Origin of the sequence: Streptomyces sp. Wb2n-11, from assembly GCF_001049855.1 — a bacterium.
In the GTDB taxonomy this organism is placed as follows: Bacteria; Actinomycetota; Actinomycetes; order Streptomycetales; family Streptomycetaceae; genus Streptomyces; species Streptomyces altiplanensis.
Window position 1 is genome coordinate 2,607,438 of record NZ_CVPB01000001.1, and the last position, 56,767, is coordinate 2,664,204.

Consider the following 56,767-nt stretch of genomic DNA (forward strand, 5'->3'; position numbering starts at 1 on the left):
CGGCCAGGTCCCCCGGGATCTTGGCTTCGGCGCGGTACATCCTGACGCCCTGGAAGACGCCGGCGATGCTCAGCCCGACCAGCAGCGCGAGTCCCAGTCCCACCATGCCGGACACCTCCTGTTTCAGCTCGTACGGGCGATTCGGTCGCCAGGGGTTCAGACGTCGACCTTGCCCAGGCGGCGCATCACGATGAAGCCGAGGGCGTAGAGGCCGATGGCCACGATCACGATGATCTGGCCGATCGGGTTGCTGGTCATCCGGGCCATGGAACCCGGGGTGACGGAGTTGAGCATGATCATCGCGCCGAGGCCGAGCAGCGGGATCGTGTACGCGGTGGCGTTGACCTCGGCCAGCATCGTGCGGACCTCGCGTCGCGTCTCCTTGCGCTCCTCCAGCGTCTCGGTGAGGTTGCGGAGCGATCCGACGACCGTGCCGCCGGCCCGGTTGGAGAGGACCAGGGTCGTGACGAGGACGACGAGCTCACGCGACGGCAGGCGTTCGGCCAGTTCACCCAGGGCGTCGTCGACGGACCGGCCGACCGCCAGCTGGTTGGCCACGCCCGCCAGTTCCTCGCCCGCCGGTGCCTCCAGCTCCTCGGCCGCCATGCTCAGCGCGGTACGGAGGGCGAGTCCCGCGGCCGTCGCGTTGGCCAGGATGCGGGACAGGTCGGGGAGCTGGTTGATGAAGGCCTCGATCCGCTTCTGCCGCTGCCAGCTGAGGAAGGCGCTGCCTCCCCAGAGGGCGACGAGCCCGGCGACCGGGCCGAAGAAGGGGGCCAGTACCGAGGAGGCGATCAGCCAGAGGGCGGCCACGCCGACCACCACGTAGACGAAGAACTCCCCCGCCGTCAGGTCGAGTCCGGTGGCCGAGAGACGCAGGTGGATCCTCTTGCCGAGGGCGGTCCTGCGGAGCCGCCGGTCGATCCCCGCGAACCGCCGCTGCCGGCGCATGCCGTGGCGGCCGTCCGTGAGGGCCAGGCGGTCGACGAGGGCGGCGCGCTGGGCCTTGCCCGAGACGTAGGTGTGGAGCCCGGCGATGCCCAGGACGCCGCAGAGCAGCGTGCCGCCGATCGCCAGCATTGCGGAATTGTTCATGCGTACCTACTGGGCCTCTCGGACGTGGAGCGGACTGAGCGGGTCGTCGGGTTCCGCCACGCCGAACGCGGGTGGAACCGGCTCGTTCGCGAGGTGGAGCCGTTCGGCGACACGGCGGGGCAGGCCGAGGTGTTCGAACCGTCCGTGGACGATGCGGTCCGCGCTCATCGGCTGGGCGACGAAGCGCGAGACGGTGGCGATCTGGAAGCGTTCGCGGCCGTGGGACACGAGGATCGCGATCTCGCTGATCCTGCGGGAGCCGTCGGCCAGGCGCGCCAGCTGCACGATGACGTCGACGGCGCTGTTGATCTGGTCCCTGAGCGCCTCGAACGGGATCTCGACCTCCGACATCGAGCCGAGCGTCTGGAGGCGCATCAGCGCGTCCTCGGCGCTGTTGGCGTGGACGGTGGCGAGCGAGCCGTCGTGGCCGGTCGACATCGCCTGGAGCATGTCGAGGGTCTCGCCGCCGCGCACCTCACCGACGATGATGCGGTCGGGGCGCATGCGCAGGGAGTTGCGTACGAGGTCGCGGATGGTGATCTGGCCCTTGCCCTCGACGTTGGGCGGGCGGGTCTCCAGGCGGATGACGTGCGCCTGCTGGAGCTGGAGCTCCGCCGCGTCCTCCACGGTGATGATGCGCTCGTGGTCGGGGATGAGGCCCGACAGCGCGTTGAGGAGCGTGGTCTTGCCGGAGCCCGTGCCGCCGGACACGATGACGTTGAAGCGGGCCCGCACGAGGGCCGACAGCAGCATCAGCATCTGCTCGTCGAGCGTGCCGAGGCCGATCAGTTCCTGGAGCCGGTACGCGCGCGGGAAGCGGCGGATCGTGAGCGTCGGGCCGGTGAGGGACAGCGGCGGAATGATGACGTTGACGCGCTCGCCGGACGGCAGGCGGGCGTCGACCATCGGGTTGGACTCGTCCACGCGGCGGTTGACGGTCGAGACGATGCGCTCGATGGTCTGCATCAGCTGCTCGCTGGACGCGAAGCGCATGGGGAGCTGCTCGACGCGGCCGGCCCGCTCGACGAAGATCGAGTCGGGGCCGTTGACCATGATCTCGGTGATGGACGCGTCTTCGAGGAGCGGTTCGAGTACGCCGAGCCCGAGCGCCTCGTCGACGACGCGGCGGATGAGCTGGGAGCGTTCGGCCGTCGAGAGCACCGGGCCCTCGCGGCTGATGATGTGGGCGAGTACGCGCTCCAGCCGGGCCCGCCGCTCGCCGGCCGCGAGCGAGGACATCTCCGCGAGATCGATCTCCTCCAGCAGCTTGGTGCGGTAGGTGGCGACCAGGTGGCCGTCCTCCCTGCCGCCCGCGTGCTCGTCGGGGGCGGTGATGCGTGCCCGCAGGCTCATGTGCGTGACTCCTCGCCGGTGCGGATCGCTCGTACGAATCGCTCGTACGGATCTCTCGTGCCGATCTCTCGTGCCGATCTCTCGTACGGGGTGGGTTGCTACGGCCGCCCCTCTTCGGCCGGCATCGTCACCGAACGCTCGACCTCGCCGAAGTCGTCCATGCCGGGGACGACCGAAGGGATCGAAACCGTGGCTTTGGCCGTGACGTTGCCGACGAATCCGATGGTTGTGCGCTCGGCCATCCAGTCGCTCATCGCCGCCTTGCCCGTGGCCTCGCCCTGGCCCCGGTACTCCTCCTGCGCCTCCGTACGGGCCGCCGCCCGCGCCGCGGTGCCCGCCTGGGAGGCGGCGTAACCGACGATGCCGAGCTGGATGCCGGCCATGGCGACGATCAGCAGGATGGGCAGGAAGCCGGCGAACTCCAGGATGGCTGCGCCCCGGTCGCGGTCGTGGCCGTCGATGCGGCGGCGTAGGAATCTCATGGCCCGTCCCCCTCCAGCGCAGCGCCCGCTTCGCCGTCCACCGTCCAGGGGAAGTTGCCGGCCCCGGGGAAGAGGATCGGGGTGCTGAGATCGACGCTCGCCTTCCACAGGTTGCCCTCCTCGGTGCAGGAGATCCCGGCACCGTCCTGCCACGAGGACGGCAGGTGCTCCTTGGCCGCGGCCTCGCACGCCGCGGTGGTCCCGCCACCGCTCGTGGCCGCCGCCGTGGCCGCCCGCGCCCCCTCGTCCGCCGCGTTGCCCGCCAGCGAGAACGTGTAGCCGAAGAGGACCGCCTGCCACATCGCGACCATCACGAAGATGATCAGAGGGGCCATGCCGGCCAGCTCGACCGTGACGGCACCGCGGTCCCTGTCCCTGTCCTTGCCCCGCCCCCGGAGCCCGATCGCCCCCCGGTCGCTCCGCAGCAGCCTGCCGGCGCCCTTGGGGCCCCCGCCCGCCGCCGGTTTCACCAGTCCCAGTTCGCCCGCCAGCGCCCACAGTGCCTGCTTGACCGTGCTGCGGCTGTCCAGGTCCTGCATGCGGCCCGCGTCCGTGGCCGCCTGGAGTTCCTTGAAGTTGGCGGGGATCGCGGCACGGGCGACCTTCGTGCCCGTGATGCGCTCGACCAGCGGCGGCTGGATCTCCGTGTTGCGGTTGTGGCGGTTGACGACGGTGTCCGTCTCCTCCGCCTTGCGGATCTGGAGGCGGTCCCACATCCGCACCATGCGCTTGGCCGCCCGTACCGCCACCACGTCCGGGGTGACGACGAGCAGCGCCCGGTCGGCCATCTCGACGGCTGCCGCGTTGGCGCTGTTCATCTGCGTACCGCAGTCGACGACCACGACCTCGTAGCGGTTGCGGAGCGCGCTCACCACCTGGCGCGCCACCCGGTCGGTGACCTCCTCGCCCCGCTCGCCCTCGGCCGGTGCGAGCAGCAGGCCGATGCCCGTGGGGTGGGAGAAGACCGCGTCCTGGAGGACGCGCGGCGAGATGTCGGCGATGCCCGCCAGGTCGACGATCGACCGCCGGAACTGCACGTCGAGGTACGACGCCACGTCCCCCGACTGGAGGTCCAGGTCGACCAGTGCGACCGTACGCCCCGACGCCTTCGCCGCGAGTGCGAGCTGTACGGCGACGACCGTGGCCCCGGTGCCGCCCTTCGCGCCCGTCACCGTCACCACCGTGCCGCCGGGGCCCGTGAAGACGTCCGGCCCCGTGCCCAGGTGGCGGCGTACGCCCGTGGACCAGGAGGCGGCGCCCTGCACCCGGGCCGCCAGCTCCTCGTAACCGAGCGGCAGTCCGACCAGCCCGCGCGCGCCGGAGTCCATGGCGGCCGTGAAGAGCGCGGGGCTGGTGTCGGCGGTGACGAGGACGACACCGACCGCCGGGAAGCGCAGGGCGACCTCCCGGATCAGCTCCAGCGCGGGCACCGGGCCGATGCGCTCGTGGACGAGGACCACCTCGGGCAGCTCGTCGAGCGATTCGCCCGCGGACCGCGCGAGGGTGTCGAGGAGGGAGGTGGAGTCGGCGACGGGCGGGGCCGGTTCCGCGTCGGGGAGCTGGCTGAGGAGGGTGGTGATGGCGCGGGCGGCATCGGGGTCGCCGACCGCCGGGAGGATACGAGTCGTCATACGCCGGTCCTCACTTGTCCCCGTCGAGGGTGTACTCACGGTCGCGCGGCGAAATCGTGGTGTCGCTGCCGTCCGCCACCAGCGCCAGCCGCACGTGCTCGGCGAACGACTCCGCGTACGCCACGCGCTGGGCGTCGAGCGTGTTGAGCGCGAAAGTGATCGGTACCGCGTCGGTGGCCCTGCGGCTGCGGTCGCTGCGGTCCGGCTCCAGCGCCGTGATCTTGCCGACGTCGAGCACGCGGGCGCCGGAGACGATGACCTGGGACTTGTCCGGCTGCCCCTCTTCCTCGCCCTCGAAGGTGGCGTAGATGTTCACGCGCGCACCGGGGTTGATCTTGCCCGCCACCCCCGTGGCCGCGTCGATCATGATCGCGATCTCCTGCTCCCCCGAAGCCAGTTCGGGCTTCTTGACGATCATGTCGCTCTGGAGCAGCGAGCCCTTCTGGAGCTGGGTCACCGCGATCTTTCCGCGCACCTCGGATATGTCGGTCACGGCATTGGCGGAAAGCCACCGTTCGGGCATCGAGATCTTCTCGAACTGGCCGGCTTCCAGCCGCTTGTAGGGCGCCACGTCGTTTTTGAGCCGGTACGCCGACACTTCCGGCCCCACCTTGGAGTTCACATCCCTGATCACCGAGAGCACGCCGGCGAACGCCCCGAAGGCGCAGAGAACCGAGAGGAGCAGCAGAATGACGCCGCGGCGCTGACGTGAGTTCATGGAGAAGGGCTACCTCGATCAGGAACGTCGGTTCAACGGACAGTGAGCGGGGGTGGTGCGCGCGCACGAAACGGTGGAACAGCTGTGCTGCCCGAGGGACATCGTGCCCGCACGGCGCTAGGGCGACCCCTGGTTCAGGACACCGACCGCGCGGGACCGGTTCTCGGGCGGGGTGACGGGGGCCGAACAGAATCCGCAGCGGTCACCGATGAGTTCGATCCCGCACCAGTGGCAGCGCTCGCGCCGTACGGACGCCACCAGTTGGTAGAGGACCGAGATGTCCGGCAGGAAGGCAGCGAACTCGATCATCTTCGCCGTGCCCCACCAGCGCGGGGAGTCGGCGGGCAGCGCGGTCTCCTGGACGCCCTGGACCTGCCAGGCGGGGGCGAGTGTCCCGGTGACCCAGTCGGAGACCAGGTTCCCCTTTCCGACGAGCAGCTGGGTGGAGAACTCCGGTCCGGTCAGGCCCGCCCCGGCCCCCGCGCCGGCCCCACCGCTCCCGATCCTGATCAGCTCGGGGTCCGGGTTGGCCAGTACGCCGAACTGCGTGCCCGGCATCCACGACTTCGCGTGCGACTTGAGGCTGACCGGCACCCGGTCCAGCTTCGTGACCGAGTTGAGCAGCGCGCCCGCGTAGACGTAGTGCGACAGCAGCCGGGCCGCCGACGCGACGACGCCCGCGCTGAAGTCGCAGATCGACAACTGCCGCAGCTGGCGCACGAGCACGCCGATCGCCAGGGGCGGCAGATCGAGCTTCAGCAGGGCCAGCCGGTCGGTCTCCAGTATCGACCGGACGGTGTGCAGACGGTGTTCGTGGGCGGCGGGGAGGGAGGCGGGGTAGACGGCGACGACGTAACCGTGCCGCTCCAGCATGACGCCCATGTCGACGAGGGCGGCATCGAGCGGCTGCGCGTCCGGGGCCTGGAGCAGGGCGGCCGTCGGGGTCTGCTGGTCGGTGGGCGGCAGCACCAGGTCGGCGCTGGTGACTGCGATCGCGGTCGGCACGTTGGTTTCCCCGTCCACTCCGTACGCCGATGGTCCGGTGTACGCAGATCAATGCTGCTCCGTCGTGCTGCACCAGCACTTTATCCACGGCTTACCGGGTGAAAAACGCTTTTCGTTTTTCTTGTACGGCCGCACCTCCCCGGAGCGGAACCATCCACGGCCCGTCCACGGGGAGGGAGAAGGGCCGGGCCGTCTTCGCCGGCGCGCCACCGGCGGATCGGTGGCGCAGTCGTGCCGGGCCGCTCGGCCTCACCGAGGCGGGCGGTGGCCCGGTCGGCGAGACGGGCGCACAACGGGGCGGGGCTGCGGCCGGGCTCGTTGATCCCGCACTCGCCCCGAGGGGGACCTCGGGGTGGCAGGTGCGCACGACCATGCCGTCGCGTTCGAGCCGGCGCGGCCGCTGGGCCCGCCCCTTCGCCGACTGGGCCCGGCGCCACATCGCCGCCTTCCGGCAGGCCCTCCGCGGGGCCGGACTCCGGCACCGCGGTCTCCCCGTTGCCCCTCCGCGGCGGTCCCTGGATTCCTCCCCATAGCGTTCACCTCCTTACCATTGCAACGAACGGAACAACTACCGTTGCTTTAGCCTCAAAACGATTGCAACAGTTTCCTTGCACTCACCTGGGTGAATACAGTTCTCGCGCAACGAATCTGTTGTCGGAATTCAGAAAGCAACGTAGCGTTTCCGATGCCAGAAACAACGAACGAGCACAGGAGAGCATGATGCGGAAGTTCGACACCCCCACCCCGATCCCCGCCGCCCCGGACATCCCCGCCGGACGCATCCGGTTCATCGCCGCGGACCGCGCCGACACCCTCGTCGAGGTCCTGCCTGCCGACCCCTCCGGGAACCGCGACACCGGGACCGCCGAGCGGACCACCGCCGCCTACGCAGACGGCGTCCTGCGGATCCACACCCCCGAGCCCGACAGCCGGCTCTTCGGCTCCTCCGGGGCCCTGGAAGTCACCGTCCGGCTGCCCGCCGGTTCCCGCATCGAGGCCAAGGCCGCCGGCGCCGATCTCCGCGGCGTCGGACGCCTCGGCGACATCGCCTTCGAAGGCGCGTACCGCCACACCAGGATCGACGAGGCCGCGAGCGTCCGCCTCACCGCGATCGACGGCGGCATCACCGCCCGCAGCCTCTGAAAGCGCGGAACCGGAACGGACTTGGCCATGCCTCACACGAACGGGTGGAACACATGACGGAGAACAGCACTTCCCCGGCCGGCTCGAAGTGGACCGGCATGGTGCCGGTCGACGACACGGCCCTGGCCGTCACCGACACCGGCGGCCCCGGCACCTCCGTGGTCTACCTCAACGGCCAGTTCGCCACCCAGGGGTACTGGCGGCGGGTCGTCGCCGAACTGGGGACGGGGTGGCGGCACATCACCTACGACGAGCGGGCCCGCGGCAAGTCGAAGCGCTCGGCGGACTACTCCTTCGAGGCCGCCGTCCGGGACGTCGACGCCGTCCTCGCGGCCAGGGGGGTGGACCGGGCGCTGGTGGTGGGCTGGTCCTACGGGGCGTTCGTCGGGGCGCACTGGGCCAGCCGGAATCCGGACCGCGCCCTGGGCGCGGTCCTGGTCGACGGCGCGTTCCCGTACGACTGGCTCGACGAGGCCATGGAGCAGCGGATCCGCAGGCTGTTCCGGCGGTTGGGCTGGGTCCTGCCGCTGCTGCGCCCGACGGGCCTGACCCCGCGGATGACCGCCGAACAGCAGGCGGACAGCAACATCGAGATCGGCGTGATCTCCCGCGAGCGCGAGCTGGGCCCCGTGCTGGACGGCATCAACGTCCCGGTGCGGTACGTGGTCGCCTCGGGGACGTCCTTCGGAAGCCGCGGTGACGAGCAGGAACGGATGCGCGCCGGTCTCGACGCGGTGACCGCCCGCAACGCGAACATCCGGATCGGCGCGAAGGTCGCCAGCAGCCACGGCGCGATCCTGAAGAAGGAGTCCCCGGCCATCGCCGAGGCCGTACGCGAGGTCGCCGCCCTCGGCCGCGGGAAGCACTGAAGCCACGGCCGGCGCACCGCACGGCAACCGCACGGCAACCGCACGTCCTCGCCACCGTCGCGTACAGCCGCCGCCCGGCAAAGCCCCGGCCCGCCGCGCTGGACGGCAGGATCGTTCCTTGACGCCGGCGGCCGTTCCACCGCGCTCCGGGCCGCAACCCCTTTCTCCGCCAGAGGTATTGACAACTCAATTGGTCTGAACCATTTTAGCGACCAACGACAAACGGTGGCCACCGTCCCAGTGACTCCTCCCCACACTCCCCCACCGGAGGCAGCAAGTGGACCGCCCAGCACTTCCCCGACTCACCCTCACCGCCGCCCTCACCGCCGCCACCGTCGCCCTCGCCGGTCTGGCCGCTCCCGCCGCGCAGGCCGCCGATCTGAACGTCGCCAAGAACGCCGGCTTCGAGTCCGGGCTCAGCAACTGGGCCTGTTCCGCGGGCAGCGGCGCCACCGTCTCCTCCCCCGTGCGCGGTGGCGCCGCCGCCCTCAAGGCCACCCCCGGCGGGCAGGACAACGCCCGCTGTTCGCAGACCGTCGCCGTGAAGCCCGGGGCGACGTACACGCTCAGCGCCTGGGTGCAGGGCGGGTACGCCTACCTCGGCGCGAGCGGCACCGGTACGACCGACGTCTCCACCTGGACACCCGGCTCGTCCGGCTGGAAGCAGCTCACCACCAGCTTCAAGGCGGGCCCGTCCACGACCTCCGTGACGGTCTACACGCACGGCTGGTACGGGCAGAGCGCCTACTACGTCGACGACGTGTCCGTCTTCGGGCCCGACGGCGGCGGCGGCACCGACCCCGAGCCGGGCATACCGGCCGCCCCCGCCGGGCTCACGGTCGGCGCCACGACGCCGTCGTCCGTCGCCCTCTCCTGGTCCGGCGTCAGCGGCGCCACCGGCTACAACGTCTACCGCGGCGGTACGAAGGTGCAGTCCGTGAGCGGGACCTCCGCGACCGTCTCGGGGCTGGCCGCGGACACCGCGTACGACTTCCAGGTCACCGCCACCAACTCCGCCGGCGAGTCCGCCAAGTCCGCGTCCGTCAGGGGCCGGACCGCCCCCGGCGGCGGCGACCCCGGGCCCGGCCCGGCGGTGCCCAGGCACGCGCTGACCGGCTACTGGCAGAACTTCGACAACGGCGCGGCCGTGCAGAAGCTGCGCGACGTGCAGGCGCAGTACGACATCATCGCCGTGTCGTTCGCCGACTCGACCGCGACGCCCGGCCAGATCGTCTTCAACCTCGACCCGGCCGTCGGATACGCGAGCGTCGCCGACTTCAAGGCCGACATCGCCGCCAAGAAGACCGCCGGGAAGTCCGTGATCATTTCGGTGGGCGGGGAGAAGGGAAACGTCACCATCAACAGTGACGCCTCCGCGACCGCCTTCGCCGACAGCGCTTACGCGCTCATGCGGGAGTACGGCTTCAACGGTGTCGACATCGACCTCGAACACGGCATCAACTCGACGTACCTGACGAAGGCGCTGCGCCAGCTGTCCGCCAAGGCGGGCTCCGGGCTCGTCCTGACGATGGCACCGCAGACCATCGACATGCAGAACACCGGAACCGAGTACTTCAAGACGGCGCTCGCGGTGAAGGACATCCTGACCGTCGTCAACATGCAGTACTACAACAGCGGCTCCATGCTGGGCTGTGACGGCAAGGTCTACTCGCAGGGGTCCGTCGACTTCCTCACCGCGCTCGCCTGCATCCAGCTGGAGGGCGGCCTCGACCCGAGCCAGGTGGGCCTCGGCGTACCGGCGTCCACGCGGGGCGCGGGCAGCGGGTACGTCTCCCCGTCCGTCGTGAACGCCGCCCTGGACTGCCTGACGCGCGGGACGAACTGCGGCTCCTTCAAGCCCGCCAAGACCTATCCCGGACTGCGCGGCGCCATGACCTGGTCCACGAACTGGGACGCGACGGCCGGCAACGCCTGGTCGAACGCGGTGGGACCGCACGTCCACAACCTGCCGTAACCGGCGGGAAAGTCCCGGCAGCGCCGCCGCTCCCCCGGCGGCGCTGCCGCGTCCGTCACTCGAAGAGTTCGCGCAGCTGCTGCACGCACAGCACGACGAACAGCAGGCCCGCCGCCACCAGCATCACGTTGCTGAGCATGCCGTTGCGCCATTCGGCGGGCGTACGCGAGGAGTTGAGCAGCCACACCAGCGTGAGCGCCAGGAACGGCATGAAGAACGCGCCGAGCACGCCGTACACCACGACCAGACCGAACGGCTGGTCGAGCCAGAGCAGCGCCATCGGCGGGAACGTCAGCCACAGCAGGTACGCCCGGAAGGGCAGCGAGCGCTCCTTCACCCCGGCCGCCACCTCCTCCACCGTGCCCTCGTCGACCGGCGCGCCCCCGCGGTCGCGCCGGAGGCGCTCGACGAAGTCGGCGAACATCAGGCTCACGCCGTGCCAGACGCCGATGAGGGAGGAGAAGGACGTGGCGAAGAAGCCGACGAGGAAGAGCTTGGCGGTGACCGTGCCGTACCGGTCCTCCAGGACCGTGCCGAGGTCGATCAGGCCGCGGTCGCCCTTGGTGAGGGCGAGCTGGGAGGAGTGCAGCAGCTCCGCGCCGACGATCAGCATCGCGACGACGAAGACGCCGGTGGTGATGTACGCGACGCGGTTGTCGAGGCGCATCACCTTCATCCAGCCGGTGTCGGTCCAGCCCTTGGCGTTCACCCAGTAGCCGTACGCCGCCATGGTGATCGTGCCGCCGACGCCGCCGATCAGGCCGAGGGTGTAGAGGAGCGAGCCGTCCGGGAGCACGGGGAGCAGGCCGGCGAAGGACGCGCCGACGTCGGGACCGACGCGGAGCGCGACGTACACGACGACCACGAACATCACGCCGATCAGGACCGTCATGACCTTCTCGAAGACGGCGTACTGGTTGAACCAGACGAAGGCCAGGCCGATCAGGCCCATGATGATCGCCCATGTCTTGAGGCCCGGCCCGTCGGGGAAGAGCGCGACGACGGGGAGGGCGGAGGACGACATGGCGGTCGCGCCGTAGACGAAGCCCCAGACCACGACGTAGATCGCGAAGTAGACGGTGGTCCACTGCCCGAGACTGCGCCAGCCCTCGAAGAGGGTGCGGCCGGTGGCGAGGTGCCAGCGGCCGGCGGCTTCGGCGAGGGAGATCTTGACGGCGCAGCCGATGACGGCGGCCCACATCAAGGTGTAGCCGAACTTGCTGCCCGCGATCAGCGTGGCGACGAGGTCGCCGGCTCCGACACCGGTCGCGGCGACGACGATGCCGGGGCCGATGTACTTCCAACTGGACTTGCGCGGCCGGGACACGGCCTCTGCCGCGCCGCTCTCTGTCGTGCCTGTCATCTCCTGCGTCCTCCCGCTTGTCCCCGAGGGTGATCCAAGTCACCAAAGCGGGGCCGGGGTGTTCGCGCAAGGGGCAGGGCGGAGGCGTGCGTCCGGCGCGCCCTCCCGGCGGTCGAACGGTCGGTCGAACCGCGTGGCCGGTCCTCGCTCTTGACCCGTCCATGTCACGCAGTCACCATGTGGCCAGCACCCCGCACGACATGCGTCGCACACCCCCACACTCCCCACCCAGGAGACAGCATGCGACTTCGCATACGCGGAAGAGGGTCCGCCAAGTCCGCCACCCTCGCGGGCCTCGCGGCCCTCGTGGCACTCGCCGTGGCGGCGCCACTCACCGCGAGCGCGACCACGGCCGGGGCACGCCCCTCGCCGGCCGCCGCCACAGCGGAAGAAGTGATCAGGCAGTACGAGATCCACGGCCCGGCCACCGCCGCCGCCCGTACCGCCGTCGCGGCCACCGGCGTCTCGGTGGACGAGGCCGACGGCCACTCGGTCGTCGTCAGCGCCAACGCCGCGCAGCTGGGGCGGCTCAAGGCGCTCGGATACGCGCCGAAGGCGCTGCCCGGACCACCCGCGCGCACCGCGGGACAGGCCGTCGAGCCGTTCGACTTCCCGTCCGCCGACTCGCGCTATCACAACTACGCCGAGATGAACGCGGAGATCAACCAGCGGCTCCAGCAGTACCCGAACCTCATGAGCAAGCGCGTCATCGGCAAGTCGTACCAGGGCCGCGATCTCATCGCCGTCAAGATCAGCGACAACGTGGCGACCGACGAGAACGAGCCCGAGGTCCTCTTCACCCACCACCAGCACGCCCGTGAGCACCTGACCGTCGAAATGGCGCTCTACCTGCTGCGCGAGCTGGGCGCGGGCTACGGCTCGGACTCCCGGATCACCAACGTCGTCAACAACCGCGAAATCTGGATCGTGCCGGACCTCAACCCGGACGGCGGCGAGTACGACATCGCCTCCGGCTCGTACCGCAGCTGGCGCAAGAACCGGCAGCCCAACGCCGGTTCGTCGTACGTCGGCACCGACATGAACCGGAACTGGAACTACAAGTGGGGCTGCTGCGGCGGCTCCTCGGGCTCGTTCGGCTCGGAGACGTACCGGGGCCGGGCCGCCGAGTCCGCGCCCGAGGTGAAGGTCGTTGCCGACTTCGTCCGCTCGCGGATCGTCGGCGGGAAGCAGCAGATCAAGGCCGGCATCGACTTCCACACGTACAGCGAGCTGGTGCTCTGGCCGTTCGGCTACACGAACGCGGACACGGCGCCCGGCATGACCCAGGACGACCGCAACGCCTTCGCCGCCGTCGGGCAGAAGATGGCCGCGAGCAACGGCTACACCCCGGAGCAGTCGAGCGACCTCTACATCACGGACGGGTCGATCGACGACTGGCTGTGGGGCGACCAGAAGATCTTCGGGTACACCTTCGAGATGTACCCGGGTTCCTCGGGCGGCGGCGGCTTCTACCCGCCCGACGAGGTGATCGAGCGCGAGACGAGCCGCAACCGCGACGCGGTACTGCAACTGCTGGAGAACTCCGACTGCATGTACCGGTCGATCGGCAAGGAACAGCAGTACTGCGGCTGAGCGGCGGCGGCCGAGCCTTTGGCAGGTGCGGCCGGAGGGCGCCCGTCCGGCGTCCTCCGGCCGCACACGCGCGCCCGGTCCGTCCGGTGGTCACCGGCCGGCGGTGGTCACCGGCCGAACACCCGGCCGTGCTCGACCGCGCCTGTCAGGCCCAGGCTGTTCGGGGTCAGCGCGCGGGCCCCGGCCGGTGTCGCCGCGGCCGGGGACGGTACGTACCAGACGCCGCCGGTGGAGGAGTTCTCGCCCGGTGCGCCGGCGGCGAGGTCGGCGCGGCCGTCACCGCTGAGGTCCGTGAGCGCCACGGCGGTGCCGAAGCGGTCGCCCGCCTCCGCCGCGCCGGGTATGCCCGCCGTGGACTGGTGGAAGGCGTAGCCGCCGGATCCGCCGTCCGCGCCGTGGGCGGAGCCGGTCAGTACGGAGACCGAGCCGGCCGCGGCCTCGCTGCCGAGCGCCTCCTGGCCGACGCCGACCGCCAGCTCCGGGTAGCCGTCGCCGTCGACGTCGCCCGCCGCGACCGCGGCGCCGAAGTCGTCGCCGGACTCACCGGTGCCGGGGACGCCCGGGGTGTCCTGGTTCAGGCAGGCATGGGCGGAACCGAGGCCGGACCCGGGCTTCCCGTCCACCGTGCGCACCGTGCCGCCGACGGCCTGCGGGCAGTACGTCTCCTCCGCCTCCGGGTTGGCCCGCACCCCGCCGAGGACGAGGTCGTCGGCGCCGTCCTTCCCGAAGTCCGCGACGGCGAGGGAGGCGGCGGAATCGGGGGTGGTCCAGCCCCTGACCGGCGCGCCCCGCTCCCAGGCGTAGACGTCGGTGCCGTGGATCTCCTGGCCGGAGTAGGTCACCGCCAGGTCGTCGGTGCCGTTGCCGTCGAAGTCGCCGGTGGCGAGGGCGGTGGGACCCGAGAACCGGTAGCTCACGACGCTCTGCGCCGGGGCGGCCGGGTCCGGGACGATCGGGCCCGGCTGCCACAGCACTCCGGCCGACCCCTCGTTGCTCGACCGGTACGCCAGGTCCCGGTCGCCGTCGTCGTCGTAGTCGCCGGCCGAGAGGGACCCGCCGAGGTGGGCGTCCTCGTGGGAGCCGCGGGCGGCGGTGAACGCGGCGCCGAAGCCGGTGGCGGAGCCGGGCAGCACGGTGATGATGCCGTGCCGGTGGAAGGAGTTGTCGGAGAGCGACTCGTGGGGGGCCGAGACGACCAGGTCCGCGTAGCCGTCGCCGTTCATGTCGTCGGCCACCAACTGGGAGCCGAACTGGTCGCCCGCCTCCGCGGTTCCGGGCACGCCGGTGGTGTTCTGGCTGATGACGGTGGACCCGGCGGGCCCGTTCCCGCTGCCCCACAGCACGTTCACGTACCCGGCCTCGGCCTTGCCGCCGACGGTCGCCTTCGGCACGCCGACCGCCAGGTCCGCGTACCCGTCGCCGTTGAAGTCGCCCTTGAGGTGGGAGGGCGCCGCGGAGGCGGTGCCCGTGGTCAGGGCCGAGACGGCGAGGACGCCGGCCGAGCAGAGAATCGCGGCCGAGAGGGTCTTTCCGTTGCGCAAGGATCTCTCCGTATGTCGTGAAGAAAGGTGGAACCGCGGTCGGCGGAATACGGTGGCGGCCGTGACCAGGGCTCGTCCGGGCGCGGTGTCTCCCGGAGAGGTGGATCGGGCCTCCGCAGGTGTGACACCCGAGTCGTACGGAGAGTTGTGCTCGGGTGGCGACCAAGTGAACGCGTCCGCTCGGGCCGGTGAGGACGTCCGGCCGGCGCGTCGGGAGACCCCCTCACTGACCGGTGCGGCCCGCGAGGTAGTGGGCGAGTACCGGCGTCAGCTCCGCGAACCACTCCTGGAGCTTCGCCTGGTTGCGGGCGGTCACCGCGCCCTCGAAGAACCTGCCGTCGGGGAGCACCACCGCCACCGTCAGGACGTGGCCCCAGGTGCCCGGCTTGTAGTGGACGGTCTGGATGTCCCGCCAGGGGAAGTCGGCCGTGGCGCCGTCGCGTTCGAGCGAGACGCCCTGGGCGTCGACCACGACCGCGTTGCGGGGGTCCGTCGCCAGGAAGTCGGGGCCGGGTGCGGGTGCGGGTGCGGGTGCGGGTGCGCCCGGAGTCTGCGGCGCGTACGGGGAAGGGGCGTAGGGCGAAGGGGGGTACGGGGACGGCGCGTGCGGCGGCTGCGGCGCCGGGGCGTAGGCCGGGGGCGGCGGGCCGAAGCCTTGGGGCGGCGGTGCGTACGTCTTTGGCACCGCGGCGCCCTGCTGTCCGGTCTGTTCGTCCATGCCCCCAGTATGGACGCCAGGGGAGAGGCGGATCCGGGGCCCCGGGGGTCCCGCTCCGCGCGGACGCGCGTCCCGCCCGCCGTGGTCACCGGACACGCCGGCCTGGGCGCAAGCCCGTCAGCCGCCGTCGGCCGTGTGTGACCGGGCCCGTCGTCACCGGGCTCTTCCCCCGCGCGGGCACGGTGGCCAGGGCCGGCGTCCGGACCCGCGCCCGCGCCCCGCCCCCTCTCGACGGCCGAAGGGGCGGGGCGCGGCGTCGTCAGACCACCAGGCTCAGGGTCGCGGCGACCGCGAAGCCCGCGACCGACAGGACCGACTCCAGCACCGTCCACGACTTGAGGGTGTCGCGCTCGGAGATGCCGAAGTACTTGGCGACGATCCAGAAGCCGCCGTCGTTGACGTGCGAGGCGAAGATCGAACCGGCCGAGATGGCCATGATGACCAGGGCCAGGAACGCCTGCGAGTGGCCGCCGTTCTCGACGAGCGGGAGCACGATGCCGGCCGTGGTGACGATCGCGACCGTCGCCGATCCCTGGGCGACGCGCAGCACGAGGGAGATCAGGTACGCGAGGACGATGACCGGCAGGCCCACGTCGTTGAAGGTGTCGGAGAGGGCCTGCGCCACGCCGCTCGCCTTGAGGACCGCGCCGAAGACGCCGCCGGCGCCGACGACCAGCAGGATGTTGCCGACCGGCTTGAGGGACGAGGTCGAGACCTGTTCGAGGGACTTGCGCGACCAGCCGCGCCGGATGCCGAGCAGGTAGTACGCCATCAGCAGGGCGATCGTCAGGGCGACGAAGGGGTTGCCGAAGAACTCGACGACCGAGCGGAGGGTGGACTCGTCGAGCGCGATGGAGGAGAACGTCGCGGCGAGGATGAGGACCAGCGGCGTGCCGATGATGGTCAGCACCGTGGCGAGCGAGACGGGCTGCTCCCGCGGGGTGCGGCCCGCGGCGGTCTGCTCGGCGATGACGGCGGCCCTGGCGTCCTCGGCGGCCTCCACCATGTCCTGCGGGACCTGGACGAAGACGCGCTTTCCGATCCAGCCGGCGTACGCCCAGGCGGCGAGGACGGCGGGGATGCCGCAGACGACGCCCATGAGGATGACCCAGCCGAGCGAGACGTGGAAGAGGCCGGCCGCGGCGACCGGGCCCGGGTGCGGGGGCAGGAACGCGTGGGTCATGGAGAGGCCGGCGAGCAGCGGCATGGCGTACAGCAGGACCGACTTGCCGGAGCGCTTGGCCGCGGCGTAGACGATCGGCGCGAGGACGAAGATGCCGACGTCGAAGAAGACCGGGATGCCGAAGATGAGGCCGGTGAGGCCCATGGCGAGCGGGGCGCGCTTCTCACCGAACAGGCCCAGGAGGCGGGAGGAGAGGACCTCGGCGCCGCCGCTGACTTCGAGGATCGCCCCGAGCATCGTGCCGAGACCGATGATGATCGCGACGTGGCCGAGGATGCCGCCCATGCCGGATTCGATGACGGAGACGACGGCGGACTTCTGGACCGTGCCGAAGAGTTCGGTGACGGAGAGGCCCGCGCCGAGGCCGACGGCTATGGAGACGGCGAGCAGCGCGACGAACGGCTGGAGTCTCGCCTTGATGATCAGGAAGAGGAGCAGGCCGATGCCGAGGGCTGCCACGGTCAGCAGACCGGCGGTGCCGTCGATGAGCGCGAGGAGGCCGCCGGTGTGGGGCGGTGCCTCGGCGGGGGGCGGGGCCGCTGCAAGGTGCAGGACCGGGGGGTGCACGGCGGGGAGGTTCATGGCGGGGGACCTCGTGGTTCGCGGGGCGAAGGGGGATCACGGCAGGGGGCATCGCGGCACGGCGCCCCGGGAACGGGCGCCGCGCCGTGAGGCAGGGGGTGGGGACGGGGGAAGTGGTGGTGCAAGATCAGGCGAGCACGGCCAGCGCGTCGATCTCGATGAGCAGGCCCTTGGGGAGGCCGACGTAGACGGTCGTGCGCGCGGCGGGGGCCTCCTTGAGGCCCTGCTCCTCGAAGTACGCGTTGTAGATCGCGTTCATCTCGGCGAAGTGGTCGGTGTCGGTGAGGTAGACGCGCATCATCATCACGTCGTCCCAGCTCGCGCCGCCCTCCTCCAGGATCGCCTTGACGTTGGCGAAGGTCTGGAGGGTCTGCTCGCGCAGGGTCGGGCCCGCGGGGGTGGGGGCCTGGCCCTCGACGGCCGGCAGGAAGCCGACCTGGCCCGCGACCTGGAGGATGTTGCCCTTGCGGACGCCGTGGGAGAACTTGGCGGGCGGGGCGGTGTGGGTGGAGGGGGTGATCGCGGTCTTCTCGACGGTGCTGTGCGTGTCACTCATGATCTTGCTTCCTTCGGGGATGTGTTGCCGGAGTACTCCCGGCTGATGGCGTCGGCGGTGCGGCGCACCAGCGGGAGGAGGGTGAGGAGTTCCTCGGCCGTGACGACGACGTTCGGTGCCGACACCGACATGGCGGCGACGACCCGGCCGTCCGTACCGCGGATGGGGGCCCCGACGCAGTTGATGGACTCCTCGTGGCCGCCGAGGTCGGTGGCCCAGCCCTGTTCGCGTACGAGCGCCAGCTCCTTGAGGAAGGCTGCGGCGTTCGGCGTCGAACGGGACGTGTAGGTGGGGTAGTCGAGCTTCTCCGCGATGGTGCGTCGCTCGGACTCGGGGAGGTCGGCGAGCAGCAGCTTCGCCACGGCGGCGACGGTGATCGCGACGGGCTTGCCGATGCGCGAGTACATGCGGACCGGGTAGCGGCTCTCGACCTTGTCGATGTAGAGGACCTCGTCCTCCTCGTACACCGCGAGGTGGACGGTGTGCCCGCACTCGTTGTTGAGGGCGGCCAGGTGGGGGTGTGCGATCTCGCGTATGTCGAGGTTCTCGACGGCCTCCTGGGCGAGCGCGAAGAGGCGGGCGCCGAGGCGGTAGCGCTGGTCCTGCTGGCGGTAGACGAGACCGTGCTCGTGGAGGGTGCGCAGGAGGCGCAGCGCCGTGGACTTGTGCACATCGAGGCGCTCGGCGACCTGGCCGAGGTCGGCGGGGCCCTGCGCGAGCAGCGGCAGGATGCTCAGCGCGCGGTCGACGGTCTGGCTCATGGCGTACGTACCTCCTGGTCGGCGGCGCCCGTCCAGCCGGGGCCGAGACGAAGTCTCCCCCAGGCGTCGTCGTCCAGGGCGGCCAGGCGGTCGGCGTGGGCGCGGGAGGGCGGTGCGGCGAGGTCGCCGGGGACGGTGAGGGCGGCGGCGGCCATGAGGTGGCCGTGCCGGATCCGGTCGCGTACGGGCAGACCGCGCAGGGTCGCGGAGAGGAACCCGGCGGCGAAGGCGTCCCCGGCGCCGACGGGGGCGACGACGTCGACACGGAGGGCGGGGACGGTGGTGACGGTGTCGGTGGGGCCGGGGGTGCGGGTGACGTCGGTGCCGGTGGTGTCGCCGATATCGGTGGTGCCAGTGGTGCCGTCGGCATCAGTGGCGCCAGCAGTGTCTCCGGCATCGGTGGTGAACACCGTCACGGCTGCCGCGCCCTGTTTGACGACCAGGGTCCGCGGCTCGGGAAGGGCCTCGCGGATCGCGGCCGCGCCCCTGACGCCCCAGGCCGCCTCCGCCTCGTCCTCGCCGACGAAGACGAGGTCCGCGCCACGGGCCAGGTCGAGCAGGACCCGGGGGCCCTCGCCGTCACCGTCGCCGCCGTGCCACAGGTGAGGGCGGTGGTTGACGTCGAAGGAGACCAGGGGGCGGCCGGGGCGGCGGGTGGTCAGCTCGCGCGTGAGGGCCAGGCAGTCCGCGGACAGCGCGGCCGTGATCCCGGACAGGTGCAGTACGCGGCCCGCGGCCAGTTCGTGGAGCGGCATGTTCCGCGGGGACATCGCGGAGGCCGCCGACCCGGCGCGGTAGTAGACGACCTCGAAGCCGTCGGTGTCGCGGTCGGTCGCCGTACGGAAGTAGATGCCGGTGGGGCGGTGCGGGTCGCGCTGGACGGCGGAGGTGTCGACGCCGTACGCGGCGACGGCGTCGACGAGGTGGTCGCCGAAGCCGTCGGCGCCGACCCTGCCCACCCACCGCGCGCGGTGTCCGGCGGCCGCGAGGGCGCAGGCGACGTTCGACTCGGCGCCGCCGATGCCGCGTCCGAAGGAGGGCACGTCGGCGAGGCGGCCGGGACGGGACGGCAGGAACGTCACCATGGACTCACCGAGGCAGACCACATCCACCATCGCGGCATCTCCGTCTCGCTCTGCTGATACGTCCGCGGGCGCGGTCACGATCGGGCTCCTCACCACTGGCTCACCATTGACCCTGCGTCGGCTCGGATGTTAGACAGCGTCAAGCGATACGCGCAATGACCGTTGCGCATGATGCAACGCAACTTTCCCCAGGAGGCTTCCCATGGCCGTCGGCAACCCGGACGGACGACCCGCGGAACCCACGAAGTCCGCAGGACCCGCGGCACTCGCGGACGAGCGCGTGGACCACCGCTTCAAGGCGCTCCCGCCGGACGCCGGGGGACTGACGGTCGGCGAGCTCGCGGCCGAGCGCCGCAACCTCTTCACGGGCGGGTTCACCACCCCCGTGCTCGCGCTCTCCGCCGAGTCGGTCGAGCACAACCTCGCGCTCCTGGAGACGTACGCCGAGCGCCACGGCCTCGCCTTCGCCCCGCACGGCAAGACCTCCATGTCGCCGCAGCTCTTCGCGCGCCAGCTGGAGTACGGCGCGTGGGGCATCACCGCCGCCGTGCCGCACCAGGCGCGCGTCTACCGGGCGTACGGCATCCAGCGGATCTTCCTCGCGAACGAGGTCGTCGACGCGGCCGCACTGCGCTGGCTGGCCGCCGAGCTGAACGCCGACCCCGGCTTCCGCTTCGTCTGTTACGTCGACTCGGTGCGCGGCGTGGAGCTGATGGACGAGGCGCTCCGGGCCGCGTCCGCCACGCGCCCGCTCGACGTGGTCGTCGAACTCGGCGCGGGCGAGGGGGCCCGTACCGGCGTCCGGACGGCCGCCGGCTGCGCGGCGGTCGCGGACGCGGTGGCGGCCGCGGACACGCTGCGGCTGGTCGGCGTGGCCGGATACGAGGGCGAGGTCCCGCAGGCGGACGGCGACAAGGTCCGCGCGTGGCTGCGCGAACTGGTCTCCGTCGCCGCTGACTTCGACAGGGCGGGCCGCTTCGCCGGCTCCCCCGAGATCGTGGTCAGCGCGGGCGGCAGCGCGTGGTTCGACGCGGTGGCGGAGGTGTTCGCGGAGATCCCCGCGCTCTCGCTTCCCGTGCTCAAGCTGCTCCGTTCCGGCGCGTACGTCTCGCACGACGACGGCCACTACCGTCACCTCACCCCCTTCAACCGGGTCCCGGACGAGGGCGCGCTCCAGCCCGCGTTCCGCCTCTGGGCGCAGGTCGTCTCCCGGCCCTCCCCGGAGCAGGCCTTCGTCAACGCGGGCAAGCGCGACGCGGCGTACGACCTGGACCTGCCGGAGGCGCAGGCCGTACGGGACGCCCGCACGGGCGAGGTGCGCCCGGCAGCCGGCATCACGGTCACCGGCCTGTCGGACCAGCACGGCTGGGTGCGTACGGACCCGGAGGCGGACCTCGAGGTCGGCGACTGGCTCGGCCTGGGCCTGTCCCACCCGTGCACGGCCTTCGACAAGTGGCAGCTGATCCCTCTCGTCGAGGCGGACGGCACGGTCACGGACTACATCCGCACGTTCTTCTAGCCCCTGGGGCGGAGCGCCGGGCCACCGGAAGGGGTTCTCCCCCGCCCCCGCCGCTTCCCCTCCCCCTCCAGCAGACACTCAGAGAGGCGAACAGCCATGGACCTCGTCATTCGCGGCGTACGCGTCATCGACGGCACCGGCGGTGCCTCCTACCGGGCCGACGTCGCACTGGACGGCGGCCGCATCACCGGGATCCGGCGGGAGGGCGACAGCGGCCCGCGCCCCACCGGCCGGCGGACGCTGGAGGCGGACGGCCTCGCCCTCTCCCCCGGCTTCATCGACATGCACGCGCACAGCGACCTCGCGCTGCTGCGCGACCCCGACCACAGCGCCAAGGCCGCCCAGGGCGTGACCCTCGAAGTCCTCGGCCAGGACGGACTGTCGTACGCGCCCGTCGACGACCGCACGCTCGCCGAGGTCCGCAGGGCGATCACCGGCTGGAACGGCGGCGGGCCCGGGGACACGGGCGTCGACTTCGACTGGCGGACCGTCGGCGAGTACCTCGACCGGCTCGACCGCCAGGGCATCGCCGTCAACGCCGCGTACCTCGTCCCGCAGGGCACGGTCCGCGTGTACGCGATGGGCTGGGAGGACCGCCCGGCGACGCCCGCCGAGCTCACCCGCATGAAGCAGCTCGTCGCCGAGGGCATGGAGCAGGGCGCCGTCGGCATGTCGTCCGGTCTCACCTACACGCCCGGCATGTACGCCGACGACGCCGAGCTCACCGAGCTGTGCCGCGTGGTGGCGCGGTACGACGGCTACTACTGCCCCCACCACCGCTCGTACGGAGCCGGGGCCCTCGCCGCGTACGAGGAGATGGTGACCCTCACCCGCAACGCCGGCTGCGCGCTCCACCTCGCCCACGCCACCATGAACTTCGGCGTCAACAAGGGCAGGGCGCCCGACCTCCTCGCCCTCCTCGACAAGGCGCTCGACGAGGGCGCGGACGTCTCCCTCGACACCTACCCCTACACCCCCGGCTGCACCACGCTCGTCGCGATGCTGCCGAGCTGGGCGAGCGAGGGCGGTCCCGAGGCGGTGCTCGCGCGGCTCCGCGACGACGAGAGCGCCGAGAGGATCCGCCACCACCTGGAGGCCGTCGGCTCGGACGGCTGCCACGGCGTCCCCATCGAGTGGGACACGATCGAGATCTCCGGCGTCAGCGACCCCGGTCTGGCGAGCTGCGTGGGCAAGACGATCGCGGAGTCCGCCGCGCGGCGCGGCGAGGCGCCCTGGGTCACCGCCCGGCGCCTGCTGATCGAGGACAACCTCGGTTCGACGATCCTCCAGCACGTCGGTCACGAGGAGAACGTCCGGCAGATCATGCGCCACCGCGTCCACACGGGCGGCAGCGACGGCATCCTCCAGGGCTGCAAGCCGCACCCGCGCGCGTACGGCACCTTCCCCCACTACCTGGGCCACTACGCCCGCGACCTGGGCGTACTCACCCTGGAAGAGACGGTCGCGCACCTCACCTCCCGCCCGGCGGCCCGGCTGCGCCTGCCCGACCGCGGGCTGGTGCGCGAGGGCTACCGCGCCGACCTGGTCCTCTTCGATCCGTCGACGGTCGCGGCGGGCTCCACCTTCGAGGCTCCGCGCACCCTCCCGACCGGCATCCCGCACGTCCTCGTCGACGGCCGGTTCGTGATCGAGGACGGGCGGCGGACGGACGTCCTCGCGGGCCGGTCGGTCCGGCGTACGACCTGAGCACATGGGGGGCACGGCTCCCCCCGGAGCCGTGCCCCCCATGTGCTCCGCGCCGGTCCGGAGGCTCAGACGCGCTGCCAGAGGGCCGGGACGTTCGACGGCTCCCAGCCGGCCTGGGCCTGGTGGCCCTGGAGGCAGCGGTACGTCGCGCCGCCGTAGGTGACCTGGTCGCCCGCCGCGTAGACCTTGCCCGCCGCCCACGTGCCGCCGGGCTCGCCCGGGTCACCGGGGTCGCCCGGGTCACCGGGGTCGCCCGGGTCGCCGGTGGTCGTCTTCAGCGTCAGCCCGTACGCCTGGAGCAGCGGGTTGATCGGCTGGTGGTACGTCGTGCCGCCGCCGCGGCAGTCCCCCGACCCGCCGGAGGTGACGCCCTGGGCCTGGCTGCCGGATATGTAGGAGCCGCCCGAGTCGCCCGGTTCGGCGCAGACCGTCGTGCGGGTCACTCCGCTGATGGTGCCCTCGGGGTAGGTGACGCTGGTGTTGTGCTGCTGGATGGTGCCGCAGTGCCAGCCCGTGGTGGATCCGGAACGGCAGACCGAGGCGCCCACCGGGGACTGCACCGAGCCGGCCACCTGGACGTTCTGGCCGCCCCGGCTGACGTAAGGGGTCGCGGTCCAGCTGGAGTTGGCCGCCACCCAGGCCATGTCGCGGCCGGGGAAGGTGGAGGCCTGGAAGGTGCCCTGGGCGACCCGGTTGTACCCCGTGGTGGTGGTGCCGGCCCGGCCGCAGTGGCCCGCCGTGGCGAAGCCCTGCGTGGTGCCCCGGGTGACGGCGAAGCCGACCGAACAACGGCCGCTGCCGCCCATGTAGTACGCGTCGCCGCCCCGGATGTCGTACAGCGGGCGCGGCCGCTCGGTGGTCTTCTCCACCGTGACGAGCGCACGGTCGGCACGGCTCGCGGTGATCAGCCTCTCGGCCGCCGCCGGCTCGGCCGCCCGCACCACCACCCTGTTGGCGCGTACGTCGACGTACCAGACCGGTACGCCGGTCGACGCGTCGCGGGCCGCCGCGCGGTCCAGCGCGGCCTTGGCCCGGTCGAGTTCGGCCAGCGTGTGGGGAACGACCTCGGCACGCGCGCCCCGGGCGGTGATCACGGCGGCGTCCGCGGCCCGGGTGGTGGCCACGGTGAGGGTGGCGGAGTCCGCCCCGGCCACCCACGCCCCGGCGTACGACCCGGCCAGCGCGTGCTGGAGCCGGCCCGCGGTGGCGCCCGCCTCGGCCTCGTTCTCCAGCCGGTCCGTGGCCTGTGCCCGGCTGAGCCCGAGGTCGCGCCGCATGGCGTCGAGCAGTTCCGGCTGGACGTCGGCGGCGGACCCGGTCACCACCGGGGAAGTCCCGGGAACCTGCTGCGCCGTGGCCGCGCTCTGCGGCCCGGCGAGGATCAGCGCACCGGCGGCGGCGATGGCGGCGCACGCCGCCCTGGCGTGTCTGTGGGGCATGAGGAATCTCCTCGGTCTCGGTGGGGGTGTGGCACGTGGGGTGTCCCGAAACCGTAGGGGTGCGAACAGGCGTGCAGGAGCTCTCAGTTGACCCCCCTCACCGCGTTATGGCCTCCGGCGCCACGGCTGCCGGGGCCCGGGGGGCCGGGGCCCGGAACGGTTCACCGCCCTGCCCGCGCCCGCTCCTGCGCGACAGCACCGCGCCCAGCACGCACACGGCGGCCACGACGGCGAAGCCGTACGCCGGGGTGCTGCCGTCGGGGTGGGTCTCGTAGACCAGGGCGGCGGACAGCACCGCCAGGATCCGGCCGAGCCTGCCGTTCCAGGCGGTGGCGGAGACCGCCGCCATGCCCCAGAGCAGGTACCACGGCTGCACCATCGGCGAGAGGGCGACCAGGGCCAGCAGGGCCACACCCAGGGCGTGGACCGGGTGCGGGAGCGGGGCGCCGCGCCAGGGGCGCACGCTGCGCGACGTCGCCAGGGCGGCGTAACCGATCACGGCGAGCGCGAGGGCCAGGCCGAGTGTCTGGACCGCGCGCTTGACCGGGTCCGGGTCCCAGCCGAACAGCAGGCGCGTCAGCTCGCCGAGCCCCAGGCCGATGTCGCTGGAGGCGGAGAGGGCGGTGTGGATGGTCGCGGCGACGCTCTGCGTCCGCAGCCAGCCGAAACCGGTACCGCTGAGCAGGGTGGCGACGACGGCGACCGCCCCGGCCACCAGGGCGGGGACGGCGAACGCCTTCACGAGGCGCCACAGGAGCGGTCCGGAGGTGCGGCGCAGCACCAGGACGCCGATGAAGAGCAGCGCGACGGCGGCCGGTGACTTGACCGTCGCCGCCAGCGCGACGAGCGCGCTGGCGAGGATCCACCGTCCGTGCAGCGCGCACACCACGCCCGTCAGCATGAGGGCGATCATCAGGCCGTCGTTGTGCATGCCGCCCACCACGTGGATCAGCATCAGCGGGTTGAGGGCGCCCAGCCACAGCGCGCCGGTCTCACTGGCGCCGCGGGCGCGGGCGATGCGCAGCGTCGCCCAGGCGGTCAGGGCGAGCGCGGCCAGGGCGACGAGCCGCATCCCGAACACGGCGGGGACGATCCGCCCGTCCGTGACCCCCACCACCGCCTTCGCCAGGACCAGGAAGACGGGCCCGTACGGGGCGGGGGTGTCGGTCCAGTGGCCGCCGACACTGGCCGCGGCGTCGGCTCCGAGCTCGTCCGGGCCGAGGACCGAGGGTCCGGACGTGTAGACGTCATGGCCCTCGAGGACCATCGCGCCCTGGGCGACGTAGCTGTAGACGTCGGCGCTGTGCAGCGGCGGGGCCAGTACCAGGGGCGCCGCCCACCAGACCAGCGTGACCAGCGTTTCGCGCACCCCGCCCGCCGCGCCCCGGGCCACCAGCCGCCCGTACCGCCACCAGGACACGACCAGGAGGGTCAGGCCCAGGTACGCCAGGACGGCGGCCGCCACGGTCGTCGCGGACCCGTGGGGGACCCACATCCCCCACGGGTCACGGGCCGGCAGCCTCCCGGCGGCGATGCCGCCCACGGCCACCGCGACCGATCCGGCGGCACCCAGCCGGCGATACCCGACAGCACTCAGCGTCCACATGACCGGTCAATTTATCGGAGCTGTACGCACAGCCGGACGGGGCACGGGGCGGCACGGGGCGGCACAGAGGGACTGACATCAGAAGTGCGTCAATCGGTGTGATCCCGGTGTTGGTCCCGGGGAGGCGGGCGGTGAAATGCTCATGCCCCTACGCGGCGCTCCGACGTGCTGCCGGGGGAGGCGCATTCCATGAACGACATCTTCGCGACGCGGAGCGGCCCGGTGCTGGGCCACCGGCCCGTCCCCGACGTCGTCGCGGTCCTCGGCATTCCCTATGCCGCGGCCCCGTTCGGCGCCGGCCGGTTCCTGGAACCGCGCCCCGCACCGGCGTGGACGGGTGTCCGGGACTGCGGTGCCTTCGGCCCCGTCGCCCCGCAGTCGGCCCGGCTGCCGGGTGCGCCGGTCTGGTCCCCCGGCGACGAGGACATCCTCACCGTCAACATCTGGGCTCCGGCTCCGGACGCGTCGCCGTCTTCGGACCCGCCTTCGTCCGACGGCCGCCTGCCCGTCCTGGTCTGGATCCACGGCGGCGCCCACACCTTCGGGTCCTCCGCCCAGCCCGACTTCGACGGAACCGCGCTGGCCCGGGCCGGGCTCGTCGTGGTCACCCTCAACTACCGGCTCGGCTTCGAGGGATTCGGCCACGTGCCGGCCGACGGAGGGACCTCGTACCCGGAGAACCGGGGCCTGCTCGACCAGGTCGCCGCCCTGCGCTGGGTCCGCGAGAACATCACCGCCTTCGGCGGTGACCCCGGCAACGTGACAGTCGCCGGCCAGTCCTCCGGGGCCGCCTCGGTCGCCTGCCTCCTGGTGATAGACCGTGCCCGCGGCCTGTTCCGCCGCGCCATCGCCCACAGCGTCGTCGGTCCCTGCTCCTCGCTCGGACTCGCTGTCGCCACCACCCACGAGGTCGCCGCGGCGGCGGGCTGCCCGGCCACCGCCGAAGGGCTGAGGTCCGCGACCCCCGGGGCGCTGGTCGACGCCTCCGACCAGGTGGCCGACGCCTACCGCAAGAACCCCGCCTCCGGGCCACGCCACTACGACCCCGTGATCTACGCCCCGGTCGTCGACGGCGACATCCTGCCCGCGGACCCCTTGGAGGGAGTGGCCGCCGGCGCGGCCCGCGACGTGGACCTGCTGGTCTGCCACACGACTGAGGAGCACTGGCTGTTCGACGCCGTCGGCGGCAGCGCCGGAATAACCACCGACGACCAGCTGGCGGCGTTCGCCGAGGACTTCGGCCTTCCTGACGGCCTGGTGTCCGGCTACCGCGCCCTGATGCCCCATGCTCCGGTGCTCGACGTCTACCTCGCGGTCTTCGGCGACCTGCAGTTCGGCGAGTACAGCAACCGGCTCGCCGAGCGGCACGCCCGGGCCGGCGGCCGGGCGTTCCGCTCGCGCTTCGCCCGCCGGCGCACCGGACCGGACACGGCGGTGCGGGCCTGGCACTGCGCCGACATCCCCTTCGCCTTCGGAAACCTCGGCACCGCATGCCTGGAATTCCTCATCGGCGGTCCGCCCGACGCCGAGGACCACCGGCTCTCCCGGTCCATGGTGCGAGCGTGGGCCGGCTTCGCCGCCACCGGCGATCCCGGCTGGCCGCCGGTCGCCGGCCCCACCGGCCCCATCAAGATCTGGAACACCGACGACGGTCTGGCCGACGGTGATCCGGCCGCCGTCCGCGCACTCTGGAGCCGGGTGGAGTTCCCGCCCCTGCGCCCCTGAGACCACGCGGCAGGGAGCGAGGCCGGCGACACGTCCGCCGTACGGTCCCCGCTCCTCGGGCCGGAGCGGTCCGGACCCCGTCCGGAGCGGCCCGGGCGGCCAGGATCCCCGTTCGGAGCAGTCCGGGCGGCAGCGGCACCCGCGCCTTCCGATGTCCGTGGAATCGCCGTTCCGGCGCCTCGGCCGGACCGCGTGGCCAAAAACACGGAGCGGGTCCCGTTACGCGCCCGTAAGGTGGCCGTTATGCAGGTGATCCAGTCGACGAAGCTCGCAAACGTCTGTTACGAAATCCGCGGCCCCGTGCTCGAGGAAGCGATGCGGCTCGAAGCGGCGGGTCACCGCATCCTCAAGCTCAACACCGGAAACCCGGCGGCGTTCGGTTTCGAGTGCCCGCCCGAGATCCTGGAGGACATCCTCCGCAATCTTTCGGGCGCGCACGGCTACGGCGACGCGAAGGGGCTGCTGGCGGCGCGCCGCGCGGTCGTGCAGCACTACGAGACCAAGGGCATCGCGCTCGACGTCGAGGACGTCTACCTCGGCAACGGCGTCTCCGAACTGATCCAGATGTCGATGCAGGCGCTGCTCGACGACGGCGACGAGGTGCTCGTCCCCGCACCGGACTACCCGCTGTGGACCGCGTCCGTCTCGCTCGCGGGCGGTACGGCCGTGCACTACCGCTGCGACGAGCAGGCCGACTGGATGCCGGACCTCGCCGACATCGAGCGCAAGATCACGGACCGTACCAAGGCCATCGTCATCATCAACCCGAACAATCCGACGGGTGCGGTGTACGACGACGAGATGCTGCGCGCCCTGACCGAGATCGCCCGCCGCCACAACCTGATCGTCTGCTCCGACGAGATCTACGACCGGATCCTGTACGACGGCGCCACGCACACCCCGACCGCTGCCATCGCCCCCGACCTGCTCACCCTCACCTTCAACGGGCTGTCGAAGAACTACCGCGTCGCCGGCTACCGCAGCGGCTGGCTGGCGGTCTGCGGCCCGAAGGCGCACGCCTCGTCGTACATCGAGGGGCTCACGATCCTCGCCAACATGCGCCTGTGCGCCAACATGCCCTCGCAGCACGCGGTGGCGACGGCGCTCGGCGGGCGGCAGTCGATCGAGGACCTGGTGCTGCCGGGAGGCAGGATCCTGGAGCAGCGGAACACGGCGTACGACCTGCTCACCCAGATTCCGGGCGTCACCTGCGTGAAGCCCAAGGGAGCGCTCTACCTCTTCCCGCGCCTCGACCCGAAGGTCTACAAGATCAAGGACGACCGGGAGATGGTCCTCGACCTGCTGCGGGCCGAGAAGATCATGGTCGTGCACGGTACGGGCTTCAACTGGCCCGACCACGACCACTTCCGCATCGTGACGCTGCCGGCGGCGGAGGACCTGGCGGACGCGGTGACGCGGATCGGCACTTTCCTGGACGGATACACACAGCCGTAGGCGAGTGCGACTCGGGTCAACCTTAGACAGAATCCAATGTAGGATGGTCTCCTGACTCTGCCAGGAGGCCATCCCATGTACGAGCCGATCCGCAGCAAGTCGGTCCATCGCATGGACGAGGACCGGCCCGATTTTCCGCACCGTTCCCGTGAGGAGGAGCTGGACATCCAGCTCGCCGGGCACCTCGCGGCGCTCCTCGCGGTCACCGACGAGCTGAGCCTCGGCGCCGCCGCCGACCGCATCGCCACCCAGATCGCCCGGCTGCGCGGCGCCCCGCCGGCCCGGCACGCCGGCCTCACCCACGCGGCCCCGGTCGCACTCCACCGCCGGGCCCACGAGCTCGCGGGCCGCGCACTGGTCGTCGCCGCCTCGCGCGCCGACACGGCGGTCGCGATCCTCGCCGCCGAGCGCATGGACGCACACGCGGCCGCGCTCGAAGAGCTCCGCCTCGTCGGAGCCCACTGACGGCCCCGGCCCGTGTGCCGCCGCGGCGCACGGGCCGGGTGCCCCTTTACCCCAGGACAGGGACGACCGCCGCGTCAGCCCCGCCGTACCAGCGCCGGAAGGGGTGAGGACGGCCCCGGTGAGGGGCTGTGCTCATGAGACGTGTGCGCATGGTGTGAACGCAAGGGACGAGGCGGAAGGGTGCGGCCCCCGAAGCCGTGAGGGGACTTCGGGGGCCGTGCCGCGGCGGGCCCGTGACCCCACAGGTCAGGGCGGATGTCAGGAAGGCCCGGCCGCGGAGCCCTGTCGTACCGGGGATCAGCCCAGGCGCTGGACCAGCGCGTGGTACTCGTCCCACAGCTCCTTCGGGGTGTGGTCGCCGAAGGTGTTGAGGTGCTCGGGGACCAGGGCGGCCTCCTCGCGCCAGACCTCCTTGTCGACGGTGAGGAGGAAGTCCAGCTCCTCCTCGGAGAGGTCCAGGCCCTTGGTGTCCAGGGAGCCCTTGGCCGGCAGGATGCCGATGGGGGTCTCGACGCCCTCGGCCCTGCCCTCCAGGCGCTCGACGATCCACTTGAGCACGCGGCTGTTCTCACCGAAGCCGGGCCACACGAACTTGCCCGCTTCGTTCTTGCGGAACCAGTTGACGTAGTAGATCTTCGGCAGCTTGGACTGGTCCTTGTCGGCGCCGACCTTGACCCAGTGGCCCATGTAGTCGCCCATGTTGTAGCCGCAGAACGGCAGCATGGCGAACGGGTCGCGGCGCAGCTCGCCGACCTTGCCCTCGGCGGCGGCGGTCTTCTCGGAGGCGACGTTCGCACCGAGGAAGACGCCGTGCTGCCAGTCGAAGGACTCGGTCACCAGCGGCACGGCGGTGGCGCGGCGGCCGCCGAAGAGGATGGCCGAGATCGGCACGCCCTTGGGGTCCTCCCACTCGGGCGCGATGATCGGGCACTGGCCGGCCGGGACGGTGAAGCGGGCGTTGGGGTGGGCGGCGGGGGTGCCGGACTCGGGGTCCAGTCGTTGCCCTTCCAGTCCGTGAGGTGCGCGGGCGCCTCCTCGGTCATGCCCTCCCACCACACGTCGCCGTCGTCGGTGAGCGCGACGTTCGTGAAGACGGAGTTGCCCCACATGGTCTTCATGGCGTTGGCGTTGGTGTGCTCGCCGGTGCCGGGCGCGACGCCGAAGAAACCGGCCTCGGGGTTGATCGCGTACAGCTGGCCGTCCTCACCGAACCGCATCCAGGCGATGTCGTCGCCGATGGTCTCGACGGTCCAGCCGGAGATCGTGGGCTCCAGCATGGCGAGGTTGGTCTTGCCGCAGGCGGACGGGAAGGCGGCGGCGATGTACTTGGGGGACTCCGCCTCGCCCTTCGGCGGGGTGAGCTTGAGGATGAGCATGTGCTCGGCCAGCCAGCCCTCGTCGCGGGCCATGACGGACGCGATGCGCAGGGCGTAGCACTTCTTGCCGAGCAGGGCGTTGCCGCCGTAGCCCGAGCCGTAGGACCAGATCTCGCGGTCCTCGGGGAAGTGCGAGATGTACTTCGTGGAGTTGCACGGCCACGGCACGTCGGCCTCGCCCTCGGCGAGCGGGGCGCCGAGGGTGTGGACGGCCTTGACGAAGAAGCCGTCGGTGCCGAGCTCGTCGAGGACGGCCTGGCCCATGCGGGTCATGGTGCGCATCGAGACGGCGACGTACGCCGAGTCGGTGATCTCCACTCCGACGGCGGACAGCGGCGAGCCGAGTGGGCCCATGCAGAACGGGACGACGTACATGGTGCGGCCGCGCATGGAGCCGCGGAAGATGCCCTTCTCACCCGCGAAGATCTCCCGCATCTCCGCGGGGGCCTTCCAGTGGTTCGTCGGGCCCGCGTCCTCCTCCTTCTCGGAGCAGATGAACGTGCGGTCCTCGACGCGGGCGACGTCGCTCGGGTCGGAGGCGGCGTAGTAGGAGTTCGGGCGCTTGACCGGGTCCAGCTTCTTGAACGTGCCCTTGGCGACGAGCTCCTCGGCGAGCCGCTCGTACTCGGCTTCCGAGCCGTCGCACCAGACGACCTGGTCCGGCTCGGTGAGGGCTGCGATCTCGTCGACCCAGGAGATCAGCTCCTGGTGGTTCGTCGGAAGGGTGGTGGGAGCCGCGTTCTCGCGCGCCACGGTTGCTCCTAAGTGAGGGTGTTTTCAGGTGTATGCCCCGTGGGGGCCGCGACCCGGATGCTTCACGACGTCGTTTCGCTGGCGCTCATCCGGTGCCGACCGCACTCATTTGATCATCGGGCCCATCCGCCCATCTGTCCAGGGGGCCGCACACGTGAGCATCGCCACTCATGGCGCCCGTACCTGGTCGTAACCTACGGTCGCGTAGGTAGGATTGTGCGTATGACCTCCGCCGAGTCCGATCAGCTCACGCATCCCGACGGTCCCGGACGAGGGCCTGTCGAGATCGACCTCCCGAGCCCGGTCAAACCGAAGCTGCGCGGCTGGCTGCACGCCGGGATGTTCCCCGCCGTCGTCGTCGCCGGCCTGGTGCTCATCGCCCTCGCCGACTCGACTCGCGCTCGCGTGGCCTGCGGGATCTACATCCTGACCGCCTGCCTGCTCTTCGGCGTCAGCGCCGTCTACCACCGCGGCACCTGGGGTCCGCGCGGCGAGGCCGTACTGCGCAGACTCGACCACGCCAACATCTTCCTGATCATCGCGGGCACCTACACGCCCCTCACGGTGCTCCTGCTGCCCGAGTCCACCGGCCGCACGCTGCTGTGGGCGGTCTGGGCGGCGGCCCTCGCGGGGATCGCCTTCCGGGTCTTCTGGGTCGGCGCCCCGCGCTGGCTCTACACCCCCTGCTACATCGCGATGGGCTGGGCCGCGGTCTTCTTCCTCCCCGACTTCCTGCGCGCGGGCGGCATCGCCGTACTGGTGCTGGTGGTCGTCGGCGGCCTCCTCTACAGCGCGGGAGGCGTGATCTACGGCCTCAAGCGCCCCAACCCGTCACCGCGGTGGTTCGGGTTCCACGAGGTGTTCCACTCGCTGACCCTGGCCGCCTTCGTGGCGCACTACATCGGCATCTCGATGGTGGCCCATTCGGCCTGACGGCCCGCGCCGTTCCCGCGGTGGCCGCGGCCTCGAAGCCGCGGCCACCCGCCATGCCACGACCGCGACCACCGCCAGCACCACCCCGAGCACCGCGGCCCCGCCGCCCAGCAGGAAACTCACGACGCACAGCGCGGCCACGACCACGGCCGACGCGTTGACGATCCCCCGCATCCCGGCTGCCCCCTTCCGCACATACGACCGAATTCACAGGCCGTACACCTACCCCACACACACCGCCACATGCGCCACCGACAGCCGGGGCGGCTCCGGGGCCGATGCCCGACAATGGCGGGCATGGCCGCCGACACCCCCCACCCCTTCGCCGACGCCGCACCGCCCCGCCCGGGTCTGCGCGAGCGCAAGAAGCTCAAGACGCGGACCGCGATCCGTACCGCGACCTACCGGCTGATCGCCGAGCAGGGGTACGAGGCCACCACTGTCGAGCAGATCGCCGAGGCCGCCGAGGTCTCCCCCTCGACCGTCTTCCGCTACTTCCCGGCCAAGGAAGACATCGTCATCACCGACGAGTACGACCCGCTCATGGAAGCGGCCCTGCGCGCCCGCCCGCCCGGCGAGCCGCTCGTCGAGTCCCTGCGGACCGTGGTGACCCAGGCCCTGCGGCACTCGCTCGACCACGAGCCCCAGGAGATGCTGCTGCGTACGAAGCTGCTGACCGAGGTACCCGCCGTACGCGCCCGGATGATGCACAGCATGTCCGCGACCGGGCGCATGCTGTGCGCGGTCGTGGCGGAGCGGACGGGGCGGCGCGCGGACGAACTCGAAGTGCGGGTCTTCTCGATGGGATTCGTCGCCGCCCTGATGGAGACGACCGTGTACTGGGCCGAGCACGGCCGGCAGGACGACCTGGCCGGCCTCGTCGACCGCACGCTGGACACCCTCGGCAACGGCTTCCGGCTGTGACGGCGGACGGACCTGCGGGACCGGCGGCCCGGACCCCTGAGGCCCGGGCCGCCCGAGACCCGGGTCACCGTAGTGTGCCGGGTCACCGGGTGCGGAAGTCCCCCTTCCCGCAGGCCCTGCCGTCCTTGTTCCGGTCCAGGCCGTGCCGGTCGCGCCGCACGTCCAGCACGCCGTACCCCTTGGACTTCAGCCACGCGCACCGGCCGGCCGCGGGCACCGTCTCCGGGAACGTCCACGGCACGCACGTGCCGACCTCGCCGTACGCGTGGTCGCAGCCGTCGTACCCCTCCGGCATCTTCACGCCCGACGTGGCTTTCGGCTTCCCGTGGTCCGCGTGCCCCGGTGCCTTCGGCGCCGCCGCCAGCTCGTCGGCGTAACGCTGCACGCGCTCCGCCGCGACCTGCCCCTGCGGACCGATCCGCACCCACTTCGACACCGAGGGCACGCCCTTGGCGTCGACGACCGACAGCATGTACCAGCCGGGCGGTGCCAGGTTGGGGTTGCTGGTGAGGGAGAGGTCGATGGTGTTCCCGTCGACCGTCATCGGGAGGTCGACCAGGCGCTGGTTCGGGTCGGACGAGTGGGTGACGGCGGCCGGGCGGACCAAGGACGCCTTGACCACCGGCTTGTCGACCGTGATGCGCTGCGCCGAGCCGTACGCCCAGTTCTGCGAGGCCACCGAAGTGATCTTCGGGCGGGCGCCCTTGAAGAAGTACGGCGGCTTGTAGAGCGAGACCCGCTGGTCGAAGGAGCCGTCGCCCGGGTTGTCACCGACGCTCAGCACCCGGCCGTCGGGCAGCAGCGTGGAGGAGGAGTGGTAGGTGCGCGGCACCGGGTCGGCGGCGAGCCCCGGTGCGAACGTGTTGGTCGCCGGGTCGTACATCGACGCCTCGAAGACCGGGTCCTCGCGGTACGTGTGCAGCGCGCCGCCCGTCTCCAGGACCTTGCCGTCGGGGAGGATCACCGCCGACAGGTAGACCTTGCCCTCGTCCCCCTTCTGGAAGGTGCCGTCCTCGTACCTGCCCTGCGGCAGGTCGGGCCCGGCGACGTACCGGGGCGAATCGGCCTTCAGGTCGATCAGGTCGACCAGGCGGTGCGCGTCCGGCGCCACGGTGTGGTTGCCGCCGCCGGCCGTGAGCACCTTCTGGTCCTGCGCCGGAGGCAGCAGCAGCGACGCCGACTGGTCGCGCTCGTCCTTCCTCCGCAGCCCCGGCACGTCGGTGATCGTGCCCTTCTCGTAGTCGTAGACCGACGCCCCGGTGCCGGGCAGGCCGGCGCCGAAGGTGTGGCTCCCGCTGTAGAAGAGCCGGCCGTCCTGGAGCAGGATCATCGCCGGGTACAGGCCCCAGAACGACCAGGCCTGCCTGGCCTCGCCCATCGGCAGCCACTTGTTCTGCGCGTAACTGAAGTGCTCGTTGACGACCGTGCCGGCCGCGTCCTCGCCCAGCCCCCCGAGCGAGATCACGTCGCCGTTGCCCATCGCGGTCGCCGACGGGTACCAGTGGCCCGCCAGCATGTCGTTGACCTTGATGTACTCGTTGACCTTCGGGTCGAAGACGTAACTGCTCCGCAGCCCCTTGTAGCCGACCGTTCCGTCCGCCGACGCGTAGTCCTTGTTCCCGCCGACCACCAGCACCCGCCCGTCGGGCAGCTGGACGTGTCCGGCGCAGAAGAAGTCCTCGGGCGTCGGGATGTCCGTGTACCTGCCGGTCACCGGGTCGAGGAGCGAGGACTTGAAGGTGCCCGCGGCGAAGGCGTCACGGTCGTTGCCGGAGCCCGCGATCAGCAGCACCTTCCCGGTGTGCAGCAGTACGGAGTGGATGGCGCGCACCGGCGAGGGCGCGGTCTGCACGGTCCACTCGCCCCGGCACTCCGGGCCCTTGCCCTCACAGGGGTCGACGGGTGGCTCGGGCACGACGGTCGCGTCGGCCATCGCGTAGTCGTCGGTGGTGAGCGAGCCGACGCCGTAGAGGGCCGCGCCCCAGGTGATCCGGTCGGTGTTCGCGGGAACGACCGGGGTGCGGACCTCGGTGCGGGCGTACTCCGCGCTCTGCGGCAGGGTGTTGAGGTCGGCCCAGAAGACCCAGCCCGCCGTCGTGTCGTGCCGGAAGAGCGTCATCGCCACGTCGGGCGATGTCGACTTGTACCAGAGGGACAGGTCGTACTGGTGGCCCTCGGTGACCTTCGGCGCGCACTCGTTCTCCAGCATCATCACCTTGCGGTCGCCGTCGGTGCGGCGGGTGAGGTCGATGCGCAGGGCGCGGTCTCCGGCGTGCGCGTCGTCCGTCACCGTGTACGTGAAGTCGTTGTCGCCCCAGCCGGACTTCTCGAAGCACTCGGGGAACGCGCCCTGCGCGTCGAGTGCTTCCAGGCCGGGGTTGGAGATCAGGTTGGGCGCCGCGCTGGCGGGCGGAGCGTCGAGCGGCGCGAGCCCGGTCCCCGCCACGAGCAGTGCGAGCGCGGTGAGGAACAGGCGCGCGGTGCCGCGCCCGGACCGTCGGCCGGTGTTCCTTCTGGACGGGGACCTGTACGGGGTCATCCCTCCCCCTTCTCGGACGTGTCTGCAGTGCCGGCCTTGCCGGCGACCTGGAGGATGTCGATCCGGCCGTCCCCCTCCCCGAAGCTCGCGATCGGCTCGCTGTGCCGGAACAGGTCGCGCAGCGTGGGCAGATTGCTCTGTTCGCCGCGCAGGGCGGGCGTGGACACGACGAAGTCGATGTCCCTCCAGCCGCGCGGCAGGGTCTTGGCGACGGCGGGGTCCTGGTCGAGCTTGTAGTGCCAGATGGCACCGGTGCCCGGCCGGTATCCGGCCTCGACGGCGTCCAGCCACAGCACGCCGTCGGTGACGACGCGGGTACGTCCGCGGTCGGCGACCGGCACCTCGCGCAGCCAGCGGGAGGCCGCGTGGTAGACGCCGTTGTCGTCGCCGAGCACGGTGGCGCGGTCCTCGCGGTACCAGTGCGGGCCCACGAAGACGGCGGTGACCGTCAGGGCGGCGACGGCCGCGGCCGGGCGCAGGGTGAAGTGGCGGGCCGGGACCAGGGCGATCACGGCGCACCCGAGCCCGGTCACGGTGAGCGCGAGGAAGGGCAGCAGCTGGGCGACGTACATCTGCGGCAGGTAGCCGCCGGGGCGCAGCGCGACCAGGGCCAGCACCAGGACGGCGAGGGCGACGGGCCGCAGGCGGCGTACGGCGAGGGCGGCCACCGCCGCCGCGCAGCCGGCGGCCGGCAGGTACGGGTCGCGTGAGAACCAGTCCAGGACCAGGGTGTTGGCGTCGGTGCCGGCCTCGAAGACGGAACCGCTGCCCTCGCGCCCGCCGAGCTGGAACCTGAGGGTGCCGAGGAGCGAGACATGGCCGGCGCCCGGCACCAGCTCGCCCTTGAGCGTCGCGTACAGCGGATAGAACAGGCCGGTGAGGACCAGGCCGGAGCCGAAGCCCGCGAAGGAGAACTTCCGGGTCCTGGGGTGGCTGCCCTGCCAGAGCGCCACCAGGACGACGGGCAGCAGGACCGCGATCGTCTCCTTGGAGAGGACCGCGAGGGCGAAGGCGCTGCCGGCGGCGATGTGGTGCCACAGGTGACGGCGCGGGGAGAGCGCGAGCGCGAAGGCGGCCAGCGCCCAGACCACGGCGAAGTTGTCGAGGTAGATCTGCCGGTGCAGGGCCACGGCGAGCGGCGACAGCCCGTACAGCAGCACGGCGAACGCGGCGGCGGGGCGGCCGAGGCCGATGCGGCGGCCGACGGTGAAGACGAGGACGGCGCCGACGGCGACGACGGGCAGCATGGCGATCCGGCCCTGTACGAACGTCGGCAGGTCGGGGAAGAGCCAGGCGGGCAGCCAGGAGAGGCCCGCGAGCTGGATCCAGCCGAACGGCGGGTGGTCGTACCAGTAGGTGTAGTGGGCGAGGTCGCCGTTGCGCACGGCCCATGCCTGGGCCAGATAAGTGCCCTCGTCGTCATTGGGGAAGGGGAAATCGCCGATGTTCCACGCACGTACGGAAACGACCACAATCAACAGCGGGGCCACCCAGAGGAAATCTCTGAGGAATGTGGCACTGCCCGGCGGCTGCGGAGTTTCCCCGGATGCGGGCGTGGCGTGGCGAGTTCGCAATAACGGACTGTCCTGGGTATTGGCACGCAGCACAGCATTGCTCATGCAGATCCCCCCACCCCCGAAGGCCCCCCTGGCCTGCGGCTGCCCAAGGTCCGACCCCCCGGACCCGGGCATGCCGCAGCAGCATGGCACACACTGGGCACGCCGCATAAGAAGAATCTTAGATTCCGGTTGTGGTGGCGCCGCACCGCCCGTGCGTCGTTGCCGCACAAAACAATGACCTGCTAGCTTCCCGGCCGGAGAGAGAAAACAGAAGACCGAGGAAGACCTGAGGAAGTCCTAGGGGGGAATTCATGGTCTCCGCCGTCCTTTTGCTGGACTCGTTCGTACTCATGGCCACCGCCGGCGTCACACTCTGGTGGATGGTCCACGCCTGGCGTACGCCGGAGACACTGGAATCCACGGCCTTCGCCGAACCCGACGGACACCACGGGGTGTCCTTCTCGCTGCTCGTCCCGGCCCGGCACGAGGAAGCCGTGCTGCGGCACACCGTCGAACAGATGCTGAAGATCGACCACCCCGGCTTCGAGATCGTGCTGATCGTCGGCCACGACGACCCCGGCACCGCGGCCATCGCGCACCAGCTCGCCGCCGAACACCCGCACATGGTCCAGACCGTCGTGGACCACCACGAGGCCAAGAACAAACCGCGCGCCCTCAACACCGCGCTGCCGTACGCCAGGGGCGAGGTCGTCGGCGTCTTCGACGCGGAGGACATCGTCCACCCCGAGCTGCTCAGCCACGTCGACTTCGCCTTCCGCCGCGACGACGCGGACGTGGTGCAGGGCGGCGTACAGCTCGTCAACTTCGACACCAGCTGGTACAGCCTGCGCAACTGCCTGGAGTACTTCTTCTGGTTCCGCAGCCGGCTGCACCTGCACGCCCGCAAGGGCTTCATCCCGCTCGGCGGCAACACCGTCTTCGTCCGGGCGGCGCTGCTGCGCGAGACCGGCGGCTGGGACGGCGACTGCCTCGCCGAGGACTGCGACCTGGGCGTACGGCTGTCCTCACGCGGCGCCAGGGTCGTCGTCGCCTACCACGCCGCGCTCGTCACCCGCGAGGAGACACCCGACACGCTCCTCGCGCTCTACAAGCAGCGCACCCGCTGGAACCAGGGCTTCCTGCAAGTCCTCAGGAAGGGCGAATGGCGGCGCCTCCCGGGCCGGCGCCAGCGCCTCCTCGCCCGCTACACCCTCTCCACGCCCTTCCTCCAGGCCGCCACCGGCGTCATGATCCCGCTGGGCCTGCTGCTGGCCTGGCTCGGCGGCGTGTCCCTGCCCGTCGCGCTCATCGCGTGGTTGCCGATGGTCCCGATGGCCGCGATGGCGGTCTTCGAAGCCGTCGCGCTGCACGACTTCGGGCGCGAGTACGGCTTCCGGATCGGCCCGTGGCAGTACGTGAAACTGACGGTCGGCGGCCCGGTGTACGCCGTCGTGCTCGCCGCGGCCGCGGTACGCGCCGTCTGGCGCGAGTACACCGGACGCAGGGACTGGGAACTGACCTCGCACATCGGCGCACACCTGGAACCCCAGCGGGAGGCGCGGTGACGGGGGACCCTGCCCAGCCGTTCGACCTGTCCGTCGTCGTACCCACCTTCAACGAGGCCGGCAACATCCGGGAACTGCTGCGCAGGATCGGTGCGGCCGTCACCACGGCCGGCCTCACCGCCGAGGTGATCTTCGCCGACGACTCGACGGACCACACCTGCCAGGTCGTCGAGGACGCCGCCCGGTCCAGCCCGCTGCCCGTCGTCCTGCACCACCGGGCCGTGGCGACGGGCGGCCTCGGCGGGGCGGTCGTCGAGGGCATCGCCCGCTCCACCGCCCCCTGGATCGTCGTCATCGACGCCGACCTCCAGCACCCGCCGGAGCTCGTGCCGGAGCTGGTCGCACGGGGCGCGTCGGCCGGCGCGGAACTGGTCGTCGCCAGCCGGTACGTGGCGGGCGGCAGCCGGGCCGGACTCGCGGACGGCTACCGGGTGCTGGTGTCCGGCGCGTCGACCGCCCTCACCAAGTCCCTCTTCCCGCAGGCGCTGCGCGGTCTGACGGACCCGATGAGCGGCTTCTTCGCGATCCGCCGGGAGGCGGTGGACCGGGCCGCCACCGGGGAGGCCGGCCTCCAGCCCCTCGGCTACAAGATCCTCCTCGAACTGGCGGTACGGTGCCGCCCGCGCCGGATCGCCGAAGTGCCGTACGCCTTCGGGGAGCGGCACGCGGGCGAGTCCAAGTCGACGGTGCGGGAGGGCCTGCGCTTCCTGCGCCACCTGGTGACGCTGCGCACCGCGGATCCGCGGGCGCGGGCCGCGGTCTTCGGCCTGATCGGCCTGTCCGGGTTCGTACCGAACCTGGCTCTGCTGTGGCTGCTCGACGGGCCGGGCGGCCTGCACTACGCCCCGGCCGAGATCATCGCCAACCAGGCGGGCCTCCTCTGGAACTTCGTCCTGGTGGACTCGCTGCTCTACCGCCTGCGGCGGAGCCACCGGCGCAGGTCGGTGCGGCTGCTCACGTTCGCGGCAGTGGGAAACGCCGACCTCGTCGCCCGCCTGCCGCTGGCGGCGCTGATCATCGCCTGGGGCGGCCTCGCGCCCGTCCCCGCCACGGCGATCAGCATGGCGGTGGTCTTCGCGGGCCGCTTCCTGCTGGTGGACCGCTGGCTCTACCGCCGGACACGGACCCGCCGGGCCCCGGCCCCGGTCCCGGTCCCGGCCGAGACCCCGCTCCCGGACCCGGCGGGCGGCTGACGCGCGGCGGGGCGGGCGGGGCTTTCCCCTGCCCGCCCCTTCCAGGACCGGAGCGACTCCCCGACCCCGGAGGACGGAACAGCTCCCAGACCTCCCAGACCTCGCAGAACGGGAGCGGCCTCCAGACCCCGCAGGACGGGAGCGGCCCCAGACCCCGGACGCCCTCCGGGCATGCCCCCCACCACCGGACGGGCCGGATTTCACTGCGCCGGCCTCTCGGAGCGCGGCGGCCCGAGCCGGGCAAACCCCGGCTCGGGCGAGCTCACCCCGGCCGCTTCCGGGCCCATCCGGCGTCCGAGGACCTGGGCCCGGGGCGGAACCGCACGCTGTCACAGCGGGAAGGGGCAGGGGGAAGCTCCGCGCGGCAAGGCACCGGCGGCGGGCTAGCGGGAAGCCTCGCCCATCCGCTCCCGCAGCTCCCCCGGATCCGAGGTCGGCGCATCGCACACGAAGTGCCGGCACACATACGCGCCGGGCCCCCGGTCCGCCAGCAGCGGGAACTCGTCGCTGCCCACTTCACCCGCCGCCACCACCGCCCCCGGTGCCCCGCTCAGCAGCGCGACCCGGTGCAGTTCCTTCGTCAGCGGGTCGTCGCCCGCGCCCACCACCGCCACCTCGCGCGGCCCGTCCAGCGCCGCCTCGGCCACCGCGAGGCCCCACCCGATGAACCGCGGCGCACGCGGCCCGAGCGTCTTCACGACGCCGAGCGCCCGCTCCGCGGCGCTGCGGTGCGCCTCGGACCCCGTGTGCGCGGCGTACGCCAGCAGCGCGCCCGCCGCGGCCGTCCACCCGGAAGGCGTCGCGTTGTCCGTCGGGTCCTGCGGGCGCCGGATCAGCTTCTCCGCGTCGTGAGCCGTGTCGTACAGCGTCCCGCCCTCCCCCACGAACTGGTCGAGGACGATGTCCAGCAGGAACCCGGAGAACTCCAGCCACACCCCCTCGCCCGACACCGCCGCCAGCGCGAGGAACCCCTCCGCCACGTCCGCGTAGTCCTCCAGCACACCGGCGTTCGGGCCCACGCGCCCGTCCTTGGACGTACGGGCCAGCCGGGCCCCCTCGTCCATGTGCACCCGCACCAGCAGATCGGCGGCCTCGGTCGCCCGCTCGATCAGGTCCGGCCGGTCGAAGTACGCCCCGGTCTCGGCCAGCGCGGCGATCGCGAGCCCGTTCCACGCGGCCACGATCTTGTCGTCCCGCCCGGGCCGCTCCCGCTTCCCGCGCGCCGCGAGCAGCCGCGCCCGGACATCGGCCACCCGCGCCGCGTCGGCCGCCTCCTCCCCCACGGGAAGCCGGAGCACCGACGCCCCCTCCTCGAACGTCCCCTCCTCCGTCACCCCGAAGAGCCGCGCGGCGAACTGCGCGTCCTGCTCCCCGAGCACCTCACGCAACTGCTCCGGCGTCCATACGTAGTACGCGCCCTCGACGTGCCTGCCCGTGCCGTCGTCGCTGTCCGCATCCAGCGCGGACGCGAATCCGCCTTCCTGCGTACGGAGTTCACTCACCAGGAAGTCCGCGGTCTCCAACGCCACCCGCCGCGCCAGGTCCGATCCGGTGGCCCGCCACAGATGGGCGTAGACCCGGCACAGCAGCGCGTTGTCGTACAGCATCTTCTCGAAGTGCGGCACGACCCATTCGCGGTCGACCGAATAGCGGGCGAAGCCGCCGGCGAGCTGGTCGTACATCCCGCCGCGCGCCATCGCCTCGCAGGTGTCGGCGGCCATCTGGAGGGCCCCCTCGGACCCGGTACGCGCGTGATGCCGCAGCAGGAACTCCAGCACCATGGACGGCGGGAACTTCGGCGCCCCGCCGAATCCGGCGTGCGTGGCGTCGTAGTCGCGCGTCAGCGCGAGCAGCGCCTGCGCGAGCTCCTCCTCCCCGGGCAGCTCGGGCGCCCCGTACGCGAGCGAGCGCCCGCTCAGGTCCCGCACGATCTTCCCGGCGACCTCGTCGACCTCTTCCCGCCGACCGGTCCAGGCGGCGCTGACGCCCTCCAGCACCTGTCGGAAGGAGGGCATGCCGTGGCGGGGCTCGGGCGGGAAGTACGTGCCGAAGTAGAAGGGCTCGGCGTCGGCGGTCAGGAAGACGGTCATGGGCCACCCGCCCTGCCCGGTGGCGGCCTGCACGGCCTCCATGTACACGGCGTCCACATCCGGCCGCTCCTCACGGTCGACCTTGACGTTGACGAAGTGCTCGTTGAGGTAGGCGGCGGTCGGCTCATCCTCGAAGGATTCATGCGCCATGACATGGCACCAGTGACAACTGCTGTACCCCACGCTGAGCAGCACCGGAACTTCCCGCCTTCGCGCCTCCTCGAAGGCCTCGGGCGACCACGGCCACCAGTCGACCGGGTTGTCTGCGTGCTGGAGGAGGTAGGGGGACGTCTCGTGCGCCAGTCGGTTCGGCATACCTCCATCCTGCATGACCCCCGCCTGATCCCCCTGATCTCTCGCGCTGGCGCGCGCCGGGCAGGACGCTTGACGCGCAATCGTTGCTCTCGGCGGGGGACGCACATGCGGGAGAGCCACCGGGCCGAGGCCGAGCGGCTGTTGGTGCGGGCCGTCGAGGAACAGGCGCGGCGGTCGGGCGGCCGCGTCGACGGCCAGGCGCTGCTGGCGCGCGGGCTGGCCGCGCTGGATTCGATGGCGGCCGGCGCGGGCGAGGAGTACGCCGTGTACGTCAAGGCGCAGGCCGGGCGGCAGTCGCCGGCGGAGCGGTTCGGCAGTACGGATCTTTCGACTCCGGCACTGATCACGGCAGTCGCCGCCGTCGCCGCCTTCGGCGCGGACCTTTCGCTCGGTACGCACAACCGGCCCGCCCAGGCGCTGGAGCTGTGCGACGGGGCGATCCGCCTCTTCGTGTCGTACGCCGACCGTCGCGGTGCGGACTGGGCGCGCTTCCTGCGCTGCACGCTGCTGCCGTTCGGATCGCCGGGCGGCTCGGAGGTCGGCACGGCGGTGGCCCAGGAGGAGCTCTCCCAGCCGGTCCGGGCGGGGCATCCGTCGCGCGACGGCAGGCTGGAGGACTGCGCGGAGGCGTACGGGCTGGTGCTGGAGCGGGGTGTGGACCTGGCGGGGGGGCCGGCAGGCGTGGCGCCTGGGCATGGTGCCGAACCGGCACGCGCGCGAGGTGATGGGGGTGCCGGTGGACGGGGCGCGGGGCTGAGTCCTTCCGGGACCGGGGTCGTGCCCCGGGCCCAGGTCCGCAGGCGCCGGGCGGGCTGGAAAATCCAGCCCGCCCGGCGCCTGAGGGCAGGGCCCGCAGGGTCTCCCCCGCCCTACGCGTCCTTGGGCCGGTCCCCCGCGGGGCCGTCCTCCGGGGCCGGGGCCTGGGCCGGCGCGGAGGGGGCCGGGGCCTGGGCGGAAACCTTCTCCCGCTCCGCCGCCGGATCCGGCGCCTCCTCGAAGTCGACCCTGCCCATGTGGCGGTTCATCGACTTCATCAGCATCCACACACCGACGGCCAGCGCCGCGAACACCAGGAACCCCAGAACACCCGGGGTCACCTTGTTCTTGTCGAACTTGTCCGCGGCCAGCGGCACGAACTGCGTCATTGCCAGGGTTACGTTCACATCAGACATTGTCGCGGATGCCCGCAAACAGGTCGCTCTCGGGGAGGGACGTATCGACGAGCGACTTGGCGAGCTCGTACTCCTCCGTCGGCCAGACCTCCCGCTGGATGTCCATCGGGACGCGGAACCAGCCGCCGTCGGGGTCGATCTGCGTGGCGTGCGCGATCAGTGCCTTGTCGCGGATCTCGAAGAACTCCGCGCACGGAACGAACGTGGTCAGCGTGCGCTCGGCGCGCTGGAACTCCTTCCAGCGCTCCAGCCAGTCACCGTACGGCGACTCCATGCCGCGCTCGATCAGCGCCTCGTGGAGCGCGACGGTGCGCGGCCGGTTGAAGCCCTGGTTGTAGTAGAGCTTCTGCGGCTGGTGGGCCGGGCCGAACTCCGCCTCCGGGAACTTCTCGGTGTCCGCGGCCCCCTCGAACGCCACCATCGTGATCTTGTGGGTCATGATGTGGTCGGGGTGCGGGTAGCCGCCGTTCTCGTCGTACGTCGTGATGACCTGCGGACGGAACGAGCGGATCGACCTCACCAGCCGGCCCGCCGCCGCGTCGACGTCCTCCAGCGCGAAGCAGCCCTGCGGCAGCGGCGGCAGCGGGTCGCCCTCCGGGAGGCCGGAGTCGACGAAGCCCAGCCACTCCTGGCGGACGCCGAGGATCTCACGGGCCTCGTCCATCTCCTTCCTGCGGACCTCGTGGATGTTCTCCTCGATGTACTTGTCGCCCTGGAGCTTCGGATTGAGGATGGAGCCGCGCTCGCCTCCCGTGCAGGTCACGACCAGCACGTCCACCCCCTCGGACACATACTTGGCCATGGTCGCCGCACCCTTGCTCGACTCGTCGTCGGGGTGGGCGTGAACGGCCATCAGTCGCAGCTGCTCAGTCAAGACTCGATCCTCAGTGATTCGGCGCGATAAGCGGCTTCTATAGTGACCGAATCGAGGGGCGGAAAATTCCGGAGTCCCCGACCCAGGAGGAACGATCATGGCCACGGTGCGCGACGGTGAGGTCAGCGGTTCCGCCGCCCGGCTTCCCGAAGGCCGTTACGGCCGCTCGGCGGACGAGCACGCGGACCGCAAGCTCAAGATCGTGGGCGCCGTGCTGGGCGCCGCGCTCGTGGCGATGGTCGGCTGGTTCGGCTACGACTACGTCGCGGGCCAGAGGATCAGCGCCGAGATGATCAAGTTCGACACCGTCTCGGACTCCGAGGTCAAGGTCCATCTCGAAGTGCGCAAGAAGGCGGACGCGGCCGGCACCTGCACGCTGCGCTCCCTCGCGGAGGACGGCACCGAAGTGGGTCGCAGGGACGTCCGCATCGACGCGTCGGGCGCCGGGCGCACCGACGAGATCTACACGGTGCGTACGACGTCCAGGGCGACGAGCACCGAGCTGACAGGCTGCGTCGCAGACGGTGGTTCCTCGGGCTGACCTGCCCCGACGCGCGTCCGGCCGTTTCTTCCTCCCTCTTTTCCGCCTGAATTGTTAGGCTCGTGGTTTCGCCCGCCCGTGGAGGCACATCCTTCTGGGTAGGGCGATGCTTGCTTTGTATTCCCAGTACCGACGAGGAGCACCTGTGACCCAGACCAGCGAAAGCGTCACCTGGCTGACCCAGGAGGCGTACGACCAGCTCAAGGCCGAGCTGGAGTACCTGTCGGGTCCCGCACGCACGGAGATCGCCGGCAAGATCGCGGCTGCCCGCGAGGAGGGGGACCTGCGGGAGAACGGCGGGTACCACGCGGCCAAGGAGGAGCAGGGCAAGCAGGAGCTCCGTGTGCGCCAGCTGACCCAGCTCCTGGAGAACGCGAAGGTCGGCGAGGCCCCCGCGGCCAGCGGTGTCGTGGCCCCCGGCATGGTCGTCAAGATCGCCTTCGACGGCGACGAGGACGACACGATGACGTTCCTGCTCGCGTCCCGCGAGTACGCGAGCTCCGACATCGAGACCTACTCGCCGCAGTCCCCCCTGGGCACCGGCGTGATGGGCAAGAAGGTCGGCGAGGACGCGCAGTACGAGCTGCCGAACGGCAAGAAGGCTTCGGTGAAGATCCTCGAAGCCACGCCGTACCGGGGCTGAGCCGGACAGACAGCCGGACAGACACGGGAGGGCCCCCGGCCGCTTCACGGCCGGGGGCCCTCCCGTGCGTACCGCCGCCCGTCAGACCGCCGCCGAGCGGTACTTGCGTACCGCCAGCGTCCTGAACACCACGATGATCAGGACGGACCAGATCAGCGAGGCCCAGACCGGGTGCTGCATGGGCCAGGCATCGGACTGGACGACGCCCGGGTTGCCGAAGAGCTCGCGGCAGGCCTGCACCGTGGCGCTGAAGGGGTTCCACTCGGCGACCGGGCGGATCCAGGAGGCCATCATCGTCGGGTCCACGAACGCGTTCGAGACGAACGTGACGGGGAAGAGCCAGATCAGGCCGCCCGAGGTGGCCGCTTCCGGGGTACGGACCGAGAGGCCGATCAGCGCGCCGATCCAGGAGAACGCGTACCCCAGGAGGAGCAGCAGGGCGAACGCGCCGAGCGCCTTGGGGATGCCCTCGTGGACACGCCAGCCCACCAGCAGGCCGACGACGGCGAGGACCACGACCGTCAGCGCCGTCTGCACGAGGTCGGCGAGGGTGCGGCCGGTGAGGACCGCGCCGCGCGCCATGGGCAGGGAGCGGAAGCGGTCGACGAGGCCCTTGTGCATGTCGTCGGCGATGCCCGCGCCCGCGCCGGCCGTGGCGAAGGTGACGGTCTGGGCGAAGATGCCCGCCATCAGGAACTCGCGGTACCTGGCGGGGTCGAGGCTGCCGCCGATGCTCATGGAGCCGCCGAAGACGTAGCTGAACAGCACGACGAACATCACGGGCTGGATCAGCCCGAAGATGACCATTTCCGGGATCCGCGCCATCCGGATCAGGTTCCGCTTGGCGATGACGAGCGAGTCGGTGACCGACTGGGAGAGGCCGCCGCGCGGCTGCGGGGCCCGGGTGCCGGGTGCGGTGTCCGTTACGGCGCTCACTTGGCGGCCTCCGCTTCTTCCTCCGCGACCTCGGCCGCGTGACCGGTGAGCGAGATGAAGACGTCGTCGAGGGTGGGCCTGCGCAGCCCGATGTCGTCGATCTCGACCCCGCGGACGTCCAGCTCGCGGATGACCTCGGCGAGCAGCTTGGCGCCGCCGGTGACGGGGACGGTGATCCTGCGGGTGTGGCGCTCGGTCTTGCTCGTCCCCTTGCCGAAGGTGCGCAGTACCTCGTCGGCGGTGGCGAGGTACCCGGGGTCGTGCACGACGACCTCGATGCGCTCTCCGCCCGTTCGGGCCTTGAGCTGGTCGGAGGTGCCGCGCTCGATGACCCGGCCGCGGTCGATGACGCAGATGTCGTGGGCCAGGTGGTCGGCCTCCTCCAGGTACTGGGTGGTGAGCAGCAGTGTCGTACCGCCCGCGACCAGTTCCTGGATGACCTCCCACAGCTGCTGGCGGTTGCGCGGGTCGAGTCCGGTGGTCGGCTCGTCCATGAACATCACGGGCGGGGAGACGACCAGCGCGGCCGCGAGGTCGAGGCGGCGGCGCATGCCGCCGGAGTAGGTCTTGGCCGTGCGGTCGGCGGCGTCGGCGAGGTGGAAGCGCTCCAGCAGCTCGACCGCGCGGGCCTTCGCGTCCCTCGCGGACATCTGGTAGAGCCTGCCGACCATCTGGAGGTTCTCGCGCCCGGTGAGGTATTCGTCGACGGCGGCGAACTGGCCGGACAGTCCGATGGAGCGGCGCACTGCGTTGGGGTGCTTGAGGACGTCGATGCCCGCGACGACCGCCGTGCCGCTGTCGGGCCGGAGCAGGGTGGTCAGGACGCGTACGGCGGTGGTCTTGCCGGCGCCGTTGGGGCCGAGGAGGCCCAGGACCGTGCCTTCCGGCACGTCGAGGTCGACACCGTCGAGGGCCTTTACGTCGCCGAAGGTCTTCACCAGGCCTTCGGCGTAGATGGCGCCTGGCATAAGGGTTCCCCCATGGTCTTGGGTGTTTCCTGCGCGAATCCTAGGTTCGGCGCACTTTTCCCGCGCGACGGGACAGTGACGCACGGCACACCATAACGCGATACATCGCGTCGGGGGAGGGGTTTCGCACAGCCCTTACGCCTCGTACGGCCCTACGGCCCTACGGCCCTACGGCAGAACCGTGTACCCCGCCTCCCGCAGCACCGCCCCGACCTCCGCGCAGTGCTCGGGGCCCTTCGTCTCCAGGTGCAGCTCCACCTCGGCCTCCGTGAGCCCGAGCCGCGGATCGGTCCGTACGTGCCCCACGTCCAGGACGTTGACGTCCACCACCGACAGCGCCCCCAGGAGCGTGGCCAGGGCCCCCGGCCGGTCCGTCAGACGCAGTCGCAGCGACAGGTACCGGCCCGCCGCCGCCATGCCGTGCCGCAGGATGCGCTGCATCACCAGCGGATCGACGTTGCCGCCCGACAGCACCGCGACCACCGGCCCCTCGAACGTCTCCGGCTTGCTCAGCAGCGCCGCGACCGGACTCGCCCCGGCCGGCTCGACGACCATCTTGGCCCGCTCCAGGCACAGCAGCAGCGCGCTCGACAGCTCGTCCTCGGAGACCGTGACCAGGCCGTCCAGCAGTTGGCTGATGACCGCGAACGGCACGTCGCCGGGCCGCCCCACCTTGATGCCGTCCGCCATCGTCTGCGCCGTCTCGACCGACACCGGCCGCCCGGCCGCCAGCGACGGCGGGTAGCACGCCGCGTTCTGCGCCTGCACGCCGATGATCCGCACGTCCGGGCGCAGCGCCTTGACCGCGATCGCGATGCCCGCGGCCAGCCCGCCGCCGCCCACACCGACGACGATCGTCCGCACCTCGGGGCACTGCTCCAGGATCTCCAGGCCCAGCGTGCCCTGCCCGGCGACGATGTCGGGGTGGTCGAAGGGGTGGATGAAGACCGCGCCCGTCTCGTCGGCGTAGTCCTGCGCGGCGGCCAGCGTCTCGTCGACCACCTGGCCGTGCAGCCGCACGTCGGCGCCGTAGTCGCGGGTCGCCGCGACCTTCGGCAGGGGCGCCCCGACCGGCATGAAGACCGTGGACCGTACACCGAGGAGGGAGGAGGCGAGGGCGACGCCCTGCGCGTGGTTGCCCGCGCTGGCGGCGACCACTCCCGCCGCGCGCTGCTCCGGGGACAGCCCGGCGATCCGCACGTACGCGCCGCGCAGCTTGAACGAACCGGTCCGCTGGAGGTTCTCGCACTTCAGGTGGACCGGGGAGCCGACCAGGTGCGACAGGTACCGGCTGCCCTCCATCGCCGTGGCCCGCGTCACGCCGGAGAGCATCTTCTGCGCCCCGCGGATGTCGTCGAGGAGGAGGGTGCGCAAGGGGTCGGGCGTGCTGAAGCTCATGACGGCAAGTCTTGCAGCTCACCCGTCGCGGGACGGTCCGGGCCCGGGGCCCGCCACCGTTTCCCGCAGCGCCGGTACGCGTGCGCCGCCACCCGCGTACTCTGTCCCCCACCACACCGACCACCGCACGAAGAGAGCCCCCAGCCATGCCCACTTCCCAGGACATGACGACTGATCCGGACACCGGCCTCCTCGATGCCCTCCAGCACCAGGTGGCCGTCTTCGCCCGCCGCGCCGAGCAGACCAGGCTCGGCGGAGTGGGCCAGGTCCGCAACTCCATGGACCGCGCGGCCTACCTGCTGCTCAACCGGCTCGACCAGGAAGGGCCGATGGGCGTCAAGGCGCTGGCCGCGGGCATGGGGATCGACTCCTCGACCGTGACCAGGCAGGTCGCGCCGCTCGTCGACACGGGCCTGGTCAAGCGCACGTCGCACCCGGAGGACGGCCGGGCGGTCGTGCTCCAGCTGTCACCGCGCGGCCAGGCGCGGCTCGACGAGGTGCGCTCGTCGCGGCGCGAACTGATGGCACAGGTGACCGAGGGCTGGAGCCAGGAGGAGCGCGACTCCTTCTGCACGCTTCTCACGCGCTTCAACTCCGCGCTGTCCGCGCGCCAGAGCGCGGCGGGGGCGGAAGCCGTCCCCGGGAGCGGCATCGAGGCCGGACCCGAGACCGGGTCCGAGGTGCCTCCGGCCTCTTGACCCCGGGCCTGCCCCTGCCCTGATATGAGGGCGTGCGAGAGCGGCAGGCGGTCCGGCATCGCCGCGGGGCCCGTGAGTTCGAGGCGTTCGTCGCGGGCGCGGCAGGACGGCTGCTGCATGCCGCGACGCTGCTGACGGCCGAGCCCGCGGACGACAACCCGCGCGCCCGGCGGCTGCTGACGGCCGCGCTCTCCCGTACGTACGCGGACTGGCAACGGCTGCGCGGCGAGGACCCGTACGAGCGCACCCGCCAGGAACTCACGGCCCGTTTCGCGCGCACCGCCTGGCACCACCGCAGGTCCCGCACCGGGGGCGGGGTCCTGGAGCGGCTGACCCCGCGGGAGCGGCTGGTCCTGGTCCTGCGCCTGTACGAGGGCGTCGCCGAGGAGCAGGCCGCGGCGCAGATCGGCCTCCCCCCGGAGCGGGTCCGGGCGATCTGCACGCGCGCGGTGGCGGCGATGCGCAGCCGGCCGCCCGCCCCGGCCGGGCCGGCACCGAAGGCGGCGGCGCCGTGAGCTTCCCCGACCGCAAGCAGGACGAGGTGCGGCGGATGCTGGAGGGCGCGCACCCACCGGTCCCGGCGGACCTGGGCCGGCGCGCCGCCGAGCGCGGGGCCCGGCTGCTGCGCCGGCGGGTGCTCGTCCGGCGACTGCTGTGGGTGCTGGTGGCGCTGGCGGTGGCGGCGTTCACGGTGTGGGCGGCGCTGGAACAGCCCTGGACGGCACCGCCGTCGGAGGTCGCACCGCCGCTGGAGGACTGGTGAGCCCCGGATCTACGCTGGAGAGAACCGCGCGGAACGAGCCGAGGAGGTCACCGTGGCCAGAAAGGTCGCCGACTGCCGGAAGACACCCAGCGTCATGAACTGCACACTCAGAATCGCCGGTGAGGAAGAGGAAGTCGTACGGGCCGCCGCCGAACACGCGGTGTCCGTCCACGAACACCAGGACACCCCGGAACTGCGCCGGATGGTCCGGGAGTCCCTGGAGGACGAGCAGCCCGGCATCTGAACCACCACCGCCCCCGCGGCGCCCGCCCTGCCCGCCTCTCTTCCCGGAGCGGGAGCGGGCGGGCGCCGCGGGCGTCCGGGGCGGCTCAGCCCAGCATCTGCTTCAGGTCGGCCAGCAGGTCGTCGCCCGATTCGATGCCCACCGACAGCCGTACCAGGTCCGCCGGAACCTCCAGCGCGGACCCCGCCGCCGACGCGTGCGTCATCCGGCCCGGGTGCTCGATCAGCGACTCGACGCCGCCCAGCGACTCGCCCAGTGTGAAGAGCTTCGCGCGGTTGCAGACCTCGACCGCCGCCTCCTCGCCGCCGTCGACGCGGAACGACACCATGCCGCCGAACGCCTTCATCTGCTTGGCCGCGGTCTCGTGGCCCGGGTGCTCCGGCAGCCCCGGGTACAGGACCTGGCTGACCCGGGGGTGGCGGGACAGCATGTCCGCGACGCGCGTGGCGTTCTCGCTGTGCCGGTCCATCCGCACCGCCAGCGTCTTGATGCCGCGCAGCACGAGCCACGCGTCGAACGGCCCGGCGACCGCGCCCATCGCGTTCTGGTGGTACGTCAGCTCCTCGCCCAGCGCCGCGTCGTCCACGATCAGCGCGCCGCCGACGACGTCCGAGTGCCCGCCCATGTACTTCGTCGTCGAGTGCACGACGACATCCGCGCCGAGCGCGAGCGGCTGCTGGAGGTAGGGGCTCGCGAAGGTGTTGTCGACGACGAGGCGCACGCCGGCCGCGCGCGCGACGCCCGCGAGCGCCTCGATGTCGCTGATGCCCAGGAGCGGGTTCGAGGGCGTCTCGACCCAGATGACCTTGGTCTTCGGGGTGAGGGCGGCCCGTACCGCCGCGGGGTCGGAGCTGTTCGCGACCGAGAAGGTCACGCCCCACCGGGAGACGACCTTGGCGAAGAGCCGGAAGGTGCCGCCGTACGCGTCGTTCGGGATGACCACGTGGTCGCCGGGGCTCAGCAGGGTCCGCAGCAGGCAGTCCTCCGCCGCCAGGCCCGACGCGAAGGCCAGCCCGAGGCTGCCGCCCTCGAGCGCCGCGAGGTTCTCTTCCAGGGCGGTGCGGGTCGGGTTGGCGCTGCGGCTGTACTCGTAGCCGCCGCGCAGTCCGCCCACGCCGTCCTGCTTGTACGTGGACACCTGGTAGATCGGCGGGACGACCGCGCCCGTGAGGGGGTCCGCGGTGTTGCCGGCGTGGATCGCGAGGGTCTCGAAACTGTGCTGGTCGCTCATGGGAAACGAGGGTAGTTCGTCGGCGCCCGCATCCCGGTTCCCTCCGGGCCCCGTCCCGGTTCTGTCCCGCCGGCGTCCGGGACAATGGAGCCATGGAGATTCTCTGGTTCCTGATCGCCCTGTGCATGCTGGCGGCGGTCATCGGCCCCGTCGTGCTGCGCAGGCGCGGCGGCGGCATCCGCCTCGTCCCGCCCGGCTCCCCCGACGCCGCCGACCCGGCCGACTACGGCTTCGTACGCCAGGAACTGCTCGACGTCCGCATGCCGGGCCCGGACCAGGACCTGGAGGACGTACTGGAAGTGGTGCAGCGCTCCCAGGACTGGCGGGCCGCCGCGCAGCTCCTGGCCGGAACGCCGAAGGAGGGCGAGGTCCGCTGGCAGCGCGTGCAGGCGTTCGCCGGGGCCGCGTCGCTGGAACTGGCGCAGCACCCGGGCGAGGGCGGGCGCTGGCTGCGGGCCTGGCGGGCCGAGTCGCCGAAGGACGCGGGCGGCGCGCAGGTGCACGCCGAGTTCCTGGTGCAGCAGGCGTGGCGCACCTCGACGCCCGGCACGGACGACTTCCGGATCATCCTGGAGGAGGCCCGTACGGTGTGCGGCGAGGCGGCGCTGCTCGCACCGGGCGACCCCGTCCCGTACCTCACCGAACTGGCCGTCGCGCGCGGACTGGCCTACTCCGAGCCCGAATTCGACCAGCTGTGGGCGAAGGTCCTGGACCGCGCGCCGGACCACATGGGCGCGCACCTCGCCGCGCTGAGCTACCGCAGCGAGAAGTGGCACGGCTCGCGCGGGGCCGCCGACGCCTTCGCCACCGCGGCCGCCGCCCGCGCCCCGCAGGGGTCGCTGCTCGCGGCGCTGCCCCTGTTCGCGGTGTACGAGCACCTGCCCGAGGTCAATCTCGTGAACGGCTTCTACCAGAGCGCGGTCGTGTCGAAGGCGATGGAGGGCGCGCTCTACGCGGTGCACGCCGCCCGCCCCGACGACCCGATGCTGGCGCACGTGCGCCACCTGCTGGTCTTCTTCCTCGTACGCGCCGAACGCTGGTCCGAGGCGATGAACCAGCTGCGGCACGTGGACGGGCACGTCGGCGCCCTGCCCTGGACGCACAGCCCCGACCCGGCGGCGGACTACGCGGTGTACCGGGCGCTGGCGGTCGCCGGGTACGAGGCGAACGGCGGCAGCCCGGCGACGCTGCCCCGCTGACGCCCCGGCGCCGGGCGGCTGACACGGAATTCCGGGCGGCGCCGGAACGTTGATCCCGGTGCCGCCCCGCCCCCGTGCCCGCGCCCCGCGCCCGTGCCCGTGCCCCGTGAAGGAGACCGCGTCATGCTGTTCGGCCGTACCCCCCAGCTCCCCACCCCCGAGCAGGCCCTGAAGGGCCGCCCGACCCCCGAGTTCGAGGTGCCCTCCCGCCACACGGTCCTCGGCAATCCGCTCGTGGGCCCATACCCGGACGGTCTGGAGACCGCCGACTTCGGCATGGGCTGCTTCTGGGGCGCGGAGCGCACGTTCTGGCAGACCGAGGGTGTCTGGACGACGCTCGTCGGCTACCAGGGCGGCTACACCGAGAACCCGGCGTACGAGGAGGCCTGCTCGGGCCTGACCGGCCACACGGAGGCGGTGCGGGTGGTCTTCGACCCCTCCGTCGTCCCGTACGAGCAGCTGCTGAAGGTCTTCTGGGAGAACCACGACCCGACCCAGGGCTTCCGCCAGGGCAACGACGTGGGCACGCAGTACCGCTCGGCGATCTACACCCACTCCCCCGCCCAGGCCGCGGCGGCGGAGGCGTCCCGCGAGGCGTACCAGAAGGTACTGACGGCCTCGGGCCACTCCACGATCACCACGGAGATCCTCCCGGCCGACACCCGCCCGTTCTGGCCGGCCGAGCCGTACCACCAGCAGTACCTCGACAAGAACCCGGCGGGCTACTGCGGCATCGGCGGCATGGGCGTCTCCTGTCCGGTCGGCGTCGCGAAGGCCGATGGCTGAGCCCTCCCGCCGGACACGGCGGCGACGCTGGACGCGCCGCTCGCCGGCCCCGGTCCGGTGAGCGGCGCCCTGCGGGCCCGGATCCCGCACACCCGCGTGACGGGCCGGTTGCGGTTGCGGTTGCGGTTGCGGTTGCGCGACGCTCGGCCTGACGGTGGACCGCGCGGCCGTCCCGGCGGCCCCGGCGCACGGGAATCCGGCTGTGGACGTCTGGTACGCCGTACCGGACGACGCCGGGGCCATGGTGTTCACCGAGGACGGTTACCTCTCGCTCCTGGAGATCTACTCGGCGTCCGGCGAGCCGGTCACCACGTGGCCGGAGCCTCGCTTCCTGGAGCACTGAGGGGCCCTGCGGGCGGCCGTCCGGTCCGGGCGCCGACGGCCGGTTCGCGCGCACCGCGGAGGGCCGGCCGGGCCGGGCGTTCCGGCGCTGCCGCTGCGCTCGCGGACCTGCCCCCCGGCCGCTCGAACCCGTCGTCGTTCACGTGCGCCCCGTTTATCCGCTGGTGGCCGCCGGCGGCAGGCGCGGGCATCGGGGAACGCCTGCCTTCCTGGAGACCGAACGGCTCGTGCTGCGGCCGTTCGGTGAGGACGACAGCGACATCGAGCGACTGGTCCGGCTCGACAGCGGCCCCGACGTCATGCGCTTCATCAACGGCGGACGCCCCACCTCCCGCGCACACGTCGTCGAGCGGGTGCTTCCGCAGCTGACCCGCGACTGCCCGTGCACCGGGACCCGTGGGGTCTGGGCCGCCGAGGAGAAGGCGACGGGCGCGTTCCTCGGCTGGTTCGGGTTCCGGCCGCTGGCGGACGACTGCGCCGATGTCGTCGAGCTCGGGTACCGGCTGGGCCGGCCCGCCTGGAGGTGTGGTTACGCCACCGAAGGAGCCCGCGCCCTGATCCGCAAGGGGTTCACCGAGTTCGGCGTGCAGAAGGTCACCGCGGACACCGTGTACGTCAGCTCCCGCTCGCGGCGCGTGATGGAGAAGGCGGGGCTCGTCTTCTCGTACGCCGGTGGTACGGGGAGTGGCCCGACAGCATCGACGGCTGCGAGCACGGGGAGGTCGAGTACGCCCTGGAGCGGAGCCGGTGGAGCGACCGCGGCGGGACCGGCCGCCCGGCGGACTGAGGCCCGTATTTTGCCTGCCCGTGCGCTTGTCGTGATCCTGACCAGGGATGATGACGTTCCGTGTACACGAATCTCATCACCGTCGTCGGCCTGGCGGTTCTCGCCTGGGCCCTCGTCCACGTCACCCGCCTCGCCCTCCGCAACCAGCGGGCCAAGCACTTCGACGCCGCCGCCCACGGCCTCGTCCCCCGCGACCGGCTCGACACCCGGCGCCCCGGCCCGCCCCGCGACGAACCCGCGCTGCGCCTCTCCGTCGACGCCGCCTGCCGGGGCGACTGGGAGCCCGCCTCCGGCCTGCTGGCCGCGGCCACGGACGAGCGGGACTGGGAGACGCGCTGGCGGCTCGTCGAGGTCTTCGCGGACGTCGCCGTCGAGGACGAGCGGTGGCTGCGGACCTGGCGCGCCGAACGGCCCCGGGACGCGGACGCCGTCGTCGTGCACGCCCACGCCCTTCTCCTGCGCGCCTGGGAGGCGCGTGGCGTGGAGTACGCCGGGGAGACCCCGGACGACCGGATGGCGCTCTTCGCCGAGCTGCTGCCGACCGCGATGCACGCCGCACGGGAGGCGGCCGCGCTGGCCCCGCGCGACCCCTCGCCGTGGATCACGATGGTCGCCGCCGCGCGCGGACTCGGGCTCCCGCACGACGAGTTCCGGCAGCTGTGGGGCGAGGTCGTGGCCCGGGCGCCGCGGCATTACGACGCCCACTGGCAGGCACTCCAGTACTGGTGCCAGAAGTGGTACGGCTCGCACAAGCTGATGTTCAAGTTCGCCAAGGAGGCGGCGGAGTCCGCGCCGGCCGGCTCCCTGCTCTCCGGGATCTACCTGCACGCCGTGCACGAGGCCGTGCGCCAGGAAGGCGGGCAGGCGTACCGCACCTGGGCCACCAGGCCGATGCTGGCCCGGGTCGCCGCCGACCTGGCGCAGGCGGTGCCCGACGACCACCGGCTGCCCCCGATACGTCATCTGCTCGCCGCCACGCTGGTGAAGACCGGGCGTTACACCGAGGCCCTGGCCCAGTTCCGGCTGATCGGCGGCTGGTGCGGAGCCGCCCCGTGGACCGACGCCGACGATCCCGTGCCGGCCTTCGACCACGCCCGCGGCCTCGCCGCGCTGGGGTCGGGCCGCCCTTAGCGGGCGGGCGGGGGCGGCGCCGCGTCACCCCGCCTGCTGCCGCATCCTCGCCGCCGTGCCCGCCGCGTCGTAGCCGGGGGCCACGCCGTCCACCAGGACGATGTCCGCGGTGATGTACCGCGTACGCAGCGGCACGATCTCCTGGTAGGCGTCGGAGTCGTACCAGGCACGCGCCTGGTGGATGTCCGGGAAGCCTATGACGACCAGGTAGCCGGGCCACTCCCCCTCGCGGACCTCC

Annotated in this window: 48 protein-coding genes and 4 pseudogenes (2 of these 52 only partly in view); 25 read left to right on the forward strand and 27 right to left on the reverse strand. The window is 72.0% G+C overall.

Features of this window, described 5'->3' with window-relative positions:
• The 7 genes from BN1555_RS11545 to BN1555_RS11575 form a co-directional block, all read right to left on the reverse strand.
• Positions 1-106, reverse strand: the 5' portion of a protein-coding gene (locus tag BN1555_RS11545) for a DUF5936 domain-containing protein (protein WP_093799310.1). 785 nt of this gene lie to the left of the window's left edge; the window shows 106 of its 891 coding nt (coding positions 1-106); it begins with the start codon at positions 104-106; the stop codon falls past the left edge of the window.
• A gap of 50 nt (positions 107-156) precedes the next feature.
• Entirely contained in the window at positions 157-1,095 is a 939-nt protein-coding gene (locus BN1555_RS11550; RefSeq protein ID WP_093799311.1) for a type II secretion system F family protein, read from the reverse strand.
• Positions 1,096-1,101: 6 nt separating this feature from the next.
• The gene (locus tag BN1555_RS11555) at positions 1,102-2,448 is read right to left on the reverse strand and encodes a TadA family conjugal transfer-associated ATPase (RefSeq protein ID WP_093799312.1); all 1,347 of its coding nucleotides are present in this window, start codon (positions 2,446-2,448) and stop codon (positions 1,102-1,104) included.
• A 98-nt stretch (positions 2,449-2,546) separates the two neighbouring features.
• Positions 2,547-2,930 (reverse strand): TadE family protein, encoded by a 384-nt coding sequence (locus BN1555_RS11560; protein ID WP_093799313.1) that lies wholly within the window; start codon positions 2,928-2,930, stop codon positions 2,547-2,549.
• Positions 2,927-4,561: a CpaE/TadZ family protein gene (locus BN1555_RS11565; protein ID WP_093799314.1), complete on the reverse strand. Its 1,635-nt coding sequence runs from the start codon at positions 4,559-4,561 to the stop codon at positions 2,927-2,929. Before BN1555_RS11565 ends, BN1555_RS11560 begins: the two co-directional genes overlap by 4 nt.
• A gap of 10 nt (positions 4,562-4,571) precedes the next feature.
• Positions 4,572-5,279, reverse strand: a complete 708-nt coding sequence (gene cpaB, locus BN1555_RS11570; RefSeq protein ID WP_093799315.1) for a Flp pilus assembly protein CpaB — start codon at positions 5,277-5,279, stop codon at positions 4,572-4,574.
• Positions 5,280-5,396: 117 nt separating this feature from the next.
• Positions 5,397-6,284 carry a hypothetical protein gene (locus BN1555_RS11575; RefSeq protein ID WP_093803342.1) on the reverse strand — a complete coding sequence of 296 codons (888 nt, stop codon included), beginning with the start codon at positions 6,282-6,284 and terminating at the stop codon, positions 5,397-5,399.
• A gap of 720 nt (positions 6,285-7,004) precedes the next feature.
• Between BN1555_RS11575 and BN1555_RS11580 the strand changes: the two are divergent.
• The 3 genes and pseudogenes from BN1555_RS11580 to BN1555_RS11590 all read left to right on the forward strand — a co-directional run.
• Positions 7,005-7,403 (forward strand): annotated as a pseudogene (locus BN1555_RS11580) (hypothetical protein); the annotation flags it as partial.
• A 77-nt stretch (positions 7,404-7,480) separates the two neighbouring features.
• The gene (locus tag BN1555_RS11585; RefSeq protein WP_093799316.1) at positions 7,481-8,296 is read left to right on the forward strand and encodes an alpha/beta fold hydrolase; all 816 of its coding nucleotides are present in this window, start codon (positions 7,481-7,483) and stop codon (positions 8,294-8,296) included.
• 277 nt (positions 8,297-8,573) lie between these two features.
• Positions 8,574-10,271, forward strand: coding sequence for a chitinase (locus BN1555_RS11590; protein WP_093799317.1), 1,698 nt, complete (start codon positions 8,574-8,576; stop codon positions 10,269-10,271).
• Positions 10,272-10,326: 55 nt separating this feature from the next.
• Here the strand turns inward: BN1555_RS11590 and BN1555_RS11595 are convergent, their stop codons facing one another.
• Positions 10,327-11,634, reverse strand: a complete 1,308-nt coding sequence (locus tag BN1555_RS11595) for an Nramp family divalent metal transporter (RefSeq protein WP_093799318.1) — start codon at positions 11,632-11,634, stop codon at positions 10,327-10,329.
• A gap of 240 nt (positions 11,635-11,874) precedes the next feature.
• Here BN1555_RS11595 and BN1555_RS11600 point away from each other — a divergent pair, with 240 nt between their 5' ends.
• On the forward strand, positions 11,875-13,227 hold the full coding sequence (locus BN1555_RS11600; protein WP_093799319.1) for a M14 family metallopeptidase: 1,353 nt from the start codon (positions 11,875-11,877) through the stop codon (positions 13,225-13,227).
• A 107-nt stretch (positions 13,228-13,334) separates the two neighbouring features.
• On the opposite strand, the gene BN1555_RS11605 is transcribed toward BN1555_RS11600, so the two are convergent.
• From BN1555_RS11605 to BN1555_RS11630, 6 genes are all read right to left on the reverse strand, one after another.
• On the reverse strand, positions 13,335-14,768 hold the full coding sequence (locus BN1555_RS11605; RefSeq protein WP_093799320.1) for an FG-GAP and VCBS repeat-containing protein: 1,434 nt from the start codon (positions 14,766-14,768) through the stop codon (positions 13,335-13,337).
• Between the two features lie 223 nt (positions 14,769-14,991).
• Positions 14,992-15,486 carry a hypothetical protein gene (locus BN1555_RS11610; protein ID WP_093799321.1) on the reverse strand — a complete coding sequence of 165 codons (495 nt, stop codon included), beginning with the start codon at positions 15,484-15,486 and terminating at the stop codon, positions 14,992-14,994.
• Positions 15,487-15,745: 259 nt separating this feature from the next.
• Positions 15,746-17,221 carry a GntP family permease gene (locus tag BN1555_RS11615; protein ID WP_093803343.1) on the reverse strand — a complete coding sequence of 492 codons (1,476 nt, stop codon included), beginning with the start codon at positions 17,219-17,221 and terminating at the stop codon, positions 15,746-15,748.
• A 157-nt stretch (positions 17,222-17,378) separates the two neighbouring features.
• Positions 17,379-17,807: a RidA family protein gene (locus BN1555_RS11620; protein ID WP_093799322.1), complete on the reverse strand. Its 429-nt coding sequence runs from the start codon at positions 17,805-17,807 to the stop codon at positions 17,379-17,381.
• On the reverse strand, positions 17,804-18,568 hold the full coding sequence (locus tag BN1555_RS11625) for an IclR family transcriptional regulator (protein WP_093799323.1): 765 nt from the start codon (positions 18,566-18,568) through the stop codon (positions 17,804-17,806). The genes BN1555_RS11620 and BN1555_RS11625 overlap by 4 nt, the downstream gene beginning before the upstream one ends.
• Positions 18,565-19,683, reverse strand: a complete 1,119-nt coding sequence (locus BN1555_RS11630) for a sugar kinase (protein WP_093799324.1) — start codon at positions 19,681-19,683, stop codon at positions 18,565-18,567. The genes BN1555_RS11625 and BN1555_RS11630 overlap by 4 nt, the downstream gene beginning before the upstream one ends.
• 172 nt (positions 19,684-19,855) lie before the next feature.
• Here BN1555_RS11630 and BN1555_RS11635 point away from each other — a divergent pair, with 172 nt between their 5' ends.
• Entirely contained in the window at positions 19,856-21,172 is a 1,317-nt protein-coding gene (locus BN1555_RS11635; protein ID WP_093799325.1) for an amino acid deaminase, read from the forward strand.
• A gap of 96 nt (positions 21,173-21,268) precedes the next feature.
• On the forward strand, positions 21,269-22,879 hold the full coding sequence (locus BN1555_RS11640; protein ID WP_093799326.1) for an N-acyl-D-amino-acid deacylase family protein: 1,611 nt from the start codon (positions 21,269-21,271) through the stop codon (positions 22,877-22,879).
• 65 nt (positions 22,880-22,944) lie between these two features.
• Here BN1555_RS11640 and BN1555_RS11645 read toward each other — a convergent pair whose 3' ends face one another.
• Both BN1555_RS11645 and mptB read right to left on the reverse strand, forming a co-directional pair.
• The gene (locus BN1555_RS11645) at positions 22,945-24,318 is read right to left on the reverse strand and encodes a carbohydrate-binding protein (protein WP_093799327.1); all 1,374 of its coding nucleotides are present in this window, start codon (positions 24,316-24,318) and stop codon (positions 22,945-22,947) included.
• A 97-nt stretch (positions 24,319-24,415) separates the two neighbouring features.
• Positions 24,416-25,924 (reverse strand): polyprenol phosphomannose-dependent alpha 1,6 mannosyltransferase MptB, encoded by a 1,509-nt coding sequence (mptB, locus tag BN1555_RS11650; protein ID WP_107081073.1) that lies wholly within the window; start codon positions 25,922-25,924, stop codon positions 24,416-24,418.
• A 189-nt stretch (positions 25,925-26,113) separates the two neighbouring features.
• Here mptB and BN1555_RS11655 point away from each other — a divergent pair, with 189 nt between their 5' ends.
• The 3 genes from BN1555_RS11655 to BN1555_RS11665 all read left to right on the forward strand — a co-directional run bounded on the left by BN1555_RS11655 (position 26,114) and on the right by BN1555_RS11665 (position 29,569).
• The gene (locus BN1555_RS11655; RefSeq protein WP_093799328.1) at positions 26,114-27,649 is read left to right on the forward strand and encodes a carboxylesterase/lipase family protein; all 1,536 of its coding nucleotides are present in this window, start codon (positions 26,114-26,116) and stop codon (positions 27,647-27,649) included.
• Positions 27,650-27,892: 243 nt separating this feature from the next.
• Positions 27,893-29,104: a pyridoxal phosphate-dependent aminotransferase gene (locus BN1555_RS11660; RefSeq protein WP_093799329.1), complete on the forward strand. Its 1,212-nt coding sequence runs from the start codon at positions 27,893-27,895 to the stop codon at positions 29,102-29,104.
• Positions 29,105-29,179: 75 nt separating this feature from the next.
• On the forward strand, positions 29,180-29,569 hold the full coding sequence (locus BN1555_RS11665; RefSeq protein ID WP_093799330.1) for an SCO4983 family protein: 390 nt from the start codon (positions 29,180-29,182) through the stop codon (positions 29,567-29,569).
• Positions 29,570-29,866: 297 nt separating this feature from the next.
• Here BN1555_RS11665 and BN1555_RS11670 read toward each other — a convergent pair.
• A pseudogene (locus BN1555_RS11670) lies at positions 29,867-31,698 on the reverse strand (phosphoenolpyruvate carboxykinase (GTP)).
• 222 nt (positions 31,699-31,920) lie between these two features.
• Here BN1555_RS11670 and BN1555_RS11675 point away from each other — a divergent pair.
• Both BN1555_RS11675 and BN1555_RS11680 read left to right on the forward strand, forming a co-directional pair.
• Entirely contained in the window at positions 31,921-32,631 is a 711-nt protein-coding gene (locus tag BN1555_RS11675) for a PAQR family membrane homeostasis protein TrhA (protein ID WP_093799331.1), read from the forward strand.
• A gap of 288 nt (positions 32,632-32,919) precedes the next feature.
• The gene (locus BN1555_RS11680; protein ID WP_093799332.1) at positions 32,920-33,555 is read left to right on the forward strand and encodes a TetR/AcrR family transcriptional regulator; all 636 of its coding nucleotides are present in this window, start codon (positions 32,920-32,922) and stop codon (positions 33,553-33,555) included.
• A gap of 82 nt (positions 33,556-33,637) precedes the next feature.
• Here the strand turns inward: BN1555_RS11680 and BN1555_RS11685 are convergent, their stop codons facing one another.
• Both BN1555_RS11685 and BN1555_RS11690 read right to left on the reverse strand, forming a co-directional pair.
• Positions 33,638-36,094 (reverse strand): galactose oxidase early set domain-containing protein, encoded by a 2,457-nt coding sequence (locus tag BN1555_RS11685; RefSeq protein WP_093799333.1) that lies wholly within the window; start codon positions 36,092-36,094, stop codon positions 33,638-33,640.
• On the reverse strand, positions 36,091-37,584 hold the full coding sequence (locus BN1555_RS11690) for an ArnT family glycosyltransferase (protein ID WP_176710024.1): 1,494 nt from the start codon (positions 37,582-37,584) through the stop codon (positions 36,091-36,093). The genes BN1555_RS11685 and BN1555_RS11690 overlap by 4 nt, the downstream gene beginning before the upstream one ends.
• A 380-nt stretch (positions 37,585-37,964) precedes the next feature.
• Here BN1555_RS11690 and BN1555_RS11695 point away from each other — a divergent pair, with 380 nt between their 5' ends.
• Positions 37,965-39,218 carry a glycosyltransferase gene (locus tag BN1555_RS11695; RefSeq protein WP_093799335.1) on the forward strand — a complete coding sequence of 418 codons (1,254 nt, stop codon included), beginning with the start codon at positions 37,965-37,967 and terminating at the stop codon, positions 39,216-39,218.
• Complete coding sequence (locus BN1555_RS11700; RefSeq protein WP_255306003.1) at positions 39,215-40,411, forward strand: glycosyltransferase family 2 protein; 1,197 nt, start codon at positions 39,215-39,217, stop codon at positions 40,409-40,411. Before BN1555_RS11695 ends, BN1555_RS11700 begins: the two co-directional genes overlap by 4 nt.
• Before the next feature lie 383 nt (positions 40,412-40,794).
• Here the strand turns inward: BN1555_RS11700 and BN1555_RS11705 are convergent, their stop codons facing one another.
• Positions 40,795-42,816, reverse strand: a complete 2,022-nt coding sequence (locus tag BN1555_RS11705; protein WP_093799336.1) for a thioredoxin domain-containing protein — start codon at positions 42,814-42,816, stop codon at positions 40,795-40,797.
• Positions 42,817-43,227: 411 nt separating this feature from the next.
• Between BN1555_RS11705 and BN1555_RS40270 the strand changes: the two are divergent.
• Positions 43,228-43,573: pseudogene (locus BN1555_RS40270) on the forward strand (hypothetical protein); the annotation flags it as partial.
• 112 nt (positions 43,574-43,685) lie between these two features.
• Here the strand turns inward: BN1555_RS40270 and BN1555_RS40275 are convergent.
• Both BN1555_RS40275 and mca read right to left on the reverse strand, forming a co-directional pair.
• A complete protein-coding gene (locus BN1555_RS40275; protein WP_255306004.1) occupies positions 43,686-43,988 on the reverse strand; it encodes a hypothetical protein in 303 nt (100 codons plus the stop codon).
• The gene (gene mca, locus BN1555_RS11720) at positions 43,981-44,862 is read right to left on the reverse strand and encodes a mycothiol conjugate amidase Mca (protein ID WP_093799337.1); all 882 of its coding nucleotides are present in this window, start codon (positions 44,860-44,862) and stop codon (positions 43,981-43,983) included. Before mca ends, BN1555_RS40275 begins: the two co-directional genes overlap by 8 nt.
• Positions 44,863-44,959: 97 nt before the next feature.
• On the opposite strand from mca, the gene BN1555_RS11725 reads away from it, so the two are divergent.
• A complete protein-coding gene (locus BN1555_RS11725) occupies positions 44,960-45,403 on the forward strand; it encodes a DUF4307 domain-containing protein (RefSeq protein WP_093799338.1) in 444 nt (147 codons plus the stop codon).
• 145 nt (positions 45,404-45,548) lie between these two features.
• Entirely contained in the window at positions 45,549-46,046 is a 498-nt protein-coding gene (greA, locus tag BN1555_RS11730) for a transcription elongation factor GreA (RefSeq protein ID WP_093799339.1), read from the forward strand.
• Positions 46,047-46,127: 81 nt separating this feature from the next.
• Here the strand turns inward: greA and BN1555_RS11735 are convergent, their stop codons facing one another.
• The 3 genes from BN1555_RS11735 to ilvA all read right to left on the reverse strand — a co-directional run bounded on the left by BN1555_RS11735 (position 46,128) and on the right by ilvA (position 49,348).
• Positions 46,128-46,982, reverse strand: coding sequence for an ABC transporter permease (locus tag BN1555_RS11735; protein WP_093799340.1), 855 nt, complete (start codon positions 46,980-46,982; stop codon positions 46,128-46,130).
• A complete protein-coding gene (locus BN1555_RS11740; RefSeq protein ID WP_093799341.1) occupies positions 46,979-47,950 on the reverse strand; it encodes an ATP-binding cassette domain-containing protein in 972 nt (323 codons plus the stop codon). The genes BN1555_RS11735 and BN1555_RS11740 overlap by 4 nt, the downstream gene beginning before the upstream one ends.
• 168 nt (positions 47,951-48,118) lie before the next feature.
• On the reverse strand, positions 48,119-49,348 hold the full coding sequence (gene ilvA / locus BN1555_RS11745; RefSeq protein ID WP_093799342.1) for a threonine ammonia-lyase: 1,230 nt from the start codon (positions 49,346-49,348) through the stop codon (positions 48,119-48,121).
• Between the two features lie 146 nt (positions 49,349-49,494).
• Here ilvA and BN1555_RS11750 point away from each other — a divergent pair, with 146 nt between their 5' ends.
• Genes BN1555_RS11750 through BN1555_RS11765 form a run of 4 tightly spaced genes read left to right on the forward strand, consistent with a single transcriptional unit; the run spans position 49,495 to position 51,053 of the window.
• On the forward strand, positions 49,495-50,046 hold the full coding sequence (locus tag BN1555_RS11750; protein ID WP_255306005.1) for a MarR family winged helix-turn-helix transcriptional regulator: 552 nt from the start codon (positions 49,495-49,497) through the stop codon (positions 50,044-50,046).
• Positions 50,047-50,078: 32 nt separating this feature from the next.
• Positions 50,079-50,561, forward strand: a complete 483-nt coding sequence (locus BN1555_RS11755) for a sigma factor-like helix-turn-helix DNA-binding protein (protein ID WP_093799343.1) — start codon at positions 50,079-50,081, stop codon at positions 50,559-50,561.
• Positions 50,558-50,809 carry a hypothetical protein gene (locus tag BN1555_RS11760; protein ID WP_093799344.1) on the forward strand — a complete coding sequence of 84 codons (252 nt, stop codon included), beginning with the start codon at positions 50,558-50,560 and terminating at the stop codon, positions 50,807-50,809. The genes BN1555_RS11755 and BN1555_RS11760 overlap by 4 nt, the downstream gene beginning before the upstream one ends.
• Positions 50,810-50,861: 52 nt before the next feature.
• Positions 50,862-51,053 carry a DUF1059 domain-containing protein gene (locus BN1555_RS11765; RefSeq protein ID WP_093799345.1) on the forward strand — a complete coding sequence of 64 codons (192 nt, stop codon included), beginning with the start codon at positions 50,862-50,864 and terminating at the stop codon, positions 51,051-51,053.
• Between the two features lie 85 nt (positions 51,054-51,138).
• Here BN1555_RS11765 and BN1555_RS11770 read toward each other — a convergent pair whose 3' ends face one another.
• Entirely contained in the window at positions 51,139-52,284 is a 1,146-nt protein-coding gene (locus tag BN1555_RS11770) for a cystathionine gamma-synthase (RefSeq protein ID WP_093799346.1), read from the reverse strand.
• Positions 52,285-52,376: 92 nt separating this feature from the next.
• On the opposite strand from BN1555_RS11770, the gene BN1555_RS11775 reads away from it, so the two are divergent.
• The 5 genes and pseudogenes from BN1555_RS11775 to BN1555_RS11790 all read left to right on the forward strand — a co-directional run bounded on the left by BN1555_RS11775 (position 52,377) and on the right by BN1555_RS11790 (position 56,529).
• The gene (locus tag BN1555_RS11775) at positions 52,377-53,483 is read left to right on the forward strand and encodes a hypothetical protein (RefSeq protein ID WP_093799347.1); all 1,107 of its coding nucleotides are present in this window, start codon (positions 52,377-52,379) and stop codon (positions 53,481-53,483) included.
• A gap of 123 nt (positions 53,484-53,606) precedes the next feature.
• Entirely contained in the window at positions 53,607-54,269 is a 663-nt protein-coding gene (gene msrA, locus BN1555_RS11780) for a peptide-methionine (S)-S-oxide reductase MsrA (protein ID WP_093799348.1), read from the forward strand.
• Positions 54,270-54,471: 202 nt separating this feature from the next.
• The gene (locus tag BN1555_RS38935) at positions 54,472-54,612 is read left to right on the forward strand and encodes a hypothetical protein (RefSeq protein WP_176710025.1); all 141 of its coding nucleotides are present in this window, start codon (positions 54,472-54,474) and stop codon (positions 54,610-54,612) included.
• A gap of 163 nt (positions 54,613-54,775) precedes the next feature.
• Positions 54,776-55,398, forward strand: a pseudogene (locus BN1555_RS11785) (GNAT family N-acetyltransferase).
• A gap of 60 nt (positions 55,399-55,458) precedes the next feature.
• On the forward strand, positions 55,459-56,529 hold the full coding sequence (locus BN1555_RS11790; RefSeq protein ID WP_093799349.1) for a DUF4034 domain-containing protein: 1,071 nt from the start codon (positions 55,459-55,461) through the stop codon (positions 56,527-56,529).
• Between the two features lie 24 nt (positions 56,530-56,553).
• Here BN1555_RS11790 and BN1555_RS11795 read toward each other — a convergent pair whose 3' ends face one another.
• Positions 56,554-56,767, reverse strand: the 3' portion of a protein-coding gene (locus tag BN1555_RS11795) for a DUF1330 domain-containing protein (protein WP_093799350.1). It continues 128 nt past the right edge of the window; the window shows 214 of its 342 coding nt (coding positions 129-342); its start codon lies off the right edge, out of view; its stop codon occupies positions 56,554-56,556.

What these genes read in the sequence shown, in the direction of transcription:
- BN1555_RS11550 (WP_093799311.1), bottom strand. Translation starts at nt 1,095, where the DNA reads ATGAACAATTCCGCAATGCTGGCGATCGGCGGCACGCTGCTCTGCGGC.
- BN1555_RS11555 (WP_093799312.1), bottom strand. Translation starts at nt 2,448, where the DNA reads ATGAGCCTGCGGGCACGCATCACCGCCCCCGACGAGCACGCGGGCGGC.
- BN1555_RS11560 (WP_093799313.1), bottom strand. Translation starts at nt 2,930, where the DNA reads ATGAGATTCCTACGCCGCCGCATCGACGGCCACGACCGCGACCGGGGC.
- BN1555_RS11565 (WP_093799314.1), bottom strand. Translation starts at nt 4,561, where the DNA reads ATGACGACTCGTATCCTCCCGGCGGTCGGCGACCCCGATGCCGCCCGC.
- cpaB (WP_093799315.1), bottom strand. Translation starts at nt 5,279, where the DNA reads ATGAACTCACGTCAGCGCCGCGGCGTCATTCTGCTGCTCCTCTCGGTT.
- BN1555_RS11585 (WP_093799316.1), top strand. Translation starts at nt 7,481, where the DNA reads ATGACGGAGAACAGCACTTCCCCGGCCGGCTCGAAGTGGACCGGCATG.
- BN1555_RS11595 (WP_093799318.1), bottom strand. Translation starts at nt 11,634, where the DNA reads ATGACAGGCACGACAGAGAGCGGCGCGGCAGAGGCCGTGTCCCGGCCG.
- BN1555_RS11600 (WP_093799319.1), top strand. Translation starts at nt 11,875, where the DNA reads ATGCGACTTCGCATACGCGGAAGAGGGTCCGCCAAGTCCGCCACCCTC.
- BN1555_RS11610 (WP_093799321.1), bottom strand. Translation starts at nt 15,486, where the DNA reads ATGGACGAACAGACCGGACAGCAGGGCGCCGCGGTGCCAAAGACGTAC.
- BN1555_RS11620 (WP_093799322.1), bottom strand. Translation starts at nt 17,807, where the DNA reads ATGAGTGACACGCACAGCACCGTCGAGAAGACCGCGATCACCCCCTCC.
- BN1555_RS11625 (WP_093799323.1), bottom strand. Translation starts at nt 18,568, where the DNA reads ATGAGCCAGACCGTCGACCGCGCGCTGAGCATCCTGCCGCTGCTCGCG.
- BN1555_RS11630 (WP_093799324.1), bottom strand. Translation starts at nt 19,683, where the DNA reads ATGGTGGATGTGGTCTGCCTCGGTGAGTCCATGGTGACGTTCCTGCCG.
- BN1555_RS11635 (WP_093799325.1), top strand. Translation starts at nt 19,856, where the DNA reads ATGGCCGTCGGCAACCCGGACGGACGACCCGCGGAACCCACGAAGTCC.
- BN1555_RS11640 (WP_093799326.1), top strand. Translation starts at nt 21,269, where the DNA reads ATGGACCTCGTCATTCGCGGCGTACGCGTCATCGACGGCACCGGCGGT.
- BN1555_RS11645 (WP_093799327.1), bottom strand. Translation starts at nt 24,318, where the DNA reads ATGCCCCACAGACACGCCAGGGCGGCGTGCGCCGCCATCGCCGCCGCC.
- mptB (WP_107081073.1), bottom strand. Translation starts at nt 25,924, where the DNA reads ATGTGGACGCTGAGTGCTGTCGGGTATCGCCGGCTGGGTGCCGCCGGA.
- BN1555_RS11655 (WP_093799328.1), top strand. Translation starts at nt 26,114, where the DNA reads ATGAACGACATCTTCGCGACGCGGAGCGGCCCGGTGCTGGGCCACCGG.
- BN1555_RS11660 (WP_093799329.1), top strand. Translation starts at nt 27,893, where the DNA reads ATGCAGGTGATCCAGTCGACGAAGCTCGCAAACGTCTGTTACGAAATC.
- BN1555_RS11665 (WP_093799330.1), top strand. Translation starts at nt 29,180, where the DNA reads ATGTACGAGCCGATCCGCAGCAAGTCGGTCCATCGCATGGACGAGGAC.
- BN1555_RS11675 (WP_093799331.1), top strand. Translation starts at nt 31,921, where the DNA reads ATGACCTCCGCCGAGTCCGATCAGCTCACGCATCCCGACGGTCCCGGA.
- BN1555_RS11680 (WP_093799332.1), top strand. Translation starts at nt 32,920, where the DNA reads ATGGCGGGCATGGCCGCCGACACCCCCCACCCCTTCGCCGACGCCGCA.
- BN1555_RS11685 (WP_093799333.1), bottom strand. Translation starts at nt 36,094, where the DNA reads ATGACCCCGTACAGGTCCCCGTCCAGAAGGAACACCGGCCGACGGTCC.
- BN1555_RS11695 (WP_093799335.1), top strand. Translation starts at nt 37,965, where the DNA reads ATGGTCTCCGCCGTCCTTTTGCTGGACTCGTTCGTACTCATGGCCACC.
- BN1555_RS11705 (WP_093799336.1), bottom strand. Translation starts at nt 42,816, where the DNA reads ATGCCGAACCGACTGGCGCACGAGACGTCCCCCTACCTCCTCCAGCAC.
- BN1555_RS40275 (WP_255306004.1), bottom strand. Translation starts at nt 43,988, where the DNA reads ATGTCTGATGTGAACGTAACCCTGGCAATGACGCAGTTCGTGCCGCTG.
- BN1555_RS11725 (WP_093799338.1), top strand. Translation starts at nt 44,960, where the DNA reads ATGGCCACGGTGCGCGACGGTGAGGTCAGCGGTTCCGCCGCCCGGCTT.
- BN1555_RS11740 (WP_093799341.1), bottom strand. Translation starts at nt 47,950, where the DNA reads ATGCCAGGCGCCATCTACGCCGAAGGCCTGGTGAAGACCTTCGGCGAC.
- ilvA (WP_093799342.1), bottom strand. Translation starts at nt 49,348, where the DNA reads ATGAGCTTCAGCACGCCCGACCCCTTGCGCACCCTCCTCCTCGACGAC.
- BN1555_RS11750 (WP_255306005.1), top strand. Translation starts at nt 49,495, where the DNA reads ATGCCCACTTCCCAGGACATGACGACTGATCCGGACACCGGCCTCCTC.
- BN1555_RS11770 (WP_093799346.1), bottom strand. Translation starts at nt 52,284, where the DNA reads ATGAGCGACCAGCACAGTTTCGAGACCCTCGCGATCCACGCCGGCAAC.
- BN1555_RS11775 (WP_093799347.1), top strand. Translation starts at nt 52,377, where the DNA reads ATGGAGATTCTCTGGTTCCTGATCGCCCTGTGCATGCTGGCGGCGGTC.
- msrA (WP_093799348.1), top strand. Translation starts at nt 53,607, where the DNA reads ATGCTGTTCGGCCGTACCCCCCAGCTCCCCACCCCCGAGCAGGCCCTG.